Annotated in this window: 43 protein-coding genes, 1 tRNA gene and 2 pseudogenes (1 of these 46 running past the window's edge); 39 read left to right on the forward strand and 7 right to left on the reverse strand. The window is 54.7% G+C overall.

Annotation, left to right across the window (positions count from 1 at the left end):
- The 8 genes and pseudogenes from B5G09_RS04925 to B5G09_RS04960 all read left to right on the forward strand — a co-directional run.
- Positions 1-202 (forward strand): annotated as a pseudogene (locus tag B5G09_RS04925) (hypothetical protein); the annotation flags it as partial.
- 266 nt (positions 203-468) lie between these two features.
- Positions 469-1,197 (forward strand): ATP-binding protein, encoded by a 729-nt coding sequence (locus tag B5G09_RS04930; RefSeq protein WP_087404290.1) that lies wholly within the window; start codon positions 469-471, stop codon positions 1,195-1,197.
- Positions 1,175-2,212, forward strand: a complete 1,038-nt coding sequence (locus B5G09_RS04935) for a DUF3871 family protein (protein ID WP_087404291.1) — start codon at positions 1,175-1,177, stop codon at positions 2,210-2,212. The genes B5G09_RS04930 and B5G09_RS04935 overlap by 23 nt, the downstream gene beginning before the upstream one ends.
- Positions 2,213-2,873: 661 nt before the next feature.
- The gene (locus tag B5G09_RS04940; protein WP_087404292.1) at positions 2,874-3,518 is read left to right on the forward strand and encodes a leucine-rich repeat protein; all 645 of its coding nucleotides are present in this window, start codon (positions 2,874-2,876) and stop codon (positions 3,516-3,518) included.
- Positions 3,519-3,591: 73 nt separating this feature from the next.
- Positions 3,592-3,975 (forward strand): hypothetical protein, encoded by a 384-nt coding sequence (locus B5G09_RS04945; RefSeq protein ID WP_087404293.1) that lies wholly within the window; start codon positions 3,592-3,594, stop codon positions 3,973-3,975.
- A 197-nt stretch (positions 3,976-4,172) separates the two neighbouring features.
- Positions 4,173-4,586 (forward strand): hypothetical protein, encoded by a 414-nt coding sequence (locus tag B5G09_RS04950; RefSeq protein ID WP_241147575.1) that lies wholly within the window; start codon positions 4,173-4,175, stop codon positions 4,584-4,586.
- A gap of 285 nt (positions 4,587-4,871) precedes the next feature.
- Positions 4,872-4,946, forward strand: a tRNA-Lys gene (locus tag B5G09_RS04955).
- Between the two features lie 214 nt (positions 4,947-5,160).
- Complete coding sequence (locus B5G09_RS04960; protein ID WP_087404294.1) at positions 5,161-6,336, forward strand: site-specific integrase; 1,176 nt, start codon at positions 5,161-5,163, stop codon at positions 6,334-6,336.
- 465 nt (positions 6,337-6,801) lie between these two features.
- Here the strand turns inward: B5G09_RS04960 and B5G09_RS04965 are convergent, their stop codons facing one another.
- Positions 6,802-7,707 carry a helix-turn-helix domain-containing protein gene (locus B5G09_RS04965; RefSeq protein WP_087404295.1) on the reverse strand — a complete coding sequence of 302 codons (906 nt, stop codon included), beginning with the start codon at positions 7,705-7,707 and terminating at the stop codon, positions 6,802-6,804.
- Between the two features lie 203 nt (positions 7,708-7,910).
- Between B5G09_RS04965 and B5G09_RS04970 the strand changes: the two genes are divergently transcribed.
- Entirely contained in the window at positions 7,911-8,456 is a 546-nt protein-coding gene (locus B5G09_RS04970; RefSeq protein ID WP_087404296.1) for a DapH/DapD/GlmU-related protein, read from the forward strand.
- A 274-nt stretch (positions 8,457-8,730) separates the two neighbouring features.
- Complete coding sequence (locus B5G09_RS04975; RefSeq protein ID WP_087404297.1) at positions 8,731-9,900, forward strand: iron-containing alcohol dehydrogenase; 1,170 nt, start codon at positions 8,731-8,733, stop codon at positions 9,898-9,900.
- Between the two features lie 198 nt (positions 9,901-10,098).
- Here B5G09_RS04975 and B5G09_RS04980 read toward each other — a convergent pair whose 3' ends face one another.
- The 4 genes from B5G09_RS04980 to B5G09_RS04995 all read right to left on the reverse strand — a co-directional run bounded on the left by B5G09_RS04980 (position 10,099) and on the right by B5G09_RS04995 (position 13,463).
- Positions 10,099-11,622 carry a mobilization protein gene (locus B5G09_RS04980; RefSeq protein WP_087404298.1) on the reverse strand — a complete coding sequence of 508 codons (1,524 nt, stop codon included), beginning with the start codon at positions 11,620-11,622 and terminating at the stop codon, positions 10,099-10,101.
- Between the two features lie 275 nt (positions 11,623-11,897).
- Positions 11,898-12,503, reverse strand: coding sequence for a hypothetical protein (locus tag B5G09_RS04985; RefSeq protein WP_087404299.1), 606 nt, complete (start codon positions 12,501-12,503; stop codon positions 11,898-11,900).
- On the reverse strand, positions 12,497-13,264 hold the full coding sequence (locus tag B5G09_RS04990; RefSeq protein ID WP_143256482.1) for a hypothetical protein: 768 nt from the start codon (positions 13,262-13,264) through the stop codon (positions 12,497-12,499). Before B5G09_RS04990 ends, B5G09_RS04985 begins: the two co-directional genes overlap by 7 nt.
- Positions 13,239-13,463, reverse strand: a complete 225-nt coding sequence (locus B5G09_RS04995; RefSeq protein ID WP_087404301.1) for a helix-turn-helix domain-containing protein — start codon at positions 13,461-13,463, stop codon at positions 13,239-13,241. The genes B5G09_RS04990 and B5G09_RS04995 overlap by 26 nt, the downstream gene beginning before the upstream one ends.
- A gap of 844 nt (positions 13,464-14,307) precedes the next feature.
- On the opposite strand from B5G09_RS04995, the pseudogene B5G09_RS05000 reads away from it, so the two are divergent.
- The 29 genes and pseudogenes from B5G09_RS05000 to B5G09_RS05145 all read left to right on the forward strand — a co-directional run.
- Positions 14,308-14,529: pseudogene (locus tag B5G09_RS05000) on the forward strand (site-specific integrase); the annotation flags it as partial.
- Between the two features lie 41 nt (positions 14,530-14,570).
- Positions 14,571-15,098: a conjugal transfer protein MobA gene (gene mobA / locus B5G09_RS05005; RefSeq protein WP_241147576.1), complete on the forward strand. Its 528-nt coding sequence runs from the start codon at positions 14,571-14,573 to the stop codon at positions 15,096-15,098.
- A gap of 650 nt (positions 15,099-15,748) precedes the next feature.
- On the forward strand, positions 15,749-18,829 hold the full coding sequence (locus tag B5G09_RS05015) for a SusC/RagA family TonB-linked outer membrane protein (RefSeq protein WP_087404303.1): 3,081 nt from the start codon (positions 15,749-15,751) through the stop codon (positions 18,827-18,829).
- 13 nt (positions 18,830-18,842) lie between these two features.
- Entirely contained in the window at positions 18,843-20,255 is a 1,413-nt protein-coding gene (locus B5G09_RS05020) for a RagB/SusD family nutrient uptake outer membrane protein (protein ID WP_087404304.1), read from the forward strand.
- A 66-nt stretch (positions 20,256-20,321) separates the two neighbouring features.
- Positions 20,322-21,545 (forward strand): DUF4929 family protein, encoded by a 1,224-nt coding sequence (locus tag B5G09_RS05025; RefSeq protein ID WP_241147577.1) that lies wholly within the window; start codon positions 20,322-20,324, stop codon positions 21,543-21,545.
- 69 nt (positions 21,546-21,614) lie between these two features.
- Positions 21,615-24,437: a M16 family metallopeptidase gene (locus tag B5G09_RS05030; RefSeq protein ID WP_262481260.1), complete on the forward strand. Its 2,823-nt coding sequence runs from the start codon at positions 21,615-21,617 to the stop codon at positions 24,435-24,437.
- Positions 24,418-25,377 (forward strand): ChaN family lipoprotein, encoded by a 960-nt coding sequence (locus tag B5G09_RS05035; RefSeq protein WP_087404307.1) that lies wholly within the window; start codon positions 24,418-24,420, stop codon positions 25,375-25,377. The genes B5G09_RS05030 and B5G09_RS05035 overlap by 20 nt, the downstream gene beginning before the upstream one ends.
- A 287-nt stretch (positions 25,378-25,664) precedes the next feature.
- Entirely contained in the window at positions 25,665-26,336 is a 672-nt protein-coding gene (locus B5G09_RS05040) for a TetR/AcrR family transcriptional regulator (RefSeq protein ID WP_087404308.1), read from the forward strand.
- 58 nt (positions 26,337-26,394) lie between these two features.
- The gene (locus tag B5G09_RS05045) at positions 26,395-27,216 is read left to right on the forward strand and encodes a class I SAM-dependent methyltransferase (protein WP_087404309.1); all 822 of its coding nucleotides are present in this window, start codon (positions 26,395-26,397) and stop codon (positions 27,214-27,216) included.
- Between the two features lie 29 nt (positions 27,217-27,245).
- Complete coding sequence (locus B5G09_RS05050; protein WP_087404310.1) at positions 27,246-29,009, forward strand: ABC transporter ATP-binding protein; 1,764 nt, start codon at positions 27,246-27,248, stop codon at positions 29,007-29,009.
- A 3-nt stretch (positions 29,010-29,012) separates the two neighbouring features.
- Positions 29,013-30,743: an ABC transporter ATP-binding protein gene (locus B5G09_RS05055; RefSeq protein WP_087404311.1), complete on the forward strand. Its 1,731-nt coding sequence runs from the start codon at positions 29,013-29,015 to the stop codon at positions 30,741-30,743.
- 189 nt (positions 30,744-30,932) lie between these two features.
- Positions 30,933-31,760, forward strand: a complete 828-nt coding sequence (locus B5G09_RS05060) for a calycin-like domain-containing protein (protein ID WP_087404312.1) — start codon at positions 30,933-30,935, stop codon at positions 31,758-31,760.
- 24 nt (positions 31,761-31,784) lie between these two features.
- Positions 31,785-32,438, forward strand: a complete 654-nt coding sequence (locus B5G09_RS05065; RefSeq protein WP_087404313.1) for an HmuY family protein — start codon at positions 31,785-31,787, stop codon at positions 32,436-32,438.
- Positions 32,438-34,588, forward strand: coding sequence for a TonB-dependent receptor (locus tag B5G09_RS05070; RefSeq protein WP_087404314.1), 2,151 nt, complete (start codon positions 32,438-32,440; stop codon positions 34,586-34,588). The genes B5G09_RS05065 and B5G09_RS05070 overlap by 1 nt, the downstream gene beginning before the upstream one ends.
- A 3-nt stretch (positions 34,589-34,591) precedes the next feature.
- Positions 34,592-38,854 (forward strand): cobaltochelatase subunit CobN, encoded by a 4,263-nt coding sequence (locus B5G09_RS05075; protein ID WP_087404315.1) that lies wholly within the window; start codon positions 34,592-34,594, stop codon positions 38,852-38,854.
- Entirely contained in the window at positions 38,854-39,552 is a 699-nt protein-coding gene (locus B5G09_RS05080) for a hypothetical protein (RefSeq protein ID WP_087404316.1), read from the forward strand. The genes B5G09_RS05075 and B5G09_RS05080 overlap by 1 nt, the downstream gene beginning before the upstream one ends.
- A gap of 4 nt (positions 39,553-39,556) precedes the next feature.
- Entirely contained in the window at positions 39,557-40,159 is a 603-nt protein-coding gene (locus B5G09_RS05085) for a MotA/TolQ/ExbB proton channel family protein (RefSeq protein WP_087404317.1), read from the forward strand.
- Positions 40,156-40,482 (forward strand): DUF2149 domain-containing protein, encoded by a 327-nt coding sequence (locus B5G09_RS05090; RefSeq protein WP_087404318.1) that lies wholly within the window; start codon positions 40,156-40,158, stop codon positions 40,480-40,482. The genes B5G09_RS05085 and B5G09_RS05090 overlap by 4 nt, the downstream gene beginning before the upstream one ends.
- A gap of 566 nt (positions 40,483-41,048) precedes the next feature.
- Positions 41,049-41,687 carry a hypothetical protein gene (locus B5G09_RS05095; RefSeq protein WP_241147579.1) on the forward strand — a complete coding sequence of 213 codons (639 nt, stop codon included), beginning with the start codon at positions 41,049-41,051 and terminating at the stop codon, positions 41,685-41,687.
- Positions 41,688-41,714: 27 nt separating this feature from the next.
- Positions 41,715-42,452 (forward strand): hypothetical protein, encoded by a 738-nt coding sequence (locus B5G09_RS05100; RefSeq protein ID WP_087404320.1) that lies wholly within the window; start codon positions 41,715-41,717, stop codon positions 42,450-42,452.
- Between the two features lie 811 nt (positions 42,453-43,263).
- Positions 43,264-46,596: a SusC/RagA family TonB-linked outer membrane protein gene (locus B5G09_RS05105; protein ID WP_162608240.1), complete on the forward strand. Its 3,333-nt coding sequence runs from the start codon at positions 43,264-43,266 to the stop codon at positions 46,594-46,596.
- Between the two features lie 13 nt (positions 46,597-46,609).
- Positions 46,610-48,142 carry a RagB/SusD family nutrient uptake outer membrane protein gene (locus tag B5G09_RS05110; protein ID WP_087404322.1) on the forward strand — a complete coding sequence of 511 codons (1,533 nt, stop codon included), beginning with the start codon at positions 46,610-46,612 and terminating at the stop codon, positions 48,140-48,142.
- Between the two features lie 25 nt (positions 48,143-48,167).
- Positions 48,168-49,169 carry a hypothetical protein gene (locus B5G09_RS05115; RefSeq protein WP_087404323.1) on the forward strand — a complete coding sequence of 334 codons (1,002 nt, stop codon included), beginning with the start codon at positions 48,168-48,170 and terminating at the stop codon, positions 49,167-49,169.
- Positions 49,170-49,366: 197 nt separating this feature from the next.
- Complete coding sequence (locus B5G09_RS05120) at positions 49,367-50,530, forward strand: TlpA disulfide reductase family protein (RefSeq protein WP_087404324.1); 1,164 nt, start codon at positions 49,367-49,369, stop codon at positions 50,528-50,530.
- Between the two features lie 59 nt (positions 50,531-50,589).
- Entirely contained in the window at positions 50,590-51,708 is a 1,119-nt protein-coding gene (locus B5G09_RS05125; protein WP_087404325.1) for a TlpA disulfide reductase family protein, read from the forward strand.
- 264 nt (positions 51,709-51,972) lie between these two features.
- Complete coding sequence (locus B5G09_RS05130) at positions 51,973-52,416, forward strand: MarR family transcriptional regulator (protein ID WP_087404326.1); 444 nt, start codon at positions 51,973-51,975, stop codon at positions 52,414-52,416.
- Positions 52,397-53,716 carry a TolC family protein gene (locus B5G09_RS05135; protein ID WP_087404327.1) on the forward strand — a complete coding sequence of 440 codons (1,320 nt, stop codon included), beginning with the start codon at positions 52,397-52,399 and terminating at the stop codon, positions 53,714-53,716. Before B5G09_RS05130 ends, B5G09_RS05135 begins: the two co-directional genes overlap by 20 nt.
- A 197-nt stretch (positions 53,717-53,913) precedes the next feature.
- Positions 53,914-54,981: an HlyD family secretion protein gene (locus tag B5G09_RS05140; protein WP_087404328.1), complete on the forward strand. Its 1,068-nt coding sequence runs from the start codon at positions 53,914-53,916 to the stop codon at positions 54,979-54,981.
- Entirely contained in the window at positions 54,978-56,582 is a 1,605-nt protein-coding gene (locus B5G09_RS05145; protein ID WP_087404329.1) for an MFS transporter, read from the forward strand. The genes B5G09_RS05140 and B5G09_RS05145 overlap by 4 nt, the downstream gene beginning before the upstream one ends.
- A 7-nt stretch (positions 56,583-56,589) precedes the next feature.
- Here the strand turns inward: B5G09_RS05145 and B5G09_RS14305 are convergent, their stop codons facing one another.
- Together B5G09_RS14305 and B5G09_RS05160 are read right to left on the reverse strand one after the other, a co-directional pair.
- On the reverse strand, positions 56,590-57,198 hold the full coding sequence (locus B5G09_RS14305; protein WP_241147580.1) for a cyclophilin-like fold protein: 609 nt from the start codon (positions 57,196-57,198) through the stop codon (positions 56,590-56,592).
- 99 nt (positions 57,199-57,297) lie between these two features.
- A protein-coding gene (locus B5G09_RS05160) for a DapH/DapD/GlmU-related protein (RefSeq protein ID WP_087404330.1) crosses the window boundary here: on the reverse strand, positions 57,298-57,671 show its 3' portion. The gene runs 214 nt beyond the window's last position; 374 of the gene's 588 nt are visible here — the last part of the coding sequence; its start codon lies beyond the right edge, outside the window; its stop codon occupies positions 57,298-57,300.

Here is a 57,671-nt window from a genome sequence, read left to right on the forward strand (position 1 = left end):
GAAATATCATGTAGGCAACATCCGCAGGGAGTTGACAAAGCGGTGGTCTGTTCCTGTTGAACGCAAGATTGTCAAGATGATAAATGAGACCTTTGCCAAGCAGGCATCCATCGCAAAGAATAAGGTCAAAACGGAACTGCAAAAGATATACGACAGTTTGGGTATTCAACAAACCGCAAAAGCGACCGATCTCGCCAAATGATACGAGGTGAAAATGACATCACCGAAAATCAATGGAAAAACAACGGCGTGTATAGTTATCGTAAGAGATCGGATGATAGCACATTAGTTACATGAATACTGCCCACATCCATACACCCCGTAAAACACCCCTCCCCTTGTTCGGCATGGAAAGCGAATTTCGGGGAGGGATTTTTTGTGGCCAGTTATCGGGAATTTTTCCAGACTAACAACAAAAGCAACAGACAGATGATGAGTGTATTTATTCATCATCTAATTTGTCGCTTTATGCAATTACGTCCATCCATGCGCCGTGCAGCCAAAATGAGGCTGGCACTGGCTGGAGCCTCGGGGTCGGGAAAGACCTACTCCTCGCTCCTCATTGCTTACGGCATGACCTCCGACTGGTCCCGTGTTGCCGTCATCGATTCCGAGAACGGCTCGGCCGATCTCTATGCCCATCTGGGCAATTATCAGGTCCTCACCCTGCCCGACTACTCCCCCGAGACCTATATCGAGGCCATCGGCATCTGTGAACAGGCAGGAGCCGAGGTCATCATTATCGACAGCATCTCCCATTGCTGGGATTACCTGCTCGATTTCCACGCCAACCTGCAAGGAAACTCCTTTGCCAACTGGGCCAAGGTCACACCCCGTCAGAATGCCTTCATCCAACGCATTCTCAACTCCTCGTGCCACATCATCTGCACCATGCGCTCCAAGCAGGATTATGTCCTCTCGGACAAGAACGGCAAGATGGTGCCCGAGAAGGTGGGCCTGAAGGCCGTGCAGCGCGATAACGTGGACTATGAGTTCACCGCCGTGCTGGACATCGCCATGAACCACAAGGCCACCACCTCCAAAGACCGCACGGGGCTCTTCACGGGTCGTCCCGAGTTCACGATAACCCCTGCCGTGGGGCAAGCCATCCTCAAATGGTGCAACCTAACGCAGACCGCGCAATCGAATCCTTCCACGCAAAACCTTCCCAGCCATGCTTCCAGCCTTTCAGCCTGAACCCGAATTTGCCGCAGGGTTGAATCTTCCCGTGGAGGAGGCAACCATCGTAGAGCAGCGTCCCGCAACGCCAATCGTGTCGTTGGGGAGTGTACCGCGTACCCGTCACTTTATCGAGGCCAATACCAAGCCTGTCGATATGGCCCATCTGAAGAATGATTGTGTCGTTCCCGTATTCAGCAAGGACAACGAGGTGACGATCTCCCACCAGAGTTTTATTGAAACGGTATTGGGCGCTGCTCACCGTATGTTCCCCCAGGAGGCCATCGACACGCCCGATATTGTCGTTTCGCATATCATCAAGGGACGGATTCCCGCGGCCATTCACAAACCCGTGAACCAGCTCCTGGAGACGGACAAGACCATCTATTACGAACGCATGGCCTTCTGCTTTGAGATACCCTCGATTTTCGAGGAGGTGGCAGGCAATCGGCTCCATCTTTCGATCGGAGGAGTAAGGGCCTACAACCACGAAAATCTCTATTCGAAAAAGACGGTCGAGAAGTTCAAGGTATTCATCGGCTTCAAGAACCTTGTCTGCTGCAACTTGTGTGTATCGACCGACGGTTTCAAGCGGGAGTTGCGGGTGATGAGCGTGCAGGACTTGTTTGAGGCTTCGTTGCAGTTGTTCCAGCAGTACGATGCCGAACGGCACATTCGGCAGATGGCAGCCTTACAACGGCAATCGCTCAGCGAACACCAGTTTGCCCAGTTGATCGGCAAGGCACGCTTGTATCAATACCTGCCCACGGCCGAGAAACGGCAGCTGCCAGCCATGGTGTTTACCGACTGCCACATCAATGCCGTGGCAAAGGCTTACTACACGGACGAGAACTTTTCCAGAGGGACGAATCCCGAGATTGACCTGTGGAAGGTCTACAACCTCTTTACGGGAGCCAACAAGTCCAGCTACATCGACACCTTCCTTGACAGGTCGCTGAATGCAACGCAGTTGATTGCAGGAATCGGTCGGGCCTTGGAGGGTGATACCGAGTACAGTTGGTTTGTGGAGTAACGCTTTACAGAGACAAATACCCTTGCTGTCTTACGACGGCAGGGGTATTTTCTTATGTTCCAGAACAAAGCGCACTAATACATAGCGAGATAGCTATATTTCTCACAATCTACACGTTACGATTTGCTGCAAAATCTGCAACTTACGGTTCTGGAATTTATGCTGACGTAAAGTCGGAATCCGTGGTTCTCAGGATTCCGAAAAGCAGAATTTCAGGGTTTATGCAGGCGTAAAGTTGAAATTCGTGCAAATCTGCCCAAATTCAGAAGAACAAAGTTTACTTTCCAGACGAATTGCTATTGTCGGAAAACTTTGTTTTGGCGAAATTTGTATCTGCAACAACACCCGAATGGGCAAGATGTTTTGTAATTTCCGTCGAATATGTTACTTTTGCAGTAACATATTGAATACACGGAAAGTGTAGCTTATTCTCGTTGATGGAACGTAGGAAATTCTAATCAGGTAGAGAGAATAGGCAGACTTCTTGCCGCGTCTTATCCATTCATGGATACGGCGTGGTGTTGTTGCTTATTTATCTACAAGGTTTCCTACGACCTCATCAACTAAATAAGTTTTCAGCACCACGCTTTCTGCTTTTATAAATCAAACTTGATGAACCGTCGTTCAGGTGCTGGGACGACAACCTAAACTTATTGCAACCATGAAAAAGTTGTTCTTATGCCTATCCATGCTCGGGATGCTATTGACAGGGTGCTCAAAAGATGACGATAACGAAACCCCAGGGCTGCCACCCTTACCTGATCCCGATGATGTCTGCTCTTGCATGGATGACGTGGTATTCATGCAGTATTGCTATGAGAACTTTGACGTCAATAAAGACGGGAAGGTGTCTAAAACTGAAGCAAATGCTGTAACTAAAATTGATCTTGGATACATATATAATCATCAAAGTGCTTATGATGTTAAGACCCTTACGGGAATCGGTTATTTCCCCAATTTGGAGATCATAAATTGTTACAAATGTGATAGATTAACCACCGTTGATTTAAGTCATAACCTAAAAATTACGGTAATTCAAAATCATGCATTCTATTCATCCTCTTTCTCTTTGGAAAGTATCTTCCTTCCAAGTAGCGTTAAAAGGATTGGGGAAGATGCATTCTATTTCTTTTCCACATTGTATTGTGCCGCATTAACACCTCCAGATATTAGTCATAATACATTTCCTTCGGATAGATTTTACACATATATGAAATTTTATGTTCCTCATGAATCTGTTGAGGCATATAAAGCTGCATATGGCTGGAAAGAATATGCTGATCAAATTTTCGGATATGATTTCTGATAGTCTGAATTGACAAACTTATGTCACAATCTCTCCTGCTGTGTCTCTGCATGGCAGGAGAAAGATTAAAAATATGGCAAAGAAATTTCAAATTATAGGGCTATCTTTATTATTGGTAGCATTCGGTTGGGAGTGTTTTTCTCAAACACTTTCTGATAATAAGATAGAATCCTTGTTAGCTGAACTGCATCATAAAATCGACATGCTTTGGGAGTCTGAATACGCAGAATTTACGCAAAGTTCCCAAAATACTACAACCAGTATTGCGCTCGTCGATATGAATCTGACAAACAAACAATGGAAACCGTATGAACAGATACGAGCCGATTTTAAGTTGTCAGATGAACAAGAGAAATTTGGCCAAATGGCACGAATCATCTTATATATATCGGGCAGTATTTGTGTGATATTGGCAGAAAGATTCAAGAAAGGCTGTTTGTGGAAGAATAACGGCTGATTCGATTTTTTAGGACAGACTTGTGCAGACGGTCTATATTATACCGTTCTGCACAAGTTTGTCCTTTTATATTACTTGCATAATTCATAAATTTTAGCTATATTTACATCATAATCAAAGATTTAATCACAATATAAATTTTAGCTAAAATGAAAAGAAAAACACCGATAACAGATTGACAAACGGGCACAGAGATATTGAATGATATTGAAATCTCCTATGTTGCCAAATCCATATCCTATGATCTTGATGGAATATGTCTTTTTGTAGGACGCCGAAAAGATAATCCCACACCCGTTGAGTTCTACTACTTCCTTGAACTCGATATAGACCTTACTCAAGCCGCTACAATCTCCTTTCTAAAAAGAGGTCTTCTACAAATAGGATTCAATTTTACACTACCACCTCAAGAGTCCAATCAAGGCCCCTACATCGCAAAATTTCCGAATGTAATTACCATTCCACCAATCGGATATCCGCTCAATCTTTTTGAAGCGCATATCCACAGTGATACTATTGTGTTCAACTATACGGCACAAAATGGAACCAAGAAAGAGTTCCGCTTTTCGCTGGCTGGCTTCAATGAAAAATATTTGGAACAGTTTGTATAAATACAAAAGCATCTAACAGTTCCCGAGGACAGACTTTGCAAAAGTTTGTCCTTTCATTTTTGCATCAAAAACATTCTACATCAACGAACTTAACGCATGAAACAATTATGGAAAAGTATCACACGACAGATTACGGATAGTCCATAGATGAACACAATGACTATCAATATTTTACAAGACATTTTCTATTAACCAGCAGTCGGAAAGTAGGTTCTACATAGGGTACGCATACAGCCAATCACAGAAGGCTGCAATCTCCATAATCAACTGATTAACAGCACGGGAGAATCCGTAGCTCAGTAGGTAGAGCACAACACTTTTAATGTTGGGGTCCTGGGTTCGAGCCCCAGCGGATCACCAAAGAGAGGTCTTCAGAGGTGAAGACCTTTTCTTTTTAATTCGTATAATACTGTTGGCGTTCAATTAGTTACATCTTTTTTTGAGGCAGCATAAAAGGTGGTGACACCATCAAAAAAAACGAGAAAAAGCGACACACTTGGACGTAAAAAGCCCCTTTTGGACGGGTTTTGTGTTACCATAGCTGTGTTACCAATCTCACAAATGTGTTACCATTATGAGTAAGTACGTAAGATTGTTCTTCAACCGGAAGAAGAAAGCCACGACAACAGTGGCGGGAGCTATCGAAATTGTGGTCTGTCTCCAGCGTGAACGCTGTTATTTCCATTCAGGGCATAGCGTTACCCTTGACCAATGGGAGAATGGGGTGGTGGTGAATCATCCGCGTGCCGTTGTCATCAACGAGGAAATCCAGAAAAAAGTAACCGAATTCGAGCATATCCTTATCGCCATGCAGGTGAACAAGGACGATATGACTATCGCTCAATTCAAGACCTACTTGAGTGCGGACGGCGGCAACCGCCGTAACTTTATGGCGTGGCTTAGGGAGCGTATTAATAATCGTCCGCTCCGTGAAGGTACTCGAAAGGGACATCTGACCACCTACAAAGCACTTGAACGTTTCGGCAAGTTCAAGACTTTTGATGATGTAACCCTGCAACATATCTATCAGTTTGATCTTTTCATCAGGGAAGAACAGACCTATACCACCAAAGGCAAACCAATCGTCAGAAGTCAGGCAGCCATCCACAACTACCACAAGCGGTTCAAGTCGTATGTGTCCGAAGCTTTCCGCCTTGGGCTCATCAAAGAGAACCCATACGAGCGGTTCCAAGACAAGCGTGGGGAGAAAAGTGACCGTCCTCACCTTACCGAAGCTCAACTGAAAAAGCTAATCCGTATGCGAGAGGAGAGCACGGATGCAGTAATGAACAAGTATCTTGATTTCTTCCTCTTCCAGACTTTTACAGGCATGGCATACAGCGATGCCAAATCATTTGACTACGAGCAGCACGTTGTTTCCATTGACGGTAAGGACTACATTGACGGTCACCGCATAAAGACAGGAAATGAGTTTGTCACACCTATCCTGCCCATCACACGGAAAATCTTGGAGCGTAACAACTTCAATATGGAGATAACCTCCAATCAGAAGTACAATCAATTCCTTAAAGGCATAGGCTTGGCTCTCGGCTGTCCTTTTCCTTTAACCACACATATTGCCCGCCATACATTCGCCTGTACGGTGGCTCTTGGGCAAGGAATATCCAAAGAGGTGCTGCAAATTATGATGGGGCATACCTCTATAAGGACAACCGAAATCTATGCGAAACTGCCCATGCAATATGTGTCGCAGAACATTGGAGATAGGATGTTCAGGGTTTGGAAATAAAAAATTACCGCAAGTAAGAGCTAAGGTGCTTATATCGAGAGGGGGTCGTTAAAATGACGACCCCCTCTATACACTCTAAATGTTATATGGATAGTGGGCCAAAAATGGTACAAATAAACTATAAATCAAGTATATCATCAGTTCTTTGTGAGAACTTTGCTATACTCCCCGGCATTTCGCGAATGTCTGCTTGCCTTGACATTCAAAGTAGAGTCTTGATTGGCAAAAGTCAATCACTTTATGCAAGCAAGGAAACATCTCGCCCCGATATGGAAGTCTGTGGTGTTGTTCAAGTCTTAAATACCGCAATTATAAGTAATAGCAGACAAAGGTAGTATGGCTGATGAATTGAATTTGTTAATGTTTGAGTTAGCCAGCCAAACACGAAGAAGAATTATTATTGAAAGAAACGCCTGACCATGGCTATATAGCCGTACGGTCAAGCGTTACTGAAAAAGATTTTGTTTATAGGGTTCCGGCATTTTCCCGATATTCTTTCGGGGCGCATCCGGCTGTACTCTTGAACAGCCTGGTCAGGTGCTGGGGATATTTGAAGCCGGTTTCGTAGGCTATCTCGCTGATTGTCTTGTCTGTTTCAAGAAGAAGGTCTTTTACTTTGTCAATGACTGCTTGATGGATGCATTCAATGGCGGATTTCCCAGTCTGCATCTTTACCATGTCTCCGAAATAGTTGGCGGAGAAATGTAGCTGGTCGGCACACCATGCCACCGAAGGCAATCCCTGCTCCTCAGGTCTGTCGGAATTGAAATAATCGTTCAGCAGCGTACGGAAGCGGGTCAGCACATCACTGTTAATGACGGAACGGGTGGCGAACTGGCGGTCGTAGAAACGGAGGCAGTTGTTGAGCAGCACCTCAATATTGGAAACGATGATACTCCTGCTGTGCTTGTCAATGTCGTGCCTGAGTTCCTCTTCTATCTCACCGAAACAGTTGAATACGGTCTGCCGTTCGCGTTCTGACATGTGCAGAGCCTCATTCACTTCGTATGAGAAGAATGTATAGTCCTTTATCTTGTGGGCGAGCGATGTGCCACGTGTCAGATCAGGATGGAAAAACAAACCATAGCCCTGCGGGTGCGGCGTATATCCGCCGTCATCAATTCCTATCACCTGACCGGGCGCAATAAAGACCAGCGTGCCTGCCTCATAGTCATACTTGTTGCGTCCGTAAGTCAGCTGCCCGTATATTTCGTCTTTCAGCAGAATGGCATAAAAGCCTAAACGCATTCGGCGGTGGGGGCACTTCTCCATTTTTGAGAAGTCGGCTAAACTTACCAGCGGATGCTGCGTTTCAAGTCCATGAAACTGGTTGTAATCATCTATCGTTCTCAAGTCTAAAATATCACTCATGCTTCTTTCCTTTCAACGAGCGCAAAGGTACTGAAAATATTGATCATTACTGCCGGATAATCGATTATTATGCGGTAAAAGAAGCATTTCTGTAAAACATCTATTCCTTTCAGTAATCCGTATAAGTATGAATTCATGTGTTTGGCGTACCTTTGCACCAGCAATAGAATAGAGAATTCATATTTTAAGTAAACGTAAATAAAATGGAAGAAAAAGTAATTGACCTCAGAATTCCCGATAAGGAACGCGATGACGACGGTCAGCGCACCGCCTGTCTGGTATTTAAACTTAACCATACGATGCCTGGCACAGAGGAGTACAATGCCGTGCTTCACGAACTGTTTCAGGACAACATCGGCGAAGGCAGCATGGTGACGGCACCGCTCACGCTCGTGCTTGCGCGCCCCGTGAAGATAGGCAAAGGCGTAATGGTGATGAGCAACTGCCTGATGATGTCCGCCGGAGGCATCACCATCGACGATGACGCCATGATAGCCGCCAACGCACAGCTCATCACCAACAATCACGACCCTTACGACCGTCCATTGCTGCTCTGCAAGCCCATCCATATCTGCCGCGGAGCATGGATTGGAGCGGGGAGTACCATTCTGCCGGGCGTGACGGTGGGCGAATATGCCATCGTGGGGGCAGCCAGCGTCGTCACGAAGGACGTGCCGCCTTACGCCGTAGTAGTAGGAAATCCGGCCAGAGTGGTCAAGTATTTGGACAAGGAGAAGTTTGAAAAATAAAACAGTAATAAATCGTTGGCGTGATTATTTGTGCCCGTCGCCGCAGATACTTCCGGTTTGTTACATTCGGGAGGCTTATACTTACGGTTTTCACTTGCTGCTGACAGGTTTGCAAAAGACGACCTTTTAAACTGCAAAAGGCCACCTTTCACAGGGCAAAAGACCATGTATTGGAAGCTGAAAGGCCACCATTTGAAACTGTAACCATCGACGTGCAGCTGACAATAATATCGCCAACGGTTAAGTTAATATTAAAATAAAGAAAGGATTTTGTATGAGTTTTAAGGTTTTTATGCCTACCTTGTGGTACTTCGGGCAAGGGGCATTGAATGAATTGGGCAAGCAACAGCTGCCCGGAAAGAAAGCACTGCTGGTCATCTCAAACGGTAAGTCCATGCGAGCCAACGGTTATCTGGAGCGTACGGAGAACCAACTGAAATCGGCAGGTGCGGATTATGTGGTGTTCGACAAAATCGGTGCCAACCCGCTGAAGCCCGTAATCATGGATGGCGCAGCAACGGCACGTGAGTCACAGTGTGATTTCGTGGTGGCATTGGGCGGAGGCAGCGTGATGGATGCGTCAAAGGCCATAGCCTTGATGGCTACCAACGACGGAGACTTGTGGGACTATGTGCAAGGCGGTACGGGTAAAGGCAAACCTATTGAGAACCATCCTTTACCCATCGTTGCCATTACTACGACAGCCGGTACGGGTTCGGAAGTTGATTGCGGCGGTGTAGTCAACAATCCCGACACGAACGAGAAAATGGGTATTGTTTATCCTGTTCTCTTCCCGACATTGTCTATCGTCGACCCGGAACTGATGGCTACCGTTCCGCCTACCTACACGGCTTATCAGGGCTTTGACACTTTGCTGCAAGCCACGGAGTGTTACATCAGCCGCGCGTCCAACCTGATGTGCGACATGGTGGCCCGTGCAACCATTGAGAATGTAGGCAAATACCTTGCACGTGCCGTGAAAGACGGGCACGACATGGAAGCCCGTGAGCACGTCGCTTTTGCCAACACCATGTCAGGGTACGCCATGATGACAGGCTCATGCACCAGCGAGCACGCCATGGAACACGCCATGAGCGCCTATCATCCGGCTCTGCCGCATGGTGCCGGACTGATTATGATTTCGCGTGAATATTATACCTATTTCATCAATCACAACGTCCGTGGCGAACGGTTTATTGACATGGCTAAGATGTTTGGTAAGGAGGATGCCAGCGAGCCTATGGACTTTGTGAAGGCGCTCGTTGACTTGCAGCGTGCCTGCGGGGTGGACGGATTGAAGATGTCAGACTATGGCATACGTCCCGATGAGTTTGAGCAGTTTGCCAAGAACGCCCGCGAAACTACCGCCGGACTCTTCATGGCAGACCCAGTGGAAATGTCGCACGAGGACTGTGTGGAAATATACCGTAAGTCTTATAGATAAACCGTCTTCAGACAGAAATCAAAAGCATTATCCATCGTAATGCTTACGCTGTGGCACATACTTTCTTTTCCCACAGCTAAGGCGCAAAATAACAGTTTGGGCAAAATGGGAAAGGATTGCCATTTCCATTTTGCCCTATTTCTTTAAGCGACAAGACACAGCCTCCGCAAAGTAACCACATAATAAGACTGTTGTACTTCACAGTCTTAATTGTTTTCGTTCTATTTTCCAATCATACTTCCCCTTCGCCACATCGCCAACCTCTTTGAGTGTATGGCGATGTTTAATTTCGTCAAAAGGCTGTCGGCTCTCCGCATAACCACAAAGCCATGCTCCGACCGCATTTTGCTGTTCGGTTGTTTCTCCGTACTCCTGCATCACGCTTTTGATGTCGGCTGCTTCGGACGGGGCAAAGAAAGACTTGTGGCACTCCGTGCCGAAATGGATAATCGCATCAATGGCTTGCTTAAAGACTTCGCTTGCCTTGTAGAGAATGCCGGCAAGCAAATTAAGAATATCCCGACTCGCTTTCAGCGCATCCTGTAACAGACGGATGGTCTTGTCTTTCTCCGCCGTGGCACGGCTTACGACAAAGTCGATGCGCTGCCGTTCGCCGTCCTTTTGCTCCTGAAGCTGCCGTACAGCTTTGTCCCTTTCAATGGCAAGTGAACGGCACTGCACCAAAGCCCTGTCACGTTCCGCTTCGGCTTCCTGCTTCTCAGCAACCAATACCTTTGCCATTTCCTCTACCTTAGTTTTTACTGCATTCGGAAAGGCTTTTCTGATATGCTCGTTCTCGGCTTTCAGCCGGATGATTTCCTTCTCCATCGCCGCCGACTTGCCGACCCCTACGAGATTGCCGAAGCTGTCAAGTATGCTGTCCACTTTCGCTTTGCGCTCGTCCTTTAATTGACGCTCCTTGTTGGCAATGTCTTTATCAAGGGACTGGCGGTATTTTTCTTTCACCTTATTTTCTCCCTCAATGAACTGCCGTTCCGCATCGACTTTCTCCTTTGCGGCAAGGGCGGCTTTCTTTTCGGCTTTTGCTTTTTCTGCCTCCTGCCTCTGCTTGGTGATGATAAAGTCCGTGCGTTCCAAATGTTCTTTGCCCGTCACCTCCTTTGAGGTGCCCCTTTCCATTTCCAAGCACTCAGCCAAAAGGGTCTGCATTTCGCTCATGGCTTTCTCGTCTAATTTGCAGGACTTGCCCGTTTCGTGGTTCATCCAGTCCCATACGATATGGGCGTGCAGGTTGGGCTTCCATGTTGCATTGTCACCGGGCGTTCCGTAGTGCCCCTCGTCACGATGGATGAACACTTGCAGGGCGGTTATGCCCCAACGTTCCCTGCACACCTCACAGAAACGCCGCAACTGCTCCATCGTGGTGTCACCCTTTATGACGACCACGCCCTCCTTGAGCGGAGTGCTGCCACGGACGATGGTCACCTTGCCCGTCTTCTTGTTCATCCGTTCCCGGTCTTTGGTCTGCATCGCCCGACCTGTCTTTTCCTTGACCATTGCGGCTATCTGATTGTAGCGGTCGGTGAGCGTGGCTTCACCGAAATCAGGTGATACCCACGTTTCGTTTCCTGCCATGAGGTCGGTGCGGATGTAGAACTTTTCCTTGCGGATATTGGCAAGGTATTCCGCTGTCCGCCTGTTGTGCGCCTCGCTGCTGCCGATGTTGCATGGCTTGATGTTTACGGATGTTTTCAGTGCCATAGCTTGTCTGTTTTTTTTGAGTTTCACAAAACGGGTTATTAGGGCTTAGTCTTAATCGGTGGGTGTAGGGAGAGGGTCACTTCCTGCTTGGGGTTCTCAGGGGCAAAAGCCACTGGGCGGAGTTTCCAAAGAGGGGGCCACTCTTTGGTCGGGTTGCAGAGGGCTGAAAGTCCTTGCCGGGTTCTTAGGGCAGCGTCCTAAGCCCCTCGGGAGAGCCCACAACTTCGCAGCTTGCGGAGAAGTTATAATGGGCTATATCTGGGCAAGCCCAGCATTTATCCATGCCGCAAGTCCTCTCCTGCAAAGACCACTAACCGTGTTGTTGCTTTCAGTCGGGAAAGGGTACGTTCTCCATACTTTTCTGCCAGTTGTTCTTTGGTGCAGTTGGTATTCGTAATCAAAAATTTTCCCTTACGCTCGCAGTCATCCACAAAATCGGGGAACACGTTGAAGCGGTTGCCGTATTCCTGATACGGTTCTTCACGCCCTATGTCATCAATCACGAGCAGATGGCTACGCATCACTTCGGTATAGTGCCTGTTCATTTCACGTGCAAGACAAATGGAGAATACTTTGTGAAAATAGTGCTGTATGATACAAGGAAGTATCTGTAAACAAATGGTCGTCTTACCTCTGCCACAGTTGCCCATGCAGAACAATCCTAATCCTTTGTTGTCGGTCAGCCAGTCCGCCACCTTGTCATATTCGGGCTGCCACATGTAGTTACAGCCCAAGAAATGCCGTAACCCGGCATCCAACACTTTATTGGCATTGGGTAAATGTATATGCAGCCGTTGCGGTTGCAGGCACACTTTTCGCTCTGCAAAGAAATTTACTGCTGCCCTGAAATCTATTCTGTTGTCTGAATTAATATCTACCATTCTGATGTGTTTTTAAATTTGTCCGGATTGTCATCAGTAAGTTTTACGCCGACTTGCCAAGCAGGATGAGCCTTCTGCCTGTAGCCCCTGTTATTTCCTTTTTTCATCAGCCAGTTCACAAAGTGTTGCTGCGCATCGGCCGCTGTTTTTGACTTAATGCCGCACGTCTGGAGATATAGAAAAAACTCAGCAAGCATTTCCTGTATTCTTTTGCCTTCCAGTTCCATTCCCCGCTTGTTTACATACTCCATTACGTTATCCAACCATTCACGGTCGTTTTGTAAAATGGTTCGCAATTCAGTCAAAGACAAAGGCTCCTCTTTAGAAATAATAGGTTTATTTATTTTGACCATATCTTTATTTATAATAGTTCCATCTGCCGTTCCACTTGCTGTTCCATCCTGTGTTCCATTTGCCGTCACATTTTGCTGTACTGTTTGGATGTCTGCTTTTATCAAAAGAGTGTAACCGGGAACGGAAGAATTGTTCTTTCCCTCCTCGTAAGCGATAAGCCCACGGTCTTGCAGTTTCTTTCTTAATCGACAGAGCGTCTGACGGCTTATGCCAAGATTGTTGGTGATTCGTTGTGTACTGCATCCGAAAGGGACTTGCCAACATCGGCGTCTACATTCCGCCAAGAGAAAGAAATACAGTTGCGTTTCCTTTGCCGAGAACATCTGTATTTCATTCTCCCGCCAAAACTGCCCCATATAATCAAAAGAACGCACTCTCATTTTATTTTCGGTTGAGTAAAGCTGCATCCACTTCAAGTTTGCTGAAATAAAGATGCTTGGCATTGAGATGATAGGGCAACTGATTGCGCTGGCAACGCTTGCGGACGGCTCCGACTGACAAGCCGAGATATTCCGCCACCTGCTTCACGTTCATCACTACATCGGCGTGTCTTTCCATTCGTTGAACCACATCGTTCACGACTTTGATATAATGTTCCTGTTTCATAATTCTGTTATTTTAGTGTGACAATTTGCCTCCGATTGTGGTACCTTTCAACCGTGAAGCGACACAAAGGTACGGGGCAGGCCTTGTAAAAAACAAAATACACAACAGAAATCTGAAGGATTTTAGAGCTATTTATCAATCAGACCCATTTTCATACTCTAAATCATACTCTAATGCTCATTTTAAGGCACTTAAAGTAGAGGCCTGTGGTTTTTTGTGCGAGTCAGTCAAATGAAAACAAGAGAAAATAACCCCATAAAAAGAACCATAAATTCAAATTAAAGCTGTACATTTGCAAATGAGCGGACGAAGAGAGTCCGTTGCGAGTGTTTATTAACCGTGTTACCACATTGTGTTACTCACTCAAAATGAACAATGTTATTGAATGTCGGAAGGCTCTGATACAGAATAAGATGGCGTTTGATATTTGGTAATAAAAAGGGCTATTTTCAGATACCAAGCGGGTTCACTCCTTATCCGGACAAATCCGGACAGAATTCCGCCAAACCTCGCAAGATCAGTGTCTTGCGAGGTTTTTTCATTTCTGGATTCAGCCATTTACGGACACCGAAAAGCCAATTTCCGACAAATTCCAGTGTCCAAATCGTGACCTTTTTTTTGTTTACCGATTTTAGGTCACCAGAAGTCGCAAATTGGCTCCCTTTTGTCGCCTTTTGTCTGTGCCGTACAAATCTCATTTACAACTATTTAATTTAACTTTGTAATTCTAAAAATGGGATTATGAGAAACACATTCAAAGTACTCTTTTTCGTAAAGAGAGCGGCCTTAAAAAAGAGCGGGAAAGCGCCGATTATTGCCCGTATTACCGTCGATCAGGCCAAGACTCAGTTCTACACACAGCTACACGTTCCCCTCCCGGCGGCTTGAACAGGTCCGCGACCTTTTTATCTTCAGCTGCTTCACGGCACTCTCCTATATCGACGTCTGCGAGCTGCAGCCCGATGACATCAGCACCGGCTTCGACGGCAACCTCTGGATCATCCGCAAACGGCACAAGACCAACGTAACGGCATCGATCCGTCTGCTGGATATCGGTCTGCATTAAACACCGAGGAGCTTCGTCTCCTCCATGCAAAATTGAATGCTATGGAAGACCTTATTACTCCCGACAAACAAAGGAAACCGGGCAGGCCTCGCAAAGCCGATCCGGCAAATAAATGCGTCATGGTCCGATTTACGGACGAAGAATACGCCCGTTTCCTGACCATGTTCGAGAAATCCGGTGTGCATTCTATGGCTCGTTTCATCAAGAGGCGGATCTTTGACAAAACATTTCGCGTCATCCAAATGGATCGAGGTGTGACTGAGATTGCAACCATTCTATCCTCCCACAATGCTCTATACCGTAAAATCGGAGTCAATTACAATCAGGTTGTAAAGATGCTGCACATCCATTTCTCGCAGAAAAAAGCTCTCGCAATGCTCTATAAACTGGAAAATGAAACACGCAATTTGATTGCTGTCAGTGAGAAGATTTTTGCCACAGTTCAAAAATTAAGACAAAATGATAGCCAACATAACTACCGGAAAGAGTGCGTATGGTATTCTGAATTACAATCAGTTGAAAGTCAACAAGGGAAAGGCTTCCGTATTGTCGACAAGACTGATATTTGAAGATCCTGACGGGAATTGAGAGCGCTACTCGCCCTGTATCGTATCGGTGTAGAAGAGCCGCAAGGATCACGTGCAGGAAGGCCATACCACGGTTTGGTATATACCGTGCTGGATGAGAATGGGGAAAAAGCACCCGTAACGCCGCTGAAAGCGTCCAGTCTGGGAGATGACGCCTCCTTGAAAAAGGTCGAGACCATTCTGGCAAGTTCCCCGGAGAAGATCAAGTCCGCCAATCTTCATAAAATGACATTACATCATGTAGAGGAGGAGCCATAATAATTAACCATATCACTTATAACAGTCTCTGCCAACGAAAGCATCCAAGGTTATCGAGGAAAATATAAGCAGTAATGACGAGAATTTCAGGCTCACAGGGAGCTCCGTTTTTATTATGCAAGCTGAACTCTCATGATACTGGGAAATACCTAAAACTCGGGATTGTTTCTCTTTTCCCTTGAAAGTACTTTTGTCCCCGTATTTGAAAATGCGAGTCACAACGCAGCTAACGATGTTTTTCAGTCTAAATAGGTTTAAATCTGCAAAAACTCTTGAGAATGCGTTCCGAGCTCCATAAGCGAGCAAGCTACAGTCCTATCGAGCACATCTCCATATCCAACATAATGTTATATATACGAACAAACCGGCTCTGAATGAAAAAACATTACCTCGCAATTCTCCTCTCCTGGATACTGCCAGTGTTGCCAAGCATGGGTAGCTGGGCTCAAGAAAAAACGGTCAAGCAACATTGCGAGTTGAGCGGCACTGTCACCGACAACCACGGGCAGCCCCTTCCGGGTACCACCGTGCGCATCAAAGGCACCATGCAGGGAACCGTTACCGACACCAACGGGCACTATACGTTGCGCGGAGAATGGGCCATGGGAGACATCGTGCTCTTCACCTTCATCGGCATGAAGGAAGTATCCGTAAAGTATACCGGACAGAAAGTTCAGGATGCCGCCATGCAGCAGGATGCTACCGATGTGGGTGAAGTGGTCGTGGTCGCCCGCCGCAACATCAACGAACTCGACATCCGTGCCAAATCGGGCGTCGTACAGCGCGTAGACATGGAACGTCTGAACGACAAACCGATGATCGACATGTCGCTCGCCCTGCAGGGAGCCGTTCCGGGACTGATTGTCACCAACACGGGCGACCTGGGCTCGAAACCCCAGATCCGTCTGCGCGGGAACTCATCGTTCCGAGCCGGAGATACGGCCAACGAACCCCTCTACGTCATGGACGGACAGATCATCTCTTCGGATGCCTTCCTGACGCTCAATCCTGCCGACATCGAAGAGATCAAGGTCCTCAAGGATGCTGTGGCATGCGCCCTCTACGGCGTAAAGGCAGCCAACGGCGTCATCGAAATTACCTCCCAGCGCGGAAACCCCGACGGAGTACTCAAAGTTAACTACGACTTCAGCATCGGCGTCACGCTGCGCGGCCGCCGCGGCGTGGAGATGATGCAGAGCGACGAAAAGCTGGAGATAGAACGTCTGTTGCAAAATCCGTCTACCCCCGGGTATCGCTACAGCGCCGACTATTACCGCAAATACTACCCCAACGATCCGAGTCTCGACGAAATGATCGCCCAGGACTCTCAGATCCTCGATTCGCTGCGAGGCATCAACACCGACTGGTTCCGGGAACTCATCCGCCCGAACATCTACCAGCGGCACAACATCAGCATCCGCGGAGGTAACGACAACACCTCCTACTTTATTTCAGCGAACTACTCCCAACAGGGAGGCCGGGTTCCCGGGAACGATGTGCAGCGCATCTCCACACGCATGAGCCTCGATCAACGACTGGGCCGCTGGGGCTACCTCTCGCTGGCCAGTGACGCCGGATACTCGATCACGAACACCCCGAACGGCAGCTCCTTCTCGCCGACGGACCTCGTCTATCAGCTCAACTCGTACGAGACCAAAACCAGCCCGCTGGTCTCCTTCTCGAACGAATCCTCGGAGTATACCTACAACGACCTGCTGAGCCAATACCAGAGCAAATCCACCGACAAGCATGCCGGCATAAGCGGATCGCTCAACCTTCACCCGGTCGAAGGTCTCGACGTCGATGCCGTAGCGGGTGTGGATTTCATGTTGGACGAAGGTCTCACGTTGCTGCCCTCGACCTCGATTGAGGAGCGCAAGTCGGGCGCGGCCATCAACGAACGGGGTCGTCTGACCAAGAACAAAAATGTTACGACCAACGTGTCGTCGAACATCCGTCTGACATATAATCGGGTCTTTGCGGAACGCCACGACCTGACCATCGGCGGCAACATGGACTACTACCTGACGGATCAGGACAACGTCTCGATCACGGGCTACGGCGTCGGCACGCAGATGTCACCGGCGGCCATCAACCAGTCGATCACCGGCAACCGCAAACCATCGGTCGGCTCACTCAAGGAGAAGAGTGCCCAGATGGGATTCGGATTGGTGTTCGGGTACTCGTTCGACGCGACCTACGACCTGTTTGCCACCTACAAGACCGACGCCTCGTCGATCCTCCCGGCCGACAAACGGTGGAACGCCGCTTGGGCCGTCGGTGTGGGCTGGACCCCGACCCGCTACGGATTCCTGCGCGACAGCCGTGCCATCACGTCACTCAACCTCAAGGCTTCGTATGGCAAGATGGCCAATCTGGCTGGCGTATCTTCGGCTTCGGCAATCGGAACCTTCTCCTATTCGACGGATTTCTATGGAGATGCCCGTCTGCTGGAACTCCTGGCCTTCTATAATACGGACCTCAAGCCCGAGCAGACCGAATCGATCGATGCGGGGCTTTCGCTCGAACTCTTCAAGCGAGTGACTCTCGGCGTGAACTTCTACCGCCGGGATACCGAGGATGCGCTGCTGTCGGTTCCCATCTCCCTCTCGAACGGGTTCTCGACCATGCTGCGCAACATCGGCGTACTGCGGAATGAAGGATACGAACTCTCCGCCTCGGTCAAGGTTGTGGATCGGGATCCCTGGCGTCTGTGGCTGCGTGGATCGCTGGCCTACAACCGAAACAAGGTGATGGATCTTTATTATGCCGACCGGATCTACGCCAGCGCCGAGTCGATCATACCCGATTACGAAGTGGGAAAGGCGTACGACATGCTTTACGGTCTGGAGTCGCTGGGGATCGATCCCATTACGGGACTTCCGGTTTTCCGAGGGGCTGACGGTCGCGAGATCCCCGCCACGGAGACACCCTCCAAAGAGAATATCGTGGCGTTGGGCCACAGCACGCCGCCCTACAGCGGATCGATCAACGTGAGTCTGTCGTACCGCAGTTTTGATCTGGACATGGACTTCTACTATGTCTTCGGAGGCGTGCGCCCCTACAACTACACCTATGTCCGCAACACGGACGACGCCAACAAGAATGCGATCCGCGGTCAGGTCGACAACATGTGGTTTAAGCGCGGCGACGAGAACAAGATCTACCACTCGCCCTTCTTCAGCTCCTCGGCAATCGCCTCGCTCAACTACGCCAACACGATGACAGTCGGCAAGAGCGACTACTTCAAGATGTCGATGCTGTCGCTTCGTTACCGGCTCTCCCCGGCGTGGCTCGAACGCAACTGCGGCGGGGTGATCAAGTATGCCAGCGTGGCGTTCCAGGCCTCGAACCTCTTCATGATCACGCCCTACAAGGAGTCGGACCCCGAAACCGGATCACTGGCCGGGACGATGCAACCCGTACTGACCTTCAACCTCAGTCTCACCTTCTGAAACAATGACATCCATGCAAAAAATCATCAGATATGCACTTTCGGGGCTGATTGCAATGCTGGGCAGCACGGCCTGCACGCTGGATATCCCCTATGAAAACCAGCTCTCCGACCCGTCGGCCATCACCTCCGTGACGACGGCCCGTGAGTTGTTGGCCTCGGCCTACGACCGACTTCCCAACCCGGAGTTTGAGCTGTCGGTGTTGAGCGACGATTTCGAAACCACCTCGCTCATTTCGCGCAACAGCGACCTGGGCAACCTCTACAAATGGCAAACATTGCCCATGACGAATCTATCCCTCACGCTCTGGCAGGGCTACTACGAATCGATTGCCATTGCCAATGCCGTGCTCGAACGCACGGTGGCGATCTCACCGCAGAACGAAAGCGAGCAGGCTGACCTTGCGGCTGTGAATGCCGAAGCCAAGGCTCTGAAGGCCTACTGTTACTTCGACCTGCTGCGCCTCTTTGCCCCGGACATCTCCGAGGGCGGCAGCCGCGACGGGGTAATCCTCAAGGAGCAGTTCGAGTTGGAATTCCTGCCCCGTTCGAGCATCGACGCTTGTGTGGGCTACATCCGCACCCTGCTGACTGAAGCCGTAGCCACGGAGAACAGTCCAGAAACAGCCTATTGGATTTCCCAGCAAGGGGTGCGGTGCCTGCTTGCCGAGCTGGAGCTCTATGCCGGGCAGTATGAAAAGGCGGTCGAGTGGGCCAATCTCGTGCTGACCACGGCTAGCGGGTACGATCTTTTCACGGAGACGAACTACCGGCAGCTGTGGAACGGTGGAGCCGGTCCCGAGAGCCTCTTCTCGCGTCACACGACTGTCCCGTTCTATCTGGACATGCGTTACGACACCGAAAAGGGCGATTTCCTGGAGGTTTCCGAAGAGCTCGCGGCAAGTTACGACACGGGGGATCTGCGCGGAGAGGAGAGTATCTATCCGAAGGAACTTCCGGGCGAGACCGTGGGCGAGACGATCACGATGCGCTGCCTGGGCAAGTACAACCGCATGAACTGGGACGCTACGGAGATCTCCTGCATCCACAAGCTGCGCACCGTGACGGCCTGCTTCGTACTGGCCGAGGCCTACTGCCTCCAGGGCAACCACGACGGCGAGGCACGCACGGCGATCAACGAATACCTCACACGCCGCAAGGCCCGGCCGCTCGACGAGGCGCTTACGGGTGACGACCTGTTGCAGGCCGTTCTCGCCGAGAAGCAAAAGGAGTTCGTCGGCGAGGGCGAGCGCTGGTTCGACCTGAAGCACTACCGCAAAGGGGTGCTCGCCGACTGGGGCCAGGGGAACAGCGACAAGCGCATCGACGCCACGGACTACCGCTGGACGCTGCCCATCCCCCAGGAGGAGTATTTCTACAACGAGAACGTCACCCAGAACGAGGGGTGGCCCAAGATCGAGAACTGATCCGGCATGAGCCAATCCGGATCGGACCAGATAACTGAACATTCACCATCAAAAAAACGCAGAAAGATGAAAAAAGTATGCTTTTGGGGCGGGGTGCTGCTGACGGCAGCCGTCGCCATGACCTCCTGCAACGAAGAGAAAGCCACCGGTTACTCCGGTACGAATAGGATCTATCTGACGGCGGCCGACAACAACGCCGTCATCACGGAGTCGGATGCCACGCCGCTCGAAGTGGAGGTGTCCCTTACGTCGTCGGTCGAGACGACCACGACGCTGACCTTCCGTCTGGAGGATGACACGCAGGAGCTGCTCCGTCTGGAGGGCAACCCCGTGACGATCGCCGCAGGTTCGAAAACGGCGTCATTCCAGGTCATCTCAAACCTCAAGAACCTCCTTGCGGAGAGCATCTACATCTCTGTGGGCATCGATGCCGCCCAGTTGCCCGCAGGCATGGAACTTGCCGGGACGCTGCGCATCCGTGTCAACCCCAACCCGGCCATTCCCGAACTGACCGAGGAGCAGAAAACGCTGATCGATGGCTACAAGGAAAAGTTCGGCATCGACCTCAACGAATTCCTCGGCGTGATGAAGTGCACGACGACCCTCAACATCCCGGGCAACGGCATGACCAACGACTTCTCGACCCCCAAGACCGAGGAGATCCCGGGTCAGACGATCATCACCCTCAGCGAGGAGTCCACGGCCGAGCAGCCCGTACTGAAGATGGTTGACAATCCGATGGGACTGACCGAACACCTCTACCGGGTCTTCCGTCAGAATACCATCGACGATGACGAATATTGGAACAGCACGGATGAGGATTACGCCTCGCCGAGCAATCAATATCTGATGGAGACCATCAAATGGACGCCGACCAGCAACGAGACCTTCAACGTCAAACTCGACGGCATCAAGTGCCGGAATATCACCGCTACGGGAGCCGATCTCGACATCCTCGGCGAGGCGAAAGCCTACGAAGGGACCGATTATGAGACCGTCTATTCGCCCGTTGTACCGTTTGAGTATTCGTTCTCGGCCTGGGATCGACAAAAGGCAATTCTCGAGACCGGAGATGCCGAAATGATGGATGCCTATATCTCGGGAGGCTCGGCCGAACCCAGCTACTATCTCTTCTCCTACAGCGTCGACGAAGACGGCTACGAAAACGGCAACTGGATCGAGAGCAAGGGCCATATCGACTTCGAGAAGGGCGAGATGACCTTCCAGTTCGTCATGGACCACTACTACGCCGGCGACTATACAATCGTACACGTCACCTACACGAAATAAGAACACCGTTAACCCCGAACAATCATGGGCGAACGTATTCAGAGAATCATCCGGAACTCGGCTGTTGGCATGCTGGCAGCTCTGTTCCCGGCTTTATTACAAGCTCAACCGGAGCCTCTGCCATTGCCCCGGGGGACCTGCGAAGGGGTGCTCCCCAACGGGTTACACTACATCCTTCGCCAAAATGACCTTCCGGCCTCGCGCATTGAATTCCGATTAGTATTGAGGACCGGATCGGTCCAGGAGCTTGATCGGGAGAAGGGTTGTGCGCATTTTCTGGAGCACGTCGCCTTCGGCGGTTCGCGTCACTTCCCCGACAAGTCGCTGCAAAGCTACCTCGAAACGCTCGGAATGAAGTACGGCGTGGATATCAACGCCTTCACGAGTCAGGACCGGACGATCTACCTCTTCGCCGTGCCGACCGACACCCAACGCAAGGGGGTCATTGACAGTGCCCTGCTGATTCTGCGCGACTGGCTGGACGGTCTGGTGATCAGCCCCGGACGAGTTGAGACCGAGCGGGGTATCATCCTCGAGGAGCTGCGCGGGTATGACGTCGGCGACGACTTCTACGACCTGAAGATCGGCGAGGGAATCCATGCCCGGCGATTGCCGCTCGGCACGATCGAGGACATCCGGCGCATCACACCGGCCACACTCGAGAACTACTACCGGAAATGGTATGTGCCGGAACTGGCAACAATCGTTGCCGTGGGCGATTTCGACACGTCGGAACTGGAGGGAAAAATCCGCGAACAATTCTCATCGCTCGCACCCCGCAAGGCCCGCGACTTCAAGGTCTATCCGCTCGAATACACCCCGGGAACCCGGGTGTTTGAGATCCGCGATTCGCTCTACAACCGCACTCAACTCGAGGTGATGATCCCCCACCGGAGCATCACGGTCCGAACGCTGAACGACGCCGTGGCCAAAGCCCGCGAGGAGTTGCTCATCGAGGCCCTCTCGGCCCGGATGCGCGGCCGCGAAATCCGGACGACAATCTCCGACACGTGGTATCTGAGCGACAAGAGCCACTTCACGGTGACAACGGCTGGTTCTTCGCGCGAAGAGCTGCTCGACGCTCTTGCGCATCTCTCCTCGGCCCTGCACGATTTGGTAACGGTCGGCTGGGATGAGGCAGAGCTCGCCGATATCCGTACTCACCGCTGCAACCGGATGGCGCACTTCGAGGTCGATGCCCCGCAAAGCTCCTCGGCCTGGTGCGACGACTTCGCGGATTATATCCTGGCCGGCGACCGCATGATCCGTGACACGCTCCTCTACCGTCGGATTATCGACTCCATGGCGGCAACGCCCGGAACCCTGCTGCAGGAGATGCTCCGCCAGCGCCTGTCGGGTTACGACGCCGCAGCCCGAATCGCCTGCCACAGCCATCCGGGACTCGGGGCACCCCTGACATCCGAAGAGGTCGATGACGCCTGGCACAGGGGCGCCGCAACCCCTTGCGAGCGCTATGTCTATGAGCCTCGGGAAAGCAGAGAAACCGAGATTCCGGTCGAAATTCCGCGTTGCCTGTCCGTCCGTCCTCCGTTCGAGTCGTCCATGATCGTCTCGACCCGGGAATATCCCGGTCTCGGCGTTCGCGAGGCCTTTCTGCAGAACGGTATGCGAATCATCATGCGTCCGACACCCGGAGGCGGCAAGGTGCTGTTCACGCTGATCGCACCCTATGGCACATCCGCGATTCCCGACGATCAATACCCGTTGCTCGAAGGGACAGCCGGGTACCTGGAGATGGGCGGCATAGCCAAAGCCGACCAGCAAAAGCTCTCGGAATACCTCTATCGCAACGATATCGCATTGTCGATGACTCTGGAGAACCATTGGCACGGTTTCATCGGTACGACTCCGGCTCAAACGGCTCCTGTTTTCTTTAACTTGATTCGGGAAAAGATCTTCGATCCGGAACTCAGATACGACGAATTCGAGGAGCTCCGCCAGGAAATGCTTCAGGAGAAGGAGGAGGAGTCGCTGCTGAGCCGTATGCTGCAACGCGCCTCCGACCGTCAACTTTCGGCACGCATGGACGAACTCACCGGATCGGCCATTCCGCGTCACGCCACGAAACTCCCGAACAAGGAGATTGCCAATCGACTCAATCTCGACAGCATCGCGGCATTCTATCATCGACTCTACACCCCGACAGAAGGGAGTTGTGCGGTAATTACCGGAGAATTTGATCCCGATACGCTTTTGACCCAGTTTGCCGCAACATTTGCGCCGATCCCGGCTCAAGCCCACGGTCCCGAATTCGGATATCGGCAGCACCATCTCCCGGGACAACGGTCGGTCGAAGGGTTCGATAACGACAACGAAACCCAGACCCTGTTCGATTACATCTATCCGGGATATTACGAACCATCACTGCGCAGCAGTTTGAAACTCAAACTCATGCGAGACATTCTGCGCAACCGGTTAATCTCCATTCTTCGAGAGCGGGAGTCGCTGGTCTATTCACCCTATATTGCTCTCTTCTACGAAGGCATTCCAACACGCAGTTTCTGTTTCGACATCAATGCTTCAGCCGACAACCGCAACATGCCGGCCATAGACACGCTGCTGCGCACGATCATCACCGATCTGCAGATCCGGGATGTTCCGGCTCAAGAGCTGGAAAATCTCAAACGTTCCTTCCGAATAGCCAAACGAGAAGCGCTGACCGACGATGCCGCATCGAACTGGCGAAACGTTCTGGTGGGCATTATTCGGAATGGGGAGACGCTTTCCGATTTCGAGGAGTACGACCGGATTCTCGAAACCATTACCCCCGCAGAGTTGCGAGAATCCTTTTCGCAACTCATCGATCCGGAATATTACGTATTGTTGTATTTGAGCAAAGAAAAACTGAAAGATGACACGTCCGATCGTTAGGCTGCTGTGCAGCCTGTTGCTGCTGGCGCCGCTCTGCACGGCCGCCGGCCCTGCGCCCCGTTCCGGAGCCGAAACGGAGGCCGCCCCCCGGAAGGAGAAATCCGGCGAAGCCCGGCATGCCAGAGGCGAACTGCGCGCCTATGCCCTCTACGACAGCGAGGGGCACGAAATCACCTTCGGCGAACTGATCGACCGGCTCACCCCGTATGATGCGGTCTTCGTCGGCGAGGTGCACAACTGCCCGATCACCCACTGGCTCGAGCTGAAGATCGCCCAGGCGCTCCACGAACGCCACGGCAATAGTTTGGTTATAGGCGCCGAAATGTTGGAAAGTGACATCCAGCTGATACTCGATGAATATATGCAACGACTCATCTCGCCAGACCGCTTCGGTGCAGAGGCCCGGTTGTGGGACAACTACGAAACGGATTATCATCCGATCGTCTTTTTTGCCAAGGAGCATGGCATTCCGTTCGTGGCTACGAACGTTCCGCGGCGCTACGCCAACAGTGTTCGCAACCACGGTCTCGGCATCCTCGATTCGCTCTCTGATGAGGCCAAACGCTACATAGCTCCGCTGCCCATACCCTTCGAATATGACGAAGCACAGAGCCAGGCCACCTTCGGCATGATGGCCATGCTCGGACACGGCAGCGACACACGCCGGCTGGCCGAGGCTCAGGCCGTGAAGGATGCCACAATGGCCTGGTTCATCGCCCGCAATTTGAAGGAGGGGTGCCAATTTCTTCACTTCAACGGCAACTTCCACTCCGACTTCCACAACGGTATCATCGCCTACCTGGAGCGTTATCGACCCGGCACGCAGGTGGTCACGATCGCCTCGGTGCGGCAGTCGGAGATCGACAAGCTCTCCGAGGGGCAATACGGACGGGCGGATTTCTACATCTGCGTCCCCGAAGAGATGACCAATACCTACTGATCCGAAACAAAGAGCGGCTAACTGCGTTTTCTGCAATGAGGAAGTGGCATGCCCCGCATACAATTTTCCATCGTTCACTCTTCTGTTGAATAGACTCTCACCTCATTTGGATAGCTGAAATAGCATTACAAGCCGGGACGCACACCTGTTGAACTTTGATATGCAGCGCAAAGAACAACCCGCCATTGCGTAGAGCTACTATTTTTTCACGCTATCACTCATCATAGCGCTTGCCAATCGGCTGTGCCTTGCTTCCATTAAGAGCAAAAATCCTAAAAAATGGGTATTTGACATCTCTTGGCAACCTGCTTTCTTTGTATTATCAAACATGGGTCATCCATATGCGACCGCTTAAAGACAAAACATACAAGGCTATCCTTGACGCAGCCCGAGGCGAATTTCTCCTTCATGGTTACAAAAATGCATCCATGCGGACGATTGCTCGCAGGGCCGGAGTAGGAACCAGCAATTTATATAACTATTTCGAAGGGAAAGACCGTATTTTCCGGGCGATTGTCACTCCAGTCCGGAATCGTCTGTTTTCATTCATTGCCGAGCAACACAGCAAAGAACGGGTATCCTGTAGCCGAATTGCCCCTTTCGGCCATGACATGGAGGTCGTGGAAAAATATATTGATCTGGTTTGGACATGTCGGGAGGAAATTTGGCTGCTGCTTTATGGAGCAGACGGCTCTTCGGAATCCGGCTTCCGAGACGCCTTGACCGATCACATCACGCGCGTCAGCCACGAATACCAGAAACTGGAAATTACGTATTTTCACCGTACAAAATCCGTATCGCCGTTTTTTATCCATATCATGGCGGCCTGGACGGTCAGCGTATTGGGAGAGATTGTTACACACCGCCTGGACCGGCCAAGGATCCGGGAGTTTTTCCGGGAATTTTTCCAGTTTGAATATGCGGGTTGGATGGCCCTGACCGAACCGAGGAGAGCTTAACAGTTCTCCTCTTTTTTTGAACAAAACGGAACATTGTTCTCTAAAAAACAGAAGAGGTATGAAACCAACGTATGATTTTAAGAACGTGGTCGCCGAGACCCTGCTGATCCCGCTTTACATGCGGGCCAAGGAGAGCCGTCGCGGCGATGCAGCGATCCTGTGTGATCGTGAGGCTGAACGCCTCATGCAAAGTATCAGGTACGATTACAGCCGTTTCGACGGAGCGCCATTGAGCGAGGTGGGCTGCGTGGTGCGGGGATGGTATTTCGATCGGGCGGTCCGCCGGTTCATCGATCGGCATGACCACCCGATTGTCGTCAATGTAGGATGCGGACTTGATACGCGGGCCCAACGGCTCGGGGAGAATCCGAAGGCGGTTTTCCGCGAACTTGACCTGCCGGAAGTTATTTGCCTGCGGCGGGAACTGATTCCCGAAACGGAGCATGATCGCTATATCTCCGCCTCGCTGACGGACACGGACTGGATGGATACATTGAAAACGGCCTTCCCCGACGGGGAGTTCATCTTTGTCGCCGAAGGGGTGTTGATGTATTTCTACGAGTACCAGGTCAAGGAGTTCGTGCACCGCATTGCCGACCGTTTCCCGGGAAGCGAGTTGTGGTTCGATGTCTGCGGAACGATCATGTTCCGACGCGGGATCAAGCCCGATTCGCTACGTGGGCACAAGGCCGAAATCCGTTCGGGAATCAGCGACGGACATCTGCCCGAGCGCTGGGATGCGCGGCTGGCACTCATCGAACAGGCCAACTACATGAAGTTCTTCCGGTCACGCTGGGGCTTCCTGTTCGGGCAGATTCTGGGACGCCTGCCCCGGCTTTGTTTCGGATTCAGCTCCATGCTGGGATACAGAATCAAATAGGATTGTCTGAAAGATAAATACGGATATCCATGAAAATTCTGAGAAAACTGCAGCACTATATGGGGCCTCGCCGAGGGCTACTGCCTCTTGCCATGATACTCTCTGGATTGAGCGCATTGACAGGAATAATTCCATATGCACTGATTTGGTTGATTGTTAGAGACCTGTTAATCAGCGGCGGCATGCCGACTGATATGGAGCGAATCTCCGCCTTCGCATGGTGGGCTGTCGGGACATCCGTTGTCGGCATAGTCCTTTATTTTGCAGCATTGATGTCTTCACATTTGGCAGCCTTCCGGGTGGAATCAAACCTGCGCAAAGAGGCCATGCGCCGTATCGTCGGCATGCCGCTTGGATTCTTTGACTCGACTACCAGCGGCCGCATCCGCAAGATCATTGACGACAATGCGAGCATCACGCATAGTTTCCTGGCTCATCAGATGCCCGACCTGGCAGCAACCGTATTGGTGCCGGTCGCGGCTCTCGGATTGATTTTCTTTTTTGATTGGCGACTCGGAGCGGCCAGTCTGGTCCCGATGCTCTTCGCAGGCGGATTGATGGCGGTCATGATAGGCGGCAAATCGCAAGATTTCATGCGGGAATACATGAATGCATTGGAAGAAATGAACACCGAAGCCGTAGAATATGTACGAGGCATCCCCGTGGTGAAGGTATTCCAACAGACCCTCTTTTCATTCAAGAATTTTCACCGGAGCATCCTGTGCTACAAGGAGATGGTCACCCGATATACGCAGGCCTGGGAGCATCCCATGTCAGCGTATACGGTCCTTATCAACAGTTTCGTCTACATATTGGCCCCGGTGGCGATTCTGCTTATCGGCCGGACCGGGGAGTATATGGATATTTTACTCGACTTCTTCCTTTTTGTCCTCGTGACTCCACTCTTCTCGCAATGCATCATGAGAAGCATGTATCTGAGCCAAGCGGTAGGCCAGGCCTCCGAAGCCATTGCCCGCCTCGACGAACTGACGGCTGTCGCCGGATTGCCGGTTCCCGAAGCGGTCCAATCACCACAGTATTTCGATATTGACTTTGACAGGGTCACTTTTACCTATCCGGGGGCCCGACAAAGAGCCGTCGATGGCGTCAGTTTCAGAATCCGGGAAGGAGAGACCGTCGCTTTGGTCGGAGCCTCGGGAAGCGGGAAGACGACGCTCGCCCGGCTCGTACCACGATTCTGGGATGTGGATGCGGGTCGCATCTCGATTGGCGGGGTGGATGTCCGGGAGATTCCCCCAGCAGAGCTGATGCAGCGAATTTCCTTCGTCTTTCAGCGCCCACGGATGTTCAAGGCCACCCTGCTCGAGAATATCCGCTACGGACATCCGGATGCCTCGATCGACGAGGTGATGCAGGCCGCTGACGCGGCGTGCTGCCGGGAGATTATCGAACGGCTGCCGAATGGGTTGAGGACCGAGATTGGCGTGAACGGCACCTTTCTCTCCGGAGGTGAACAACAACGGATAGCTCTCGCCCGGGCCCTGCTTAAAGATGCCCCCATTGTGCTTTTGGACGAGGCAACGGCCTTCTCCGATCCCGAGAACGAACACCTGATCCAGTCGGCCTTGCGTAATCTGATGCATGGAAAAACGGTACTGATGATTGCCCATCGTTTGTCAAGTATTACGGATGCAGACCGTATTCTTGTGATGGATCGGGGGCGTCTGGTCGAACAGGGGACACATGAGAAACTGCTGTCCGAAAACGGAATTTACCGGCGGATGTGGAAGGAATACCAGCAATCCACCGAATGGACCCTTAAAAAGAATTGACATATGTTCGGAATCATTCAACACCGCTTCGCCCTTTCGAAACAGGGCGCCAAAGATCTGTGCAGGGGAATTTGCTGGACGACAGGAATGGATCTCGCCCTGATGCTGCCGGCGGTCTACCTGTTTGTCTTCCTCAGAGATTATCTGCGACCTGTTCTCACCCCGGGGAGTTCGCCGCTGCTGGGGCTATGGTATTATGTCGCACTGGGCCTTTCGTTTCTGGCGGTCATGTATCTTGTGGCCCTGCGGCAGTATCGGAGCACCTATACGAGTGTCTATGCAGAGAGCGCCATCCGGCGAATCTCGCTGGCCGAGAAACTGCGTAAACTGCCACTGGCCTTTTTCGGCGAGAAAGATCTTTCCGATCTGACAGCCACAATCATGGACGACTGTACCGATCTTGAACACACTTTTTCCCATGCAGTGCCGCAGCTTATCGCCTCGTTGATTTGCCTGGTGCTTGTTGCCGCCGGCATGTCTGTTTATGACTGGCGATTGTCCCTGGCGCTCTTCTGGGTAGTCCCCGTAGCACTGGCTATCGTCCTGCTGGCAAAACGGGTTCTACACCGGAACAATCGCAAAGCCTACTTCACCCGGCGGGATGTCAGCGAACGGATTCAAGAGGGACTGGATGCAATCTGTGAAATCAAGGCCTGCAATCGTGAAGCGGAATTTTTGCGGGAACTCAACGAACGGATCGATACGCATGAGCGGGTTCAGACCCGCGGTGAGTTGTTGATCGGAGTTTTGGTAAATGGGGCACAGAGCCTTCTGAAGCTCGGCTCTGCGAGTGTCATCCTGGTTGGGGCCGGACTGCTTGGGGCTCAAGAGACGGATTTGCTTACCTACCTTCTCTTTCTGGTCGTAGGATTCCGAGTCTATGCTCCGGTCAATGAGGTGTTAAACAATCTGGCAGCGCTCTTTTACCTCGATGTGCGTATCGACCGCATGAACGAGATGGAAGCGATGCCCATACAGCAGGGACGGACAGACTTTGACCCGAAGAATTTTGATATCGAATTCGACGACGTGGACTTTTCCTACGAATCGGGGAAACCGATCTTGAAGCAAGTGTCGTTCACGGCCCGCCAGGGAGAGATCACGGCATTGGTCGGACCTTCGGGCGGAGGCAAGAGCACCGCAGCCAAACTCGCCGCCCGTTTCTGGGATATTCAGCACGGCACAATCCGCCTGGGAGGAGAGAACATAAGCGGGATCGACCCTGAAACCCTGCTGAAGAACTACTCGGTCGTTTTTCAGGATGTCGTGTTGTTCAATGCTTCGATTCGAGACAATATCCGCATCGGCAGACAGGACGCTTCGGAAGAAGAAATCCTGCGGGCTGCACGTCTGGCCTGCTGCGACGAATTCGTCCGACGAATGCCGCAAGGTTACGATACGGTGATCGGTGAAAATGGAGAAACGCTCTCCGGCGGAGAACGACAACGCATATCAATCGCCCGGGCTTTACTCAAAGATGCTCCCATTGTGCTGTTGGATGAGGCTACGGCCTCGCTCGATGCGGAGAATGAAACGAAAATTCAAGCGGGAATATCTGAGTTAATTCGCAACAAGACCGTACTGGTTATTGCTCACCGCATGCGGACCGTAATACATGCCAACCGGATTGTGGTTATGGACAACGGTCATATTGCGGAATCCGGGTCTCCCGAAGATTTACTGCAGCAAAATGGAATCTTTGCCCGCATGGTCAACACACAACAAGGTAAATAATCTTAATGTGATCATCTTGTCAACAGGATCATTCAATTGACTGTTTGAAAAAGCTCTCCACCAAAACACATGGTTCAAACAATACCTAATACGCATCAGGAACAGACCGTAATAAATCATAAAAAGTAGGTATTGCCCGACCATGGCAACTCCAGTAATTTTGCCCCGAAAACAAAAGTATCAAACGATATGAAAATCAAAACAGTACTTATGATGTTATCCGCCGCAGTCCTTATGATGGCGTGTGACAAGGATGAAAACGGTTCGGAAACGGTCGATTTTGCCGGCCGCTACAACGGCTATACGCTGGCCAGTTGCAACTATTTCCAGGACATGATCTCGGCGGACGAGACGGTCGTAATCACGGAAAATACGGACGGCACCGCCTCCGTATCGTTCACCTCCGCCACGTGGGGTACATTCACCATCACCGATGCACAGGCGAGTGTAAGCGGAGACGTCTGCTCCCTTTCGGGCAACGGGCAGACGCAGATGGGCATGGGTGGAAGCACCTCGGCATACGACTGCACCTTCACGGCCGGGATCAAGTCACAGACCGATGCCCGGATGGAGTTCTCGATTCCGTCCGTCATGGGCGGTATGACCCTTACCTTTCAAACGGGCGATGCTCCGGCCGACCTGCTACTGGCCGGCACGTACGAAGGCTATACGGATGCCGACTGCTCCTACTTCCAGAATACCTACACCGACAACGAGAGTGTGACGCTGACGGCCAACGGCGATGGGACCCTGAAGATCGTCTTCGAGTCCGCCTCGTGGGGAACCTTTACCGTTGCGTCGGCCACTGCGACCAAAGAGGGCGAAGAGTACGTCTTTACGGGCAGCGGCAGCGTAGCCATGGGAATGGGTGGTTCGACAAGCAACTACGACTTCACGCTCAGCGGCCGGAGCAATGCCGCCAGGGACGACTTCTCGATCGCGTTCAACGTACCGGCCGTCATGGGCGGACTGACCATCACGCTGCTGCCGGGAACGGCTCCGGCCACGGAAGAGTAACTCTGCGAAAAAGCGAGATTGGCCATGAACTGCAAACAGACTGGAGTGTTCTTGTCGGGAGCGACACTGCTGTTGTCGCTCCCGGCCTGCAACGGCATCTTCGAGGGTATTTATGATATGCCCACATCCGAGACCGGCAACGAATACGGGTTTATCCTCATCGACGAAGAAGCCCGTACGGGACGGATCCATATCGACGCCACGGATTACACCGAATGGCATTATGTCGATCTGCACGACAAACAGCTGACAACGACACGGGTGGGTGACGCGGCTCCCGAAACATGGGATTTTGCCGTACACCGATACGACACGAAGACCAACGGCGGCACCGTTTTGGAAAGCCAGGCGGGGTCTTTCGATGCGCTTACCGTTCCGGAATCGGTTTCCGGGGAGCAGTGGACGGCCGATGAATGGACCACCGACCGCATTACGGTCGACATGTCGCAGATGATGGACGGCATCATTCTCTACGCCGAGGACTACTGGAACCCGTGCCTTTCGCGCTGGCTCGATGTCGATACCTCGACCATGCCGCCGATCTACACCCTCTCGGGGACGATCTATCTGCTTCGTCTGAAGGACGGCACCTTTGCGGCCCTGCGCCTCGCAAACTTCATGAACGATGCTGCCGTAAAGGGTTACATGACCATTGACTACCTCTATCCCGTTGAATAATGATGAAACTGCTGGTACTGTCTCTTTTGGGGTTGCTGTTTGCGCTGCACACGCAGGCGCAATGCAAGATATCCGGCACCGTTTCGGACATGGCAGGCAGACCGCTCACCGGAGCGGCCGTTACCGTAAAGGAATTGCCGTCACTCGGTGCCGTGACCGACACGGAGGGTCGTTATGAAATTGCACTTCCGGACAAAGAGACGTATACGCTTTGCGCCTCGTTTGTCGGGTACGAACCGGCCGGCGAAAAGATCGCTGCCGGCCAGACCGGGTCCTTGAATTTCCGGCTTGCGGAGCGCTCCACGATGATGGATCAGGTGGTGGTGACGGCCACCCGTACCCCGAAACTGTTGAAGGATGTGCCGATTGTCACCCGAGTCATCTCCGAGGCCGATATCAAACAGGTCGATGCGACGCATGTCGGCGATCTGCTGCAAAGCGAACTGCCGGGCATCGAGTTCTCCTATTCGATGAACCAGCAGGTTGCGCTCAACATGTCGGGATTCGGCGGCAATTCGGTGCTCTTCCTCGTCGACGGTGAGCGCCTGGCGGGCGAAACGCTCGACAACGTCGATTACAGCCGTCTGAACATGGACAACGTCGGGCGCATCGAGATCGTCAAGGGGGCCGTTTCGTCGCTCTACGGGTCGAATGCCATCGGCGGCGTGGTGAACATCATCAGCCGCGAATCGCGGGAGCCGTGGTCGGTCAACCTGAACGGCCGTTACGGTGCCCACAACGAGCAGCGTTACGGTGGATCAATCGGGCTCAATCAGGGCCGGTTCAACTCGATGACCAACGTGCAGTACACTTCGATCGACGCCATCGACCTCTCGAAGGGGACTGACAACGCAGAGGTCGGCGATTACAGCACCATATTCGGCAATTCGTCGCTCAACATCAAGGAGCGGCTCGTATTCACGGCGGCCGAAGGTTTGAAATTCACGGCCCGGGCAGGTTACTTTTACCGCGAGCGCGACGCTTCGGAGAGCATCAAGGACCGTTACCGCAGCTTCTCGGGCGGACTGAAGGGCAACTGGGCGATTTCGCAGTCCGATGATCTGGAACTCTCCTATGCCTTCGACCAGTACGACAAGAGCGACTATCTGGTCCCCACGTCGCGTGACGTGCGCGACTACAGCAACGTGCAGCACACCCTGCGTACGCTCTACAACCATACGTTCTCCGGGAAGCACATCCTTACCGTCGGCGGCGACTACATGCGTGACTACCTGATGTCCTACCAGTTTACGGACAACGGCAGCCATACGCAGCATACGGCCGATGCCTTCGCACAGTTCGACTGGAACCCGCACCGGAGATTCAACCTCATTGCGGGCCTGCGTTTCGACCATTTTTCGGCGGCAAATCTTTCGCACCTTTCTCCGATACTCGGCGTGATGTATAAGGTTGCAAACTGCTCGCTTCGGGCATCATACGCAGGCGGATTCCGCGCCCCGACCCTCAAGGAGATGTACATGGACTTTTACATGGGCAACATCTTCATGATCTACGGAAATCCGGAACTGAAAGCCGAGACAAGCCACAACTTCTCGCTCTCGGCCGAATACATGGCCGGGCAGCACAATTTCACCGTAACGGGATTCTACAATCTGGTGGACAACCGCATCACCACGGTCTGGAACCAGGAACGTGACGGACAGGTCTACACGAACATGTCGCCTCTGCAGGTGGCCGGAGCCGAGGCCAATGCGTCGGGACGATATGCGTGCGGCATCTCGTGGCGCGTGTCGTATGCCTACACGCACGAGATGATCGAGCGGGGACAGCCCCTCCTCTCCTCGACCCGTCCCCATGCGGCCACGGCGCGCCTGGCGTATGACAAGCAGTGGAAGAACTACGGTCTGAACGTGTCGCTGTCGGGACGCTGGCTGTCTGCCGTCACATGCGACGTCTATACCAAACTGACCTCCTACGAGGAGACCGTGCGGCAGACCTATCCGGGCTATACGATCTGGAAATTGAGCCTTACGCAACGTCTGTGGCGTGGGATGGACTTCACGCTGGCCGTCGACAACCTCTTCAACTACCGGCCCGACTACTATTACAGCAATTCGCCCACGACCATCGGTACGACCTGTTCGGTGGGCCTTTCGCTGAATCTCGAACAATTTTTCAAGAGCAAATAAAAAATGAAACAGAAGATACCAATGATCTGGGCAAGCGTGCTCCTGCTTGCCGTCGTAACGGGCATGATGGTCTGGAATCGCTGGTTCTCGGCCACACGCATCGCTTTTGTAAATTACCAGGCTACGACGCTCGGCCAGATCGCCCGGGCCAATGACCATGCGCGGATCCGTCTTGCCTCGGTCGATCCGTCGGAGTTCGGCCGATTGGGGCGTTATGACGTGGTGCTGATGAACGGCATGGGCCTCCGCATCACGGCCGAAGAGCGGGCCGCGCTACAGCATGCCGCCGACCGGGGGCTTACCGTTATCACGACCATGGCGACCAACCCCGCCAACGAGATCGTTTCGGCGGACTCCGCGACGCTGGCGGCCGTCAAGGGCTACCTCAACGGCGGCGGCCGGAAGAACTACCGCAACCTGCTCGTCACCCTTCGCCGTACGGTCGACGGCAAGCGGTTTGATACGGATGAGCCCGAACCGCCCATGGTGCGCGACCTGAAACAGTTCTACCATGCCGACCCTTCGGATCCCGAGGCGGAGGAGCTGGATTTTGACAGCGTGGAGACTTACGAAACCTTCCTGTCGCGGCACGGTCTGCTGAAACCGGATGCCCCGCGGGTGATTGTGACGGGACAGATGGGCGAGCCGACCGAACTGATTGCCCAGCTGGAGGAGACCGGCAACACGGTCTATCCTCTTCGTAACCTGCCGGCGGCGATCCGGAACGGGCAGGCCGACTCGATCCGTCCGTCGGCCGTCATCAACATGGCCCACGGACGCCTGGGCGATGCTGTCGTGGAGTACCTGACGCGCCGGAACATTCCGCTCTTCTCACCGCTCAACGTCAACCGGCCGGTCGACGAATGGGAGGCCGACAAGATGGGCATGAACGGCGGTTTCCTGTCGCAGAGCGTCGTGATGCCCGAGATCGACGGAGCGATCCGCTCCCAGGTGTTGTTCGGACACCGCCTCGACGGCGAGGGAATCCAGCAGGTTCATGCCATCCCCGAGCGGCTGGAACGCTTCGTCGAGACGGTGAACCGCCATATTGTCCTGCAACGCATACCCAACAGTGAGAAGCGCATAGCGATCTACTACTACAAGGGTCCGGGGCAGAATACCCTGACGGCCTCGGGTATGGAGGTCATTCCGTCGCTCTACAACCTGCTCGTACGGCTCCGCGGCGAGGGTTACCGCGTGGAGCATCTCCCCGCGACGCCGGAAGGGCTGGCGGCTCTCATCCAGCAGCAGGGAGCCGTTTTCAACGCCTATGCCCACGGTGCCAAAGCCGAATTTCTGAAAAACGGCAAACCGGCGCTCATCACCTCCGAGGAGTATGCTGCGTGGACCTCCGATGCCGTACCGGCGGAACAGATGGAGGAGGTGCGGACTCTCGACGGCGAATTCCCGGGCAGCTATCTGTCCGATGACGCCGGACGGCTGGCGCTGCCGCGCATCGAGTTGGGCAACATCGTGCTGCTGCCGCAGCTGACGGCCGGAGCAGGTGACGACGACTTCGCCATCGTCCACGGCACCGATGCCGCGCCGCCCCACGCCTACATTGCCTCGTACCTCTGGGCCCGCTACGCTTTCCGCGCTGATGCCATCATCCACTTCGGTACACACGGCAGTCTGGAGTTCACGCCCCGCAAACAGGTGGCCCTGAGCGGCAGCGACTGGCCCGACGCGCTGGTTGGAGCCACACCGCACCTCTACATCTACTCGATCGGCAACGTCGGCGAGGGCATCATTGCCAAACGCCGCGCCTATGCCACTCTGCAATCGTATCTGACTCCTCCCTTCATGGAGAGCGGCGTGCGTGGCATCTACCGCGACCTGAACACGGCGATCCAAACATACAACGACCTGCTCTACGCCGACGGACAGCCCGACACACGGGTCGCGGCGCTGCGCGTCAAGCGGCTGACCGTCGAACTGGGCATCCACCGCGAGCTGCGGCTCGACTCGCTGCTGACTGAACCCTATACCGAGGCGGAGATCGCCCGCATCGAGTCCTTTGCCGAGGAGTTGGCCGCGGAGAAGATCACCGGGGAACTCTATACGATGGGCCGACCCTATTCGCCGGAACGCATCCGCAGCAGCCTCCTGGCCATGTCCACCGAGCCGATCGCCTATTCGCTGCTGGCGCTGGACAAGTTCCGGGGCCGGGCCTCTGCCGATCTCGAAAAACACCGCACGCTCTTCACGCGCCGCTACCTCGAACCGGCCCGCGAACTGGTCGGACGCCTTTTGAGCGGAGCGCAACAGCCGACCGATGCCTTTATCTGTGCGACGGGCGGCATCTCGGCCGCGGAGTTGGAGAAGGCCCGCGAAATCCAGCAGTTGCTCTCCGCCCCGCAGGAGATGATGGCTCGGATGATGGTGATGGCCTCTTCGGGAGCACAGATGCAGCATCCGGCCGGCATTCCCAAGTCGGGCAAGGGAGCATCGAAACACCCCTCGTGGATTCCGAAGACCGGCAAACGACCTGCAAACACCGGACAGGCAGAGGAGAAGCCCGCAGCCATGCCGACCGAAACGACAGCTGCCATGACGGGTCTTGGAAAAGAGTATTCGAAAGAGGATCGCGAATTTGCCCGGGTGGTGACCGAGCTCGAACGCACGATCCGCAACGTCGGCAACTACCGCCGTGCGCTTGAAGAGAGCCCCGAGGTGGAGCTTTCATCACTCACCAACGCCCTGAACGGCGGTTATACGGCCCCCTCGCCGGGTGGCGATCCGATTGCCAACCCCAACACGCTGCCCACAGGCCGTAACCTCTACGCCGTGAACGCCGAGGCAACGCCGAGCGAACAGGCATGGGAGCGCGGCCGCGAGCTGGCCGACGAGACGATCCGCATGTACCGTGAACGCCACCACGACTCACTGCCCCGCAAGGTGAGCTACACGCTCTGGAGCGGTGAGTTCATCGAGACCGAGGGGGCAACGCTCGCGCAGGTGCTCTACATGTTGGGCGTCGAGCCCGTCCGTGATGTTTTCGGCCGGGTGAGCGACCTGCGGCTCATCCCCTCCGAGGAGCTGGGGCGTCCGCGTATCGACGTCGTGGTGCAAACCAGTGGACAACTGCGCGATCTGGCGGCATCGCGACTGTTCCTCATCTCGCGGGCCGTCGAGATGGCTGCCGCAGCGAAGGACGACAGCTATGAGAATTTCGTGGCCCGGGGCGTCGTCGATGCCGAGCAGACGCTTATCAACAAGGGGCTTTCGCCGCGAGAGGCGCGCGAAATCTCGACCCATCGGGTCTTCGGCGGCGTCAACGGCAACTACGGCACGGGCATTACCGGCATGGTGCAGAGCGGCGATCGTTGGGAGAACGCTTCGGAGATCGCAGCGGTTTACCTGCAGAACATGGGCGCCTACTACGGCAGCGAGCAGGCTTGGGAGCAGGTGCAGCAATATGCCCTCGAAGCGGCGCTGACCAACACGGATGCTGTCGTGCAACCCCGCCAGAGCAATACGTGGGGAGCGCTGAGCCTCGACCACGTCTACGAATTCATGGGCGGCATGAACCTCGCCGTGCGCAACGTCACGGGTCGGGAACCCGACGCCTACCTGAGCGACTACCGCAACCGGAACCGTGTGCGGATGCAGGAGCTCAAGGAGGCGATTGGCGTGGAGAGCCGCACGACGATCTTCAACCCGAACTACATCCGCGAGAAGATACAGGGCGGGGCGAGTGCCGCCGCGGGCTTTGCCGCGGTGGTGCAGAACACCTACGGCTGGAACGTCATGAAGCCCGACGTGGTGGACAACGAGCTCTGGGACGAGATCTACCGGGTCTACGTGCAGGACAAGTTCGGCATGGGCCTCCGCGGCTATTTCGAGCGACAGAACCCCGCGGCACTGGAGGAGATCTCGGCCGTGATGCTCGAAACGGCCCGCAAGGGGATGTGGCAGGCCTCGGACGAGCAGCTCGCGTCGCTTGCCGCCCTCCACACCGAGCTGGTCGGCACACACGGCCCCTCCTGCTCGGGATTCGTCTGCGACAACGCCAAACTGCGCGGCTTCATCGCCTCGAAGAGTACGCCCGAAGCTGCCCGCAACTACCAGCGGCAGATCCGCGGGGTGCGCGAGGCTTCGCTCGACACGAAGGGCGGTACGGTGCTCAAACGCGAGGAGCTTGCCACCTCCTCTGACCGCACGACTACGCTGGTCAGCAACACGGTTGTCGCCGTGCTGGTAATCGGCATTATCGCGGTGCTGGTCCTTGTCGTTCGCCGCCGGCGCAAAAAGATGGAGGCCTGATGGAAACCGTCGTACTGGTCATGATGATCGTGGTCTGCTTCAACTACCTCGTGAAGCAGACCTTCCGCAAGCCCTTCTTTGTGGCTCTTTCGACCGTAGTCTGTGCCCTGTTCGTCGGGCTGGCGTGGCCATGGGCCATCGAGCAGTCGAAAAACCAGATCGCGGACTGGCTCGCCGACTCCGCGCTGATGCTCGACATGGCGGTCCTCCTTACACTGGAAGTCGCCTTGCAGATGACCTTCTGCGTCGTTGCGGCGCACATCCACACGGCAGGGCGCGTAAAACCCTCCGTCGTTTGGATCTACCGCCTGCTGCGCTGGTTTCCGGGACTGCTCGTCTTCCCGGTGCTGTTCAGCCTGCTGGTCGCCGCCATCTTTGCCCTGCCCGGCACCTCTTTCCCGCTGACGGCCTGGTCGCTGGCCGCAATTGTGGCAGCAGCGATTCCTCTGGGGCGTTGGGCGTTGAAGCACCTTCTGCCCGAAAAGGAGATCCGCCTTGAACTGCTTTTCCTCACCAATGCACTGATTGCCATTCTGGGAATTATCGCCACGGTCAACGGCCGCACGGCCGTTGCCGGTATCACCTCTGTCGACTGGCCGTCTCTGGGTGGAGTGATGGCCTTTGTCGCTGCCGGCTTGCTGCTTGGCGTGGCGGTTTTCCGCATCAAACAGAAACGTATGAACAAAAAACAGAAATAAAACCATGAATTACATTTCCGACATTCTCTATTGGATCTCGACCGGTCTGCTCGTTCCGGACATCGTTCTGCTGATCTTTTTCTTCGGGCGCTCGCTGCTGCTGATCGGCAGCTTCTTCGGACAGTATCTTGCCATCCGCCGTACGGCCTCACTCATCGGACGCGAACTGGATGGGCTCACTCCGCAGACGGTCGCCACGCTTGCCGAGCGTCTTCCCAAAAAGAATCCGTCACTGCTCGTGGTCTACCTGAACCGCCTGCTTGAGGCCCGCGACAATGCCCCTCTTCGCCAACGGCTGCTTGCCGATTTCGAGATCGAAGCCGACCGCGACCTCGCCACCTCAAAGACGCTCTCGAAGATGGGCCCCATGCTCGGGCTGATGGGTACGCTCATCCCGATGGGCCCGGCGTTGGTGGGGCTCTCGACGGGCGACATCGCCTCGATGGCCTACAACATGCAGGTGGCCTTTGCCACGACCGTCGTGGGGCTGTTCGCCGCGGCCATCGGCTTCATCACCCAGCAGGTCAAGCAACGCTGGTACCTGAAGGATCTGTCCAACCTGGAGTTCGTAGCGGAGTTGTTGAATGCCCAAACCGGGAAGCGATGAGACGCAATTTACTGAAACACGACGAGGAGAGCGACCCGATGAGCGTCGTGAGTAACCTGTTCGACGTGGCGATGGTCTTTGCCGTGGCGCTGATGGTGGCTTTGGTGAGCCGTTACAACATGACCGAGGTATTCAGCCGGGAGGATTTCACGGTGGTGAAGAATCCCGGCAAGGAGAACATGGAGATCATCACCAAGGAGGGCGAAAAGATCAACCGCTACACCCCTTCGGAGGATCAGGAGTCGCAGAGCGGCAAGCGCGGCCGCAAGGTCGGCGTGGCCTACGAGCTGGAAAACGGCGAGATCATCTACGTCCCCGAGTGACTGTCCCCTGTTCTGATTGCCAAACGCCTTCGAAACCAAGTTTTGAGGGCGTTTTTGTCATCCACCCATCTCACTCTACCAATAGCTACCAACTGGTCTGGAGTACTCTTCGATCAGAAAACAAGGATTTAAATCGGAAACATTACCTCTGTTTAGGAAAAAACGTCCGCCCCTGAAATATAGACGGTCGTTCTTATTGTCCATGAATCCTGCTCGACTGGCTTTTTATTCTTCCGATCTATTGGCAAAGATAAAATCATGCTAAAACTTGGACAATATGTTCTTTAACAAATATTTACAGTTCGGCCTATGTATATGAAATGCTGAAAACAGAATTAAGATTTGGGAAAATCACGCTGGAATAAACATATTCGTAAGTCACAAATTAAATTGCACATTTAAGAAAAATAATATAATTTTACATCGAGTCTAATGCAGACAAACCCCTGTCAAATAACAGCAGTGATTTGTGACTGATTTGTGACCGGACAAGAAAACCGTACATCAAGCCACTGTAAATTAGTGAATTATACTATAATATTCTGAACCCACCAAATCTCCTCAACATGCATTCACGAATCTTTCGTATCACACTGCTGATGCTGCTGTGCGTCCTGGCCGTCTCCGGGGCACACGCTGCCTCGACCGTTCAGGGGCGCATCTACCTCAAGAACGGGCGCATAATCGAATGCGGCGAAAAAGACCGCATCGAACTCCCCAAACACGCGCAGGACGTCAAACTGCTGCGCCGGGCTTTCTACAAGGACAAGAGCAAGGAGGTCTACCGTTACGAGGAGATCGACTCGATCGTCTGCTGGCACGCCACGGCACCTGAACATCCACAGAAGTTTATCCCCGCAGGAAAAGTCGGCTGGCTGTGGGTCTATTTCGAGACGCCGCATATCTGCGTCGGCATCTTCGCCCAGAAGGGATACGGCGTCGATTCGAACGGCGGCATCGAGGTGCTGATCAAGTATCGCTATCTGAGCCGTTCGCGCACGGCCTACTACCTGCGCAAGGCGGGCGAAGAGGAGTTCTATGACGCCGGATCGGCCAGCCGCCGGGGCAAGGACCGCTTCCGCGAATCGGTAGCCGCCTATGTGGCCGATGATCCCGAACTGGCCACGGAGATTCTCCAGTCCAATACCTCTGACCGCAGCAAGATCATTCTGACGCTTGAGGCGTATCAACCTGCAACTCATTGAAAATTCAGTCACTAACCTAAGATAGTCATGAAACACTTTTTCCTCTGTGCACTTGCTGCATTAACCACCATCGGTATGATCTCCCCAGCCGAAGCCAAGGCCCCCGAAGATGCCGAGTCGAGCCACGTGATCGTCACCCTCAAGTCGGGCGAAAAGGTCGACTGCTATGTCCATCGCGGCTGGTACGCCGAGAATTCACGTTTCAAGAAGGAGAACTACTCGTTCAAAGTTACAAAAACGCCCGATAGCAAGGAGCCGATCAAATATACGGCCGACGATGTCGTAAGCATCGACTACGTGGAGACCACGACGAGCCATCCCGACGGCGTGCGCTGGGAGTCGCACCCGCTTGCCAGCCCCAACTTAACCAACCGCTACCACACCATGCAGATGCTCTTCTGCGTCAACAAAGTGGGCAAAAACGCCACGACCTACTGGTGGAAAATCTGGGTCGCATCGGGACGGAACAACATGGGCCGCTCGCTCCAGACCAACTACGGCATCCGCTTCCACAACGACCCTGAGGGGATTGTCTATCCCTACATGCTGGTCAACTCGGTAATGATGAAGGACCGCTATCCGGGTCTGCAGGATTTCTGCAAGAAGTGGTTCAAGGGCCCCGAGGGCAAGGTTCACAAGAAGGAGGCCGAGGAGAACGATGCGTGGATCCTCGACATGTATGACGCCTATCTGGAGCAGATGGGCGACCAGGCGGCCAATCTGCCCTATCCGATTCCCGACAAGAAGGGCTCCAACGAAAAGTAGTCATCCGTTCAACAGGAACCATACAAATCGGGGAAGGGCCGGCTGGAACCTTGAAAAACGACTGGCCCGGAATTCATCCACGGGGTCGGAATGACATCCACGGGGGCCGGAATGATATCCACGGGGTCGAAATGATATCCACGGGATCGGAAGGACATCAACGGGGGCCGGAAGGACATCAACGGGGACCGGGATAACATCAACGGCATCGCCTCTAACCAAGCTGAAATCATACCAATCTCACAATACTTCGGTATTGTGAGATTTTTCATAAAACAGGCCGAAGACCGAAGGCGAATCATGTCCGGCCCACACAATTTCCCCCCCCCCGGTCAAGCCGGCTCCTCTTCCGCCCGAAAGAGTTGTGAAACCTTCGGAGCGAGAATTATTATAAAAAATTTCAATATTAGCATTATAAAACAAAATTACCGTTTTAAGTTACATTCTGCATATCAAAAAATTCATTTTGCTTCCATTTATAAACCAAAACTAACCATTCACGATAATCCCGCCACACCTTTTTCCATTAATTATTTTCACCGAACAGAATATTTTACAGATTTTTTACTATATTTGTAAAAACCTGTACTGACAACCCCTATTCCAAGCCGCACCTCCCCTGCCCGGTCACGTATTCGGAATTGCCGTTTTTTCGCATATATAAGTAAGTATACAAGGACAAACCTTTTGTTTCACTTAAATACTCTCTCTATGAAAAAACTCTACGTATCACTGTTTTCCGGCACTCTGAGAGGGGGGGGGGATATTTGCTAAATGCCCCACACTGATCGCCCGTACGCTGTGTTTCTGCGTGCTGCTGGCCATCAATCTGTGGGCAATCCCCGCCACAGCGCAAACTTCCAATGAGAGGGCCCACACCGTATCGGGCACAGTCTCCGACACCAGTGGAAATCCCATTGTCGGTGCTACAATCGTCAGCTCGAAACATGCTCACATCGGTACAACAACCGATTCGAAAGGTTTCTTCCTGCTGACCAACATCGAAAGCGACGATGTCCTTCAGGTAGGATTCGTCGGCATGAAAAGCAAGGAGCTGCCTGTCGGTGCACAGATGCGTTTCGATATCACACTCGAAAACGATACGGAAATCGACGAAGTAATCGTCACCGGTTATCAGGAGATCTCGAAACACCAGGTGGCCGGCGCCGTCAAGCAGGTCAAGATGGATGAGATCAAACTCGGCGCATCCTTCTCGGTCAACCAGATGCTCGCCGGACAGATTTCGGGCGTGAACGTCATCCAGACTTCGGGCGAGCCCAGCGCCACCCCCAAAATCCGTATTCGCGGAACTTCATCCATCCTGGGCAACAAGTCTCCGATCTGGGTGCTCGACGGTATCATCCTCGACGACCCCGTGCAGGTCAACTATCAGGACCTCACGGGCGACGATGCCGCCTACCTGATCGGTAACGCCATCGCCGGCGTTAACCCCTCGGATATCGAGTCGATCACCGTTCTGAAGGATGCCTCGGCCACGGCCCTCTACGGCGTGCAGGCTGCCAACGGCGTCATCGTCGTGACGACCAAGCGCGGCGAGGCCGGTCGCACGAAGGTACGTTACGACGGCTCGTTCACCCTCAACGAACGCCCCTCCTACCGACAGCTCGACGTGATGAACGCCGCCGAACGCATCACCCTCTCGCAGGAGATGCTCGCCGACCACTTCGAGTACTCGCGCTTGCCGGACGATATCGGCTACGAGGCCCTCTACATGAAATACATGAACCACGGCCTGACCTACGACCAGTTTGCTTCCGAGGTTAGCAAGATGGCTTCGCGCAACACCGACTGGTACGACCTGGTGTTCCGCGACGCGTTCAGCCACAACCACACGGTGAGCCTTACCGGCGGTTCGGAGCAAACCTACTATTACGCTTCGGTGGGATACAACAACACCCCGACGACCGCTATCAAGGGTGGATCGGAGCGTTTCTCGGCCAACATGAAACTCAACTCGTGGCTCACCAAGAAGCTCTACATGGGCATCAGTATCTCCGGCTACCAGAACAAGAACAAGGGTTACAGTACGATGGCCGGAGTCAACCCCAACACATACGCCCAGAATACGGCCCGCACCATCCCGGCCTACAATGACGACGGTTCGTACTACTATTACAAATTGGCCGGCTACAACTCAATAAGCGCCAACGGATCGTCCATCAAAGAGTATCCGAAATACAATATCCTCAACGAACTCAACGAAACGGGAGCCCGAGGCGAGGTTGCCAACCTCAACCTCCAGCTCAACCTCCAGTACGAGTTCATCAAGGGTCTGCGCTACGAGTTGCTCGCCTCGATGGTTCACGACAACAGCAAGCGGTTCGACTACGCCACCGACGCCTCGACCTATATCGCCAAGATGCGCGGCTGGAACCTCGACTTCCCCTATCTGACGGGTGATTACACCTCGCAAGACTGGTATCAGGAATCTCCCATCCCGCAGGGCGGTATCCTCTCGGCCTCATACAATACCAATACCAGCTACACGCTGCGTAATACGCTGCGCTACAACACGCAGCTCAAGGAGAAGCACACGATCAGCGCCTTCGTCACCTCCGAAATCCGCAGCATTCCGACTACCGGATCATCGTCCATCTGGTACGGCTGGCAGCCCGAGCGAGGTCTGGCCATCGAGCCGGTCTTCACGGACAAGTACATCGAGAATGCACGGAACGGCCAGTACAATCCCACACTCACCGACCGTACGACCCACTACGTATCGTGGCTGGGCAGCGCCTCCTACTCCTATATGGACAAGTGGACGATCAACGGCAACATCCGTATGGACGGTTCAAACTCCTTCGGTGAGAACCCCAAGTATCGCTTCCTGCCCGTGTGGTCGGTAGCCGGCAAATACACCCTGTCGAACGAACCCTGGCTCCGGGAGAGCAAGGCACTCTCGCAGCTCGCCATACGTGCCTCATACGGTGTACAGGGAAATGTTGACCAGAACACTTCGCCGAGCCTCGTGATCCAGATCGGCTCGACCGATGCCACCACGGGTCTCAACCAGTCCCACGTATCGCTGCTGCCGAATGCCGACCTGCGTTGGGAAAAGACCCAGTCGTACAACGTCGGTCTCGATTTCGCCTTCCTGGGCGACCTGGTAACCGGTACGATCGACGCCTACAAGAAGCACGGTACCGACATGATCGCCACGACTCAAGTCTCCTCGGCCACGGGCCGCTCAGAACTCAAGATCAACTCGGGTGTCGTCGATAACGCCGGTGTCGAGGTGGCCCTGGGCTTCCACCCGCTCCACACCAACAACTGGGATCTCTACCTCAACGTCAACTACTCGTACAACCGCAACAAACTGATCAAGGCCAACAGCAGCGCCGTGGTCAACAACACGTCGAAGATCTCCGGTACGGCCCTGATCGAGGGCAAACCGCTCGGCACGCTCTACTCCTACAACTTCGCCGGACTCAACCACGATACGGGTTACCCGGTCTTCTACGACAAGAACGGCAACGCTACCGGCATGATTCCCGACGACAAGAGCGAATCGGGCGAAAAGGAGGTTCCCAACTACAGCCTTTACGAGGATGAGATCGAGCTCGTCGAGTCGGGTGTGATGGATCCGCCCCACTACGGAGGTTTCGATTTCACGCTGCGCTGGAAGAGCCTGCGTCTGTCGGCATCGTTCACCTACTCGGCCGGAGCCGTAGGCCGTCTGCCGGGCATCTACACCGATGCTTACAATGCCTACGATCCCGCACAGAACATGCGCAAGGAGTTCATCACGCGCTGGCGCCAGCCGGGCGACGAGCTGCACACCAACATCCCCGTTCTCTACAACTACGACAACTACCAGGACCTGCCGCGGCGTGACGGGATTCTCTCCGACCGCGATGTCATCGAAGGCAACAACATGTACGACTACTCGACGGCCCGCATCGCCAAAACCAACGTTCTGCGTATGCGCAGCCTCGGTCTGAGCTACTACGTTCCGACGCATAAACTTCGTTCGTGGGGCATCGAGTCGGCCATGATCAGCCTGCAGGCCACCAACCTCTTCTTCATAGCCGACAAGGCATGGGGCGGCATGGACCCCGAGAGCGGTTATGCAGCCGTTCCGACGCCGAGAACCTACACGCTCAACGTAAGTCTGACTTTCTAAAGCTGAATACACGATGAAAAAAGGAATCAACATACTGACATTCGGATTTGCATTGGCAACCCTGACCGGATGCGGGGACTTTCTGACACAGGAGGCCCAGGATCTTGTCATTCCGAAGACCGTGACACAATACAAGGAGCTGCTGCAGGGTGACGGCTACTTCAAAAACTTGCAGACCACGGCTGCGTGGGTTCATTTCCTGACCGACGATATGGCTACCGGTCCTTACGAGTATGCCGACGACCCCACGAAGATCTCCTCATACATGGAGAAGTACAAGCAGATCTTTCTCTGGCAGGCCGAGATCGAAAGCGACCAGTTCACCGACGACCTCTACGCTTACCTCTACAACCAGGCGCTTCCGGGTACGATCTGTCTTGAGATGCTCGACGACATGGAAGGATCCGATACGGAAAAAAGGATTCTCAAGGGTCAGGCCTCATTCCAGCGTGCGATGGCCTTCTTTTACCTGGCCAACCTTTACGGTCCGGCCTACAACGAAGCTCAGGGCAGCGATCCCTGTGTTCCGATGTCGCTGACGGCAACCGCAACTCCGGGCTCCTACCCGCGCAAAACCGTCGAGGAGGTCTGGGGACAGATCCATACGGACATTACGACGGCGGTCGAATGTCTCGATGGTTATGAAGCCGGAGTCTACGAGATCAACTACAAGGCAGCCCTGCTGCTCGCCTCGCGCGTAGCACTCTTCATGGAAAACTATGAAGAGGCCATCACCTATGCCGAGAAGCTGCTCGAACTGGCCCCGACGCTCTTCGACATGGTGGGCAAGATCGACATCGAAACCTATCTCGACCCCGGCATGTACTCCAGCGAAGGAATCCTTAACACGAATCTCAATCCCGACGAGATCCTCTGGACCTTCTCGCAGAGTTCGACGCAGACCATGAAGTATCTGCTCACGGACGCTATGCTTACCTCGATGTCGTTCACCGTATCGAATACCGAAGATTCAGGTCTGATCCAACTCTATGACCGCGACAAGGATGTCCGCATGGCCTTCTCCTTCGCCGATCCCGACCCGGATGATTTTTGGGCCATATACGGTTACATGTCGAGCACATACGTCTATTCCCCCTGCAAGTACAACAGCTACGCCGGAATGACCGGTTTCCCGATGGGAATGCGCAACGCAGAAGCCTACCTGACGCTGGCCGAGGCCTATGCCCGCAAGGCCAATCCGGACAAGAGCCGCGCACTGGATTACCTGAATGCCCTGCTCAAGACGCGCATCGTCGACTACACCCCGCTCACCGAGGCCGATTTCGCCACCGACCAGGAACTCGTCGAACGGATCTGGACCGAGCGCCGCAAGGAGCTCTGCTTTGAGGAGCTGCACCGCTGGTGGGATATGCGCCGCTGCGGTCAGAAGGGCTTCACCCGGGTGTGGGGCGTCACGGGCGAGACCTACGAAATCGCCGACCATGACCCCGCCTTCACGCTCAACTTCCCGAAGAAGGAGCGTGACTTCGATCCGGGACTCACGCCCAACAACCGTCCGATTCGCACCCCGATAGCATCCAACTAATCGACCACGCAAACACGAATTGATCATGAACATGAAACAATACCTTCCCATTTTCGTCGCCGCACTGCTCTGTGTAACGGCGGCCGGCTGCGACCGCAGCGACCCGGACGGATCGGTAACGATGCCCGAGAAGCCGGTATTCGATACCTCGACGAATGCCGGCAAACAGGCCCGGCATATCTACGACACCTATGGTCTGCACTGTCATTGGGATTTCAAAACCGACGACTACATCTACGAACTCACCTCCACTTCGAGTGTCAACTACACCGAGGTCGACGATATGGACTGCATGGCCGAGTTCCTCACCGCCTTTGAGGAGAAGGCGCTCAAGGTGCTGCCCATCGAGATCGTCAAACAGTCGTTCGCACACCTGTTCATCTGCAATGAAATTCAGGACCAATACAGCAAAAGGACCTATACGTCTGCCTATCTTTACGATGACGAGGACCTCACCGCTCTGCTTCCGATGGAGGTCAAAACGCTGGGCGTAGCCCTCGGTTATGCCGGTTCAAAGTGGGCGGAGGCCGATATGGAGTTGTTGCAACTGCGCTGGATCGAGGCGATCTTCGAGACCATGCTCAACAATGCCCCGACTCCGACTGATTTCAACAAGGCCGCGCTGATCAACGTCGCCGACATTTCCGGCACTGCCTATCCGACCAATTACGCCGCCAGCCGACTGTGGGGCTGGTGGTGCATCCAGGGAGGTGATACCGGAAAAGAGGGAGGCTACCAGTATGACTGGGGACTGCTCGATCCGCCCTACGTGGGTCTCTCATCCATTGCCTACCGCGATGGCGCGGAGGTGCAGGAACGAGTGACGATGGGTTATTCACGCTGGTACGACTCGGGCTACACGGCCGCGATGGACTTCGCGACCTATGCCGCCTTCATCCTGCTCAAACCCGCAGCCTACATGGACGATCTCTGCGCGAAGTATCCTCTTGTGAAACAAAAGGTACAGCTCGTCAAGGAGTACTTCCTGGAGAACTTCAACTACGAACTGAAGAGTATCGCACAATAACCCTTGCAACACAATGCCGGGAAGTGGCCTTGAGCCACTCTCCGGTATTTTTCGAAGGGGGGGGGCCTGACGTACTGAAAAAATCGTTATATTGACAGGCCGTTCAGCCTGAAAGCCGGGATCGCCACACACTGCGCGATCCGGCTTTACAACGGCCCCGAACCAAACTCAGCAACACCTTCATTCATACAACGTATATGAAAAACAACAGACTTCTTCTTTGCGGTGCGATACTCGCACTGGCCGCCTGCTCGTCGGCAGACAAGTACACGATCCGTGGAACCTGGGAAGACGGCGCAGGACAGACCGTCTACCTCAAGACGGGCAACGATCCCAAACAGCTCGTGGTCATTGACTCGGCGGTGGTGAAATCCGACAACACCTTTGCGCTCAAGGGTCCGGCTCCGGAGACGATGACTCCCGCCGTCCTGGTAAGCCCCGAAGCACGCACCGAACTGCTTCTCTACCGCTCGGGACGCCCGATCGAGGTGAAAATCTGGAACGAAACGCGCCGCGAACTCAAAGCCGGCGAAATCGATAGTGTCGATGTCAAGGTACAGCACATGAAGCTGGTCGACCCCGATCCCGAAACTGCCGTCTTCCTCACGGGACGCGACCTGGAGTCGGGGAACGCATTCATCTCGCTGGGCGGCATGTTCATGCTGATGAATGCCCAGGAGAAGGGGCTCTCGCTCGACTCGGTGCTCAACGTCAAGACTCAGATGGAGGATGCCTTTGAGCAGAGCATGGAGAAATTCCTCGACTCGACGGGCAACTTCCGTTCATCGACCTTCTTCATCCGCGACTTCGTGCTCAAGGCCCGTTCGTTCACCGAAGCCCAACGCTGGTACGACTCGCTGACGCCGGCCGTCAAGGAGTCGGCCGAGGGCAAGATGCTTCTCAACGACATCGAGCTGAACAGCAAGTTCAACGTCGGCGGCACGCCCGATGACTTCACGCTCCCGACCCCCGACGGCGATTCGCTCTCGCTCTACTCGCTGCGCGGGAATGTGGTTCTGCTCGACTTCTGGGCCTCGTGGTGTGCACCCTGCCTGGCCGAAGCTCCCAACGTGAAGAAAATCTACGAGAAATACCACGACAAGGGGCTCGAGGTGCTGGGCGTATCGCTCGACAAGGAGGGCGACTACGACAAATGGGTGGATGCCATCAAAAAGCACGGCCTGAGCTGGAAGCATGTCTCCTCGCTCAAGGGCTGGGACTGCCCCGTAGCCAAGCAGTTCAACGTCACGGCCATTCCGCGCATGTACATCCTCGACCGCAACGGCAAGATCATCGCCCAGGATCTGCGCGGTGAGGAACTCGCCAAAAAGATGGACGAAATTTTCGCCGACGCTCAGTAATCGAAAACAACGCGTTCGGAGCGGGCCAACTCGCTCCGAACACATCAAAAAGACCGGATATGAAAAAAATCTTTATCGGAATGCTGCTCGCTGCAGGGTTCGCAGCCTGCTCGGACGGAAACAAAAACGGCGAACAGATCGCTTACGACATCCAGGGCAACTGGGATGAAGGGGTCGGACAATGGGTACGTCTCGTCAGCGATGATTTCCCACAGGCCGTCGATTCGGCAAAGGTCGGCGACGACAAGCTCTTCCATCTCCAGGGAGAGCTGGACTATGCTCAAAAGGCCACGCTGCTCTTCGGCAAGCAGGGCTCCGATTACAAGGAGCGCCGGACGAAGGAGATCTTCCTCGACGGAACGCCCGTCACACTGACGGTCAAGCAGGAGGAGGGCAACCCCTTCAACCCCTCGGGTATCGACGTAACGGTCAAGGGCAGTCCCGAACAGCCCCTCATCGACCAGCAGTTCTCGATCGAACTGATGAACATGTTCGTCGAACTGGGTGAAGGAACCGCCAAGGATGAGGAGGCAAAGGCCAGCTCCAAGAAAGCGCGTGAGGACTTCAACAAGACGCTCTTCGCTTTGATCGACTCGGCCCGCAACTGCCGGATGATCACCTACATGATCAGCGACTTCATGGTGCCCCGCTACCCGATCAAGACGATCGACAGTCTGTTTAACACGCTGACCGACAGCGTCAAGCAGAGCCATCTGGGCCGCAATCTGGCCGACAAGATCGCCCGTCTGAAGGCGGTCAACATCGGCGCCAAGGCCCCGGATTTCACGCTCCCGACGGTCGACGGCGGTGAACTCCGCCTTTCGGACCTGCGCGGCAAGGTCGTGCTGCTCGACTTCTGGGCTTCGTGGTGCGCACCCTGCCGCGGCGAGCTGCCCAACGTGAAGAAGATCTACGAAAAGCACCACGCCGACGGACTGGAGGTTGTGGGCATCTCGCTCGACAACAAACGCGAAAACTGGCTCAAGGCGATCGAGGAGGAGCAGCTGCCCTGGATTCAGGTCTCCTCGCTGAAGACCTTCGACTGCGACGTAGCGAAGACATACAGCGTACAGGCCATTCCGCGCATGTTCATCATCGACCGTGATGGCACGATCATCGGCCTCGACCTGCGCGGCGAGAAACTCGCTCAACGCATGGATGAGATCTTTGCCAAATAGGATCTGAAAAACCGGAATGGCAAGAGCCGCTCCCTTTTTACGGGGCGGCTCTTTGCTTGAACGGCCCGGAAGGTTTCGCGGATGAAGACTCCGGCTGCGGCGGTCCCGGCAGTGAGGCCGTTCGAAAAAAAATCGCACTGCCCGAAACTCCCTGACAGCAAGTGCGGCGCGCGCCAAAGACAAGAGCCGGACAAGGAGATGGGGATAGTCAAAATTTTGACTGTCGCACAAAATGAACTATCTTTGCGGCCGGAATCAAGGATCATGACCAACGGAGGCAACGATTTTCGGGAATTTCAACTACAGATCGTGCGGATGCGGATCGCCTTCCGCCAGTGCCTTCAACGCACGCTGAAACGCCACGGCATCAGCGTAACGTTCGAGATGCTGCAGGTGATGAGCTGCCTGTGGCGCGAGGAGGGCTCGACGCAGCAGATTCTGGCCGAACGCACGGCCCGGAGCAAGGCCAGTCTGAGCAGCCTGATGAACACCCTCGAGAAACGCGGCTATATCGAACGCCGGGCGGAGCCCTCCGACCGACGCAACAAACGCGTCTACCTCTCGCCCGAAGGCGAACGCTTCTGGCTCGGCATCCTGCCGATCCTGAACGACCTCTACGCCCGCTTCGAACAGAGCATCGGGCCGGAATGTCTCCGCGTCATGACGTCGGATCTAACCCGCATACAGCATGAACTGGAAAGCATATAGGAACCTTCTTCTCCTTGCACTGGGAGCGACCGCCGGGCTGCAACCGGCCGCCGCGCAGAGCGACACGCTCTTTCTGCCGGTGGCCCGGCTCTTCGAACTGGGCGTTCAGCAGAGCCTCACCCTGCAGGCCGACGCACTGGAGGAGGATGCCGCCCGGATCCGCGAAGAGGAGGCCCGGGCCAACCGGCTGCCCGACCTTGCGGTCGGGTTGCGCGGCGGCTTTGCCGGACAGCCGGTGATCTTCCGCCAAGGGCTGCGGGAGCCCTACCGCCCCGATTCGCCCGACTGGTCGCAGAACTACGCCGTCGACTTTTCGCAACCGCTCTACCGGGGCGGCAAACTGCGCCACACGATCCGTCGTGCCGGCATGGAACGCACGCTGGCCGCCCTGAAGAGCCAAACCGACGCCGCCGACCTGAAGCTGAATCTGCTCGGCCAGTACATGCAGCTCTTCAGCCTCTACCGCGAGCAGGAGGTGCTGTCGCGCAACATCGAGGAGTCGGAGCGACGCCTGCACGACATCCGCCGCATGAAGGAGGAGGGGCTCATCACGAACAACGACGTGCTGCGCAGCGAGATGCAGCTGACCAACGACCGCCTGTCACTGCAGCAGACCGACAACGACATCGCCCTCGTGTCGCAGCAGCTGGACATCCTGCTGGGGATCGACGAGAGCCGGCTGATCGTTCCCGACACGACGCTGCTCTACCGCGCCATCACGATGGACGACTACGACCACTACGTCGAGGAGGCCTGCGCCGAGGATCCGACGATGAAGCAGCTGCGCATGCAGACCGAAATGGCCCGTACGGATGTCGATCTGGCCCGCTCGGCGCTGCGTCCCGACCTCTCGCTCTACGCCTCGAACACGCTGGCACGGCCCATTGCCCGCACGATGGAGGATCTCTACAACAACACATGGAACGTCGGTCTGTCGGTTTCCGTACCGCTCTCGGCACTCTACAAGGGCCGCCACAAGGTGCGCGAGAGCCGCGTGGCGGTCGATGTACGCCGCAACGCCGAGGAGCAGCAGATGCAGCGCATCCGCGTGAAGGTCCGCACGGCCTTCCTGCGTCACCGCGAGGCCGTGCAGCAGGTCGAGGCGCTGCAGCTCTCGGCGCGTCAGGCCCAGGAGAACTACCGCATCATGCAGAACCGCTACATGAACCAGCTGGCCATTCTGACGGACCTGCTCGATGCGAACAGCGTGCGGCTGGACGTGGAGTTGCAGCTCACGGCGGCCCGCACGCGGGTGATCTACACATACTACGAACTGCAGCGGGCCATCGGGCGGCTGTAATTGACCGATGGAGGGGCCTTCGCCGGAGGGACGAAGCCCCGAATGCCCGCACACGAATCCCTCCGGGAGGCGGCCGAAGCGGCCCGGAGACACCGACTCCGCAGGCCCGGCCCAAGGGGGGGGGTCCCCGCACGGAACGAGTGCGGCGGACGGATGACGAAACGAAGAACAAACGAAAGGAAAAAGGTTAGGAAAGCATGGGAGACTGGAGTAAGAAACGCGACGAGCTTCGCAAGCAACGCCACCGCAACATCGTGTTGAACGTCGTCTGCATCCTGCTGGCAGGATCGGGACTGTGGGTAACGGCCGACTATTTCCGGCGCCACAAGAACTACGTGGTGACGAACGACGCCTCGATCGACCAGTACGTGGCGCCGATCAACATCCGCGTGGCGGGCTACATCCGCGAGGTGCGCTTCACCGAGCACCAGTTCGTCCACAAGGGCGACACGCTGCTGGTGCTCGACGACCGCGAATACCGCATCCGGGTCAAGGAGGCCGAGGCGGCGCTGCTCGACGCCCACGGCACGCAGGAGGTGATCCATTCGGGGATCGAGACGTCGCGGACGAACGTCGCGGTGCAGGATGCGAACATCGCCGAGGCGAAGGCCAAACTCTGGCAGACGGAGCAGGACTTCCAGCGTTTCGAACGGCTGATGCGCGATGAATCGGTCCCGGGCCAGCAGTACGAACAGGCCAAGGCGTCGTACGACGCGGCGCAGGCCCGCTACCAGGCGCTCGTGGCGCAGAAGGAGGCGGCCGTCTCGCAGTACTCCGAGGCGAGCAAGCGCACGGTCAGCGCCGAGGCCAACATTCTGCGCTGCGAGGCCGACCTCGACATGGCGCGGCTCAATCTGAGCTACACGGCCCTCACGGCCCCCTACGACGGCTACATCGGACGCCGTACGCTCGAACCGGGCCAGTTCGTGCAGGCCGGGCAGACGATCTCCTACATGGTGCGCAACCAGGACAAGTACATCACGGCCAACTACAAGGAGACGCAGATCGCCCATATCTTCATCGGACAGGAGGTGATCGTCAAGGTCGATGCCTTTCCGGGCCGCACGTTCCGGGGCCGCGTCACGGCGATCTCCGAGGCCACGGGATCGAAATACTCGCTCGTGCCGACCGACAACTCGGCCGGCAACTTCGTCAAGGTGCAGCAGCGCATCCCGGTGCGCATCGACCTGGTTGACATTTCGCAGGAGGAGATGGGCCAGCTGCGTGCCGGCATGATGGTCGAAACCGAAGCCGTGCGCCGATGATGACGACCGCCGAACTCGAACTGCCCGTCCGACGGTGGGTTCCCGACTGGCTGGGGGTGGTCAGCCTCTTCACGGTGCTGCTGCCCGTGACGATGCTCAACGGCTCCTATACGGGCAGCATGCTCGAGGTCTCGAACACGCTGGGGACCAATACCGAGGACATCACGATGGGTTTCTATGCCACGTCGGCCGGCATGTGCATCGCCTATCCGCTGGTTCCGAAGGTTCACGCCGCCTTCTCGTCAAAGGCGTTGCTGTTGGTCGACCTGGCGCTGCAGTTCGTGCTGAGCTGGATCTGCGCCCGCTCGCAGAGCGCCGACACGCTGATTGTCTGCAGCTTCTTCATCGGCTTCCTGAAGGGTTTCCTGATGATGTGGTGCATCCGCCGCATCAAGAAGATCTTCAGTCCGAAGGATGTCCGCAGCGAGTTCTACGCCTACTTCTATCCGGTGGTCTTCGGCTTCGGCCAGTTGTCGATGATCATCACGGCCGAACTGGCCTACCGCTACGACTGGAAGTACATGTATTACTTCATGATGCTGTTGCTGCTCGTGGCGCTGCTCATCGTGGCCGTCTGCTACCGCCACGACCGGCCCAACCGTCCGCTGCCGCTGCGCGAACTGCACCTTCGCGAAATGCTGGTCATCTCCGCCGGAATACTGATGTTGATGTACGCCCTCAACTACGGCAAACTGCTCGACTGGCTCTCTTCGCCGCGCATCTGCCTCTACATCGTGGTTGCGCCGATGCTGATCGCCTACTTCCTCTGGACGCAGTGGCACGCCCGCAAGCCCTACGTCAATCTGGCGCCGCTCTACCAGCCCAAGGCCATCGTGGGCTACCTCTACATGATGCTGGTGATGTTCTTCAGCACCTCGACCACGTTGCTGACCAACTACATGACCACCATCCTGCAGGTCGACGCCACTCGCACCTACACGCTCTACATCTACCTGCTGCCGGGCTACATCCTCGGGGCGTTCATCTGTTTCTGGTGGTTTCGCTGGCAGCAGTGGCGCTTCCGCTTCCTCATCGCCGGGGGCATGGCCTGCTTTGCGCTCTTCTTCGGGATGCTCTACTTCGGGATCTCGCCCGACAGCACCTACGAGAGCCTCTTCATCCCGATCTTCATCCGCGGCACGGGCATGCTGGTGCTGATCATCGCCTTTGCGCTGTTTGCCGTCGAGGAGCTGGACGAACGCTACCTGATCTACAACGCCTTCTTCCTGATTGCCAGCCGATCGGTGCTGGCGCCGATCCTGGCCACGTCGTTCTACAGCAACACGCTCTACCGGCTGCAACAGCGTTATTTCAGTTCGCTGGCCGCCGACATCACGATGACCGATCCGCTGGCCGCCGAACGCTACACCTCGTCGCTGAACGCGTCGCTGGCCCAGGGCCACAGCTACAACGAAGCGGTACAGCTGGCCACCGGTTCGTTGCACACGACCCTTCAGCAGCAGAGTCTGCTGCTGGCGCTGAAGGAGATTCTCGGCTGGTTGTTTGTCGTCTCGCTGGTCATCGCGGTCATTTCGCGCTTCATCCCCTTCCACAAGACCATCCGCGTGAAGTTCACCAAGGCGGGCGACGATATGGTCTGATCCTTTCCTACCGGGCGAAGGTCACGCGGGCGCTGCCGCCACCAACGGCTGCGGCCAGCTCCGAAGGATCGTCCAGACGCCCCAGCCGGGTGTAACTGTACGACGAGGAGAAGGTCTCGTAGAAGAGCACCACCGTCGAACTGCCCCACAGCAGCAGATCGCCCGTACGAATGGTTCCGGGACGAAAGGTCGCCGTCGGCAGGCTCTGCGGCAGGTCACAATACTTCTCGTTGCCGTTCAACTCCGTCATGTCGATCTCCAGAGGCAACAGGGCGAAGAAGGCTCGCGCTGCGGCATTGTCCTCGAGTGTGGCAACATACCGGCGGCTGCCGATCGTCACATTGATTTTCATGGTTTGTCCGTTCTGATCGTTTTCGTCTTCGGGTTGTTCCGGTTCGTCCGGCGTCTGCGGCTCGTCCGGCGTCTGCGGCTCGTCCGGCGTCTGCGGCTCATCCGGCGTCTGCGGCTCATCCGGTGTCTGCGGCTCATCCGGTGTCTGCGGCTCATCCGACCCCGTTCCGGGATTCTGGACCGTGCCCGATCCTCCGGGAAGCGGTCCCGATTCATCGGGATTGCAGGCCGCAGCTCCGCTGCAAACCCAAACGAAAAGCAACATCAACCACATCTGTTTTTTCATGGCTCAACACATATATAATAACATTCGGGATTCGGCAGCAGGCGTCTTCACCACTCGCCGACGGCCCCGATATCCGGTTTATCGCCGTTCGGGCGCCTCGCCGACCTCGATGCGGCGGATCCGGCGGGCCGGGGCTCCGCCGACGATGGTATTCGGCTCGACGTCCCGCGTCACGACGGCTCCGGCCGCCACGACGGCTCCGTCGCCGATCGTTACCCCCTGGAGGATCGTGGCGTTCGAGCCGATCCAGACGTTGCGTCCCACGATGATCGGTGCCGGGATCATTTCGGCCCGATGCGCCGGATCGAGACGATGGTTCAGCGTCGCGAAGACGACGTTGTGACCCACCAGCACACCGTCACCCAGCCAGACACCGCCATGGTCCTGAAAGTGGCAGCCGGCATTGATGAAGACGTTGCGGCCCAGGTGGATATTGCGACCGAAATCGGTGT

Source organism: Alistipes sp. An54 (genome assembly GCF_002159375.1).
GTDB lineage: Bacteria > Bacteroidota > Bacteroidia > Bacteroidales > Rikenellaceae > Alistipes > Alistipes megaguti.

Coding starts and splice junctions, on each gene's coding strand:
- B5G09_RS05135 (WP_087404327.1), top strand. CDS start 52,397: ATGAACTGGAAAGCATATAGGAACCTTCTTCTCCTTGCACTGGGAGCG.
- B5G09_RS05050 (WP_087404310.1), top strand. CDS start 27,246: ATGAAAATTCTGAGAAAACTGCAGCACTATATGGGGCCTCGCCGAGGG.
- B5G09_RS04930 (WP_087404290.1), top strand. CDS start 469: ATGCAATTACGTCCATCCATGCGCCGTGCAGCCAAAATGAGGCTGGCA.
- B5G09_RS04940 (WP_087404292.1), top strand. CDS start 2,874: ATGAAAAAGTTGTTCTTATGCCTATCCATGCTCGGGATGCTATTGACA.
- B5G09_RS04965 (WP_087404295.1), bottom strand. CDS start 7,707: ATGAGTGATATTTTAGACTTGAGAACGATAGATGATTACAACCAGTTT.
- B5G09_RS05035 (WP_087404307.1), top strand. CDS start 24,418: ATGACACGTCCGATCGTTAGGCTGCTGTGCAGCCTGTTGCTGCTGGCG.
- B5G09_RS05055 (WP_087404311.1), top strand. CDS start 29,013: ATGTTCGGAATCATTCAACACCGCTTCGCCCTTTCGAAACAGGGCGCC.
- B5G09_RS05075 (WP_087404315.1), top strand. CDS start 34,592: ATGAAACAGAAGATACCAATGATCTGGGCAAGCGTGCTCCTGCTTGCC.
- B5G09_RS05130 (WP_087404326.1), top strand. CDS start 51,973: ATGACCAACGGAGGCAACGATTTTCGGGAATTTCAACTACAGATCGTG.
- B5G09_RS05140 (WP_087404328.1), top strand. CDS start 53,914: ATGGGAGACTGGAGTAAGAAACGCGACGAGCTTCGCAAGCAACGCCAC.
- B5G09_RS05095 (WP_241147579.1), top strand. CDS start 41,049: ATGCATTCACGAATCTTTCGTATCACACTGCTGATGCTGCTGTGCGTC.
- B5G09_RS04990 (WP_143256482.1), bottom strand. CDS start 13,264: ATGCAGCTTTACTCAACCGAAAATAAAATGAGAGTGCGTTCTTTTGAT.
- B5G09_RS05080 (WP_087404316.1), top strand. CDS start 38,854: ATGGAAACCGTCGTACTGGTCATGATGATCGTGGTCTGCTTCAACTAC.
- mobA (WP_241147576.1), top strand. CDS start 14,571: ATGGAAGACCTTATTACTCCCGACAAACAAAGGAAACCGGGCAGGCCT.
- B5G09_RS05060 (WP_087404312.1), top strand. CDS start 30,933: ATGAAAATCAAAACAGTACTTATGATGTTATCCGCCGCAGTCCTTATG.
- B5G09_RS04985 (WP_087404299.1), bottom strand. CDS start 12,503: ATGGTAGATATTAATTCAGACAACAGAATAGATTTCAGGGCAGCAGTA.
- B5G09_RS05045 (WP_087404309.1), top strand. CDS start 26,395: ATGAAACCAACGTATGATTTTAAGAACGTGGTCGCCGAGACCCTGCTG.
- B5G09_RS04945 (WP_087404293.1), top strand. CDS start 3,592: ATGGCAAAGAAATTTCAAATTATAGGGCTATCTTTATTATTGGTAGCA.
- B5G09_RS05020 (WP_087404304.1), top strand. CDS start 18,843: ATGCAAAAAATCATCAGATATGCACTTTCGGGGCTGATTGCAATGCTG.
- B5G09_RS14305 (WP_241147580.1), bottom strand. CDS start 57,198: ATGTTGCTTTTCGTTTGGGTTTGCAGCGGAGCTGCGGCCTGCAATCCC.
- B5G09_RS04980 (WP_087404298.1), bottom strand. CDS start 11,622: ATGGCACTGAAAACATCCGTAAACATCAAGCCATGCAACATCGGCAGC.
- B5G09_RS05030 (WP_262481260.1), top strand. CDS start 21,615: ATGCTGGCAGCTCTGTTCCCGGCTTTATTACAAGCTCAACCGGAGCCT.
- B5G09_RS04975 (WP_087404297.1), top strand. CDS start 8,731: ATGAGTTTTAAGGTTTTTATGCCTACCTTGTGGTACTTCGGGCAAGGG.
- B5G09_RS05115 (WP_087404323.1), top strand. CDS start 48,168: ATGAACATGAAACAATACCTTCCCATTTTCGTCGCCGCACTGCTCTGT.
- B5G09_RS05015 (WP_087404303.1), top strand. CDS start 15,749: ATGAAAAAACATTACCTCGCAATTCTCCTCTCCTGGATACTGCCAGTG.
- B5G09_RS05090 (WP_087404318.1), top strand. CDS start 40,156: ATGAGACGCAATTTACTGAAACACGACGAGGAGAGCGACCCGATGAGC.
- B5G09_RS05070 (WP_087404314.1), top strand. CDS start 32,438: ATGATGAAACTGCTGGTACTGTCTCTTTTGGGGTTGCTGTTTGCGCTG.
- B5G09_RS04995 (WP_087404301.1), bottom strand. CDS start 13,463: ATGAAACAGGAACATTATATCAAAGTCGTGAACGATGTGGTTCAACGA.
- B5G09_RS05025 (WP_241147577.1), top strand. CDS start 20,322: ATGAAAAAAGTATGCTTTTGGGGCGGGGTGCTGCTGACGGCAGCCGTC.
- B5G09_RS05065 (WP_087404313.1), top strand. CDS start 31,785: ATGAACTGCAAACAGACTGGAGTGTTCTTGTCGGGAGCGACACTGCTG.
- B5G09_RS04960 (WP_087404294.1), top strand. CDS start 5,161: ATGAGTAAGTACGTAAGATTGTTCTTCAACCGGAAGAAGAAAGCCACG.
- B5G09_RS05125 (WP_087404325.1), top strand. CDS start 50,590: ATGAAAAAAATCTTTATCGGAATGCTGCTCGCTGCAGGGTTCGCAGCC.
- B5G09_RS04970 (WP_087404296.1), top strand. CDS start 7,911: ATGGAAGAAAAAGTAATTGACCTCAGAATTCCCGATAAGGAACGCGAT.
- B5G09_RS05085 (WP_087404317.1), top strand. CDS start 39,557: ATGAATTACATTTCCGACATTCTCTATTGGATCTCGACCGGTCTGCTC.
- B5G09_RS05145 (WP_087404329.1), top strand. CDS start 54,978: ATGATGACGACCGCCGAACTCGAACTGCCCGTCCGACGGTGGGTTCCC.
- B5G09_RS05110 (WP_087404322.1), top strand. CDS start 46,610: ATGAAAAAAGGAATCAACATACTGACATTCGGATTTGCATTGGCAACC.
- B5G09_RS05120 (WP_087404324.1), top strand. CDS start 49,367: ATGAAAAACAACAGACTTCTTCTTTGCGGTGCGATACTCGCACTGGCC.
- B5G09_RS04935 (WP_087404291.1), top strand. CDS start 1,175: ATGCTTCCAGCCTTTCAGCCTGAACCCGAATTTGCCGCAGGGTTGAAT.
- B5G09_RS05100 (WP_087404320.1), top strand. CDS start 41,715: ATGAAACACTTTTTCCTCTGTGCACTTGCTGCATTAACCACCATCGGT.